Source organism: Novosphingobium aquiterrae (genome assembly GCF_042434435.1).
In the GTDB taxonomy this organism is placed as follows: Bacteria; Pseudomonadota; Alphaproteobacteria; order Sphingomonadales; family Sphingomonadaceae; genus Novosphingobium; species Novosphingobium aquiterrae.
The window spans coordinates 1003190-1060860 of sequence record NZ_JBHLTL010000001.1; the positions used below are offsets into that span (position 1 = coordinate 1003190).

A 57671-nucleotide genomic window follows, 5' to 3' on the forward strand; every position below is an offset into this window, starting at 1 on the left:
CTTCATCGAAACTCCGTACCGCAAGGTGATCGACGGCAAGGTGACCGGCGAGGTCGTCTACCTGTCGGCGATGGAAGAGCAGAAGCACGTTGTCGCCCAGGCTTCGGCCGAGCTCAACGCCGACGGCTCGTTCGTCGAGGAACTGATCTCGGCGCGCGACAGCGGCGAATTCGTGATGAGCCCGCGCGATCTGGTCACGCTAATGGACGTTTCGCCCAAGCAGCTGGTCTCGGTCGCCGCCTCGCTCATTCCGTTCCTGGAAAACGATGACGCCAACCGCGCGCTGATGGGCTCGAACATGCAGCGCCAGGCGGTGCCGCTGGTCCAGGCCGAGGCACCGTTCGTCGGCACCGGCATGGAAGAAACCGTGGCGCGCGATTCCGGCGCGGCAATCTCGGCGCTGCGCGCGGGCATCGTCGACCAGGTCGACGCCACCCGCATCGTGATCCGCGCCAGCGGCGATATCGAACCCGGCCAGTCGGGCGTCGACATCTACCGCCTGCAGAAGTTCGAACGCTCCAACCAGTCGACCTGCATCAACCAGCGTCCGCTGGTGAAGGTCGGCGACGTGGTCGAAACCGGCGATATCCTGGCCGACGGTCCCTCGACCGAGCTGGGCGAACTGGCGCTGGGCCGCAACAGCCTGGTCGCGTTCATGCCGTGGAACGGCTACAACTACGAAGACTCGATCCTGATCAGCGAACGCATCGTCAAGGACGACGTGTTCACCTCGATCCACATCGACGAATTCGAAGTGATGGCCCGCGACACCAAGCTTGGGCCTGAAGACATCACCCGCGACATTCCCAACGTGGGCGAGGAAGCACTGCGCAACCTCGACGAAGCGGGCATCGTCTACATCGGCGCCGAAGTGCATCCGGGCGACATCCTGGTCGGCAAGATCACGCCGAAGGGCGAAAGCCCGATGACCCCTGAAGAAAAGCTGCTGCGCGCGATCTTCGGCGAAAAGGCCAGCGACGTGCGTGACACTTCGCTCCGCCTGCCGCCGGGCGTCTCGGGCACGATCGTCGACGTGCGCGTGTTCAACCGTCACGGCATCGAGGTCGATGACCGTACCCGCGCCATCCAGAACGAGGAAATCGAACGCCTCGCCAAGGACCGCGAGGACGAACGCGGCATTCTCAACCGCGCCACCTACAACCGTCTCAAGGACATGCTGATCGGCCAGGTGGCTGCTGCAGCGCCGAAGGGCTTCAAGAAGGGCGACACCATCGACGAGGCCGGCCTGGCCGAGGTCGAGCGCCACGAATGGTGGAAGTTCGCGGTGGCCGACGACCGTGTCCAGGGCCAGCTCGAAGCGGTCAAGGCGCAGTACGACGAGACCGTCAAGGCGATCCAGGAGAAGTTCGAGGACCGCAAGGAAAAGCTTGAACGCGGCGACGAACTCGCCCCCGGCGTGCTCAAGATGGTCAAGGTCTTCGTCGCGGTGAAGCGCAAGCTGCAGCCGGGCGACAAGATGGCCGGCCGCCACGGCAACAAGGGTGTCATTTCGCGCATCCTGCCGCAGGAAGACATGCCGTTCCTGGAAGACGGTACGCCGGTCGACATCGTGCTCAACCCGCTGGGCGTGCCCAGCCGCATGAACGTCGGGCAGATCTTCGAAACCCACCTGGGCTGGGCCGCGCGCGGTCTGGGCCAGCAGGTGACTGCGGCGCTGGAACAGTGGCGCCACGACAATCCCAACCCCGAAGCGGCCGCCCCGCCGACCGCGCTGATCGACAAGCTCAAGGACATCTACGGCGAGAACTATCATGCCCAGATCGACGCGCGCTCGGTCGACCAGATCGTCGACATGGCGCAACTGCTGAAGAACGGCGTGCCGATGGGGACCCCGGTGTTCGACGGTGCCCGCGAAGCCGACGTTTCGGCCATGCTGGAAAAGGCCGGGCTCGATACCTCGGGCCAGGTCACGCTGTATGACGGGCGCACCGGTGAGGCCTTCGACCGCAAGGTCACCGTGGGCTACATCTACATGCTCAAGCTGCACCACCTGGTCGACGACAAGATCCACGCGCGCTCGATCGGGCCGTACAGCCTCGTCACCCAGCAGCCGCTGGGCGGCAAGGCGCAGTTCGGCGGCCAGCGCTTCGGCGAAATGGAGGTCTGGGCGCTCCAGGCCTACGGCGCCGCCTATACCTTGCAGGAAATGCTGACGGTGAAATCGGACGACGTGGTCGGCCGCACCAAGGTCTACGAAGCGATCGTCAAGGGCGACGACACCTTCGAGGCCGGCATTCCCGAGAGCTTCAACGTGCTTGTCAAGGAAATGCGCAGCCTGGGCCTCAACGTCGAGCTGTCGAGCATCGTCGAAGAGAGCGATGACGACGATTACGCGGAGGCCGCGGAATAAGGGAACCGGGCGGTCTTCGGGCCGCCCTTCCCCGCCCCGCCCACGACATTCACCCCAAGAGGGACTGAAACATGAACGACCTTACCAAGTTCACCAACCAGATGGCGAAGCCCGAAACCTTCGACCAGATCCAGATCGGCCTTGCCAGCCCCGAGCGTATCCGTTCGTGGTCGTTCGGCGAGATCAAGAAGCCGGAAACGATCAACTACCGGACCTTCAAGCCGGAGCGCGACGGCCTGTTCTGCGCCCGCATCTTCGGTCCGGTGAAGGACTACGAGTGCCTGTGCGGCAAGTACAAGCGCATGAAGTACAAGGGCGTCGTCTGCGAAAAGTGCGGCGTCGAAGTGACCGTGACCAAGGTCCGCCGCGAGCGCATGGGCCACATCGAACTGGCCGCGCCGGTTGCGCACATCTGGTTCCTCAAGTCGCTGCCGTCGCGCATCGGCCTGCTCCTCGACATGCAGCTCAAGCAGCTTGAGCGCATCCTCTACTTCGAAAGCTACGTGGTGATCGAGCCGGGCCTGACCCCGCTTGAAAAGTACCAGTTGCTGACCGAAGACGAACTCTACGAGTACCAGGACGAGTACGGCGAAGACGCCTTCAGCGCCGGGATCGGTGCCGAAGCGGTCAAGCACATGCTGATGAGCCTCGACCTCGTGCAAGAGCGCGACGATCTGATGGAAGAGCTGCGGGTTACCAAGTCCGAGCTCAAGCCCAAGAAGATCATCAAGCGGTTGAAGGTCGTCGAAAGCTTCATCGATTCGGGCAACCGTCCGGAATGGATGATCCTTGATGTCGTCCCGGTCATTCCGCCCGAACTGCGCCCGCTGGTGCCGCTTGACGGTGGCCGCTTCGCGACGTCGGATCTCAACGATCTCTATCGCCGCGTCATCAACCGCAACAACCGCCTCAAACGTCTGATCGAGCTGCGCGCGCCGGACATCATCGTCCGCAACGAAAAGCGCATGCTGCAGGAAGCCGTTGACGCCCTGTTCGACAACGGCCGCCGCGGCCGCGTGATCACCGGTGCCAACAAGCGTCCGCTGAAGTCGCTGTCCGACATGCTCAAGGGCAAGCAGGGCCGCTTCCGCCAGAACCTGCTGGGCAAGCGCGTCGACTATTCGGGCCGTTCGGTCATCGTGACCGGGCCGGAACTCAAGCTCCACCAGTGCGGCCTGCCCAAGAAGATGGCGCTCGAACTGTTCAAGCCGTTCATCTACGCCCGCCTCGATGCCAAGGGTCTGTCGATGACCCTCAAGCAGGCCAAGAAGTGGGTCGAGAAGGAACGCAAGGAAGTCTGGGACATCCTGGACGAAGTGATCCGCGAACACCCGGTGCTGCTCAACCGCGCGCCGACGCTGCACCGTCTGGGCATCCAGGCCTTTGAACCCGTGCTGATCGAGGGCAAGGCGATCCAGCTGCACCCGCTGGTCTGCTCGGCCTTCAACGCCGACTTCGACGGTGACCAGATGGCGGTCCACGTGCCGCTTTCGCTGGAAGCCCAGCTGGAAGCACGCGTGCTGATGATGTCGACCAACAACATCCTCAGCCCCGCCAACGGCAAGCCGATCATCGTGCCGTCGCAGGACATGGTTCTGGGCCTGTACTACCTGTCGATCGACCGCGAGAACGAGCCCGGCGCCGGGATGATGTTCTCCGACATGGCTGAAGTCCATCAGGCGCTGGAAGTGGGTGCGGTGACGCTCCATTCGAAGATCATCGCCCGCGTGCCGCAGACCGACGAGAAGGGTCAGCAGTACCAGAAGCGCTTCGAAACCACCCCCGGCCGCATGCTGATCGGCGAATGCCTGCCCAAGTCGCACACCGTGCCCTTCGATGTGGTCAACAAGGTGCTGACCAAGAAGGAAATCGGCGACGTCATCGACCAGGTCTATCGCCACACTGGCCAGAAGGACACGGTGCTGTTTGCCGACGCCATCATGGCGCTGGGCTTCCGCAACGCGTTCAAGGCGGGGATCTCGTTCGGCAAGGACGACATGATCATCCCCGACAGCAAGGTGGCGCTGGTTGACGAGACCAAGGCTCTGGTTGCCGACTATGAGCAGCAGTACCAGGACGGCCTGATCACCCAGCAGGAAAAGTACAACAAGGTGATCGACGCCTGGAGCCGCTGCGGCGATCAGGTGGCCAACGCCATGATGGACGAGATCAAGGCCAGCCCGATCGACCCGGAAACGGGCCGTCAGAAGCCGATCAACTCGATCTACATGATGTCGCACTCCGGTGCGCGTGGTTCGCCGACCCAGATGAAGCAGCTGGCGGGTATGCGCGGGCTGATGGCCAAGCCTTCGGGCGAGATCATCGAGACCCCGATCATCTCGAACTTCAAGGAGGGCCTGACCGTCCTTGAATACTTCAACTCGACCCACGGCGCCCGCAAGGGTCTGGCCGACACGGCGCTCAAGACGGCAAACTCGGGTTACCTGACCCGCCGTCTGGTCGACGTGTCGCAGGACTGCGTTGTCGTGATCGACGATTGCGGTACCGAACGCGCGCTGGAAATGCGCTCGATCGTCCAGGGCGGTTCGACCATCGCCAGCCTTGCCGAACGCATCCTGGGCCGCACCCTGGCCGAGGATATCGTCAACAAGGACGGCGCGGTCGTCGCCGCCAAGGGCGACCTGCTCGACGAAGCCGCCGTGGCTGCGATCGAGGCCACCGGCATCCAGGCCGCACGGATCCGCAGCCCGTTGATCTGCGAAGCCGAACAGGGCGTCTGCGCAACCTGCTATGGCCGCGATCTGGCCCGCGGGACCCCGGTGAACATTGGCGAAGCGGTCGGCGTCATTGCCGCCCAGTCGATCGGTGAACCTGGCACCCAGTTGACCATGCGGACCTTCCACATCGGCGGCGCGGCCCAGGTCAACGAACAGTCGCACCTCGAAGCGATCAGCGACGGTACCGTGGTTTACCGCGACATCCCGACGATCGTCGACAAGCGCGGCCGCCGCCTCAGCCTTGCCCGTAACGGCGAGATCGTGGTGATGGACACCGAAGGGCGTGAACGCGCGATCCACCGCGTGCCCTATGGTACCCACCTGCTCCACGAAGACGGCGCGATCATCACCGAAGGCGATCGTCTGGCCGAATGGGATCCGTTCACGCTGCCGGTGATCACCGAAAAGCCGGGTATCGTGAAGTACCAGGACCTGATCGACGGCAAGACCCTGACCGAAGCGACCGACGAAGCCACCGGCATGAGCAGTCGCGTGGTGACCGAGAACCGTTCGGCCAGCCGTTCGAAGAAGGAAGACCTGCGTCCGCGTCTGACCCTCCTTGACGAACAGTCGGGCGAGGCCGCGCGCTACATGATGGCGCCGGGCACCACCCTGTCGGTCGAAGACGGACAGGAAGTGTCGGCCGGCGACGTGCTGGCCCGCGCCAGCCGCGAAGCCGCCAAGACCCGCGACATCACCGGTGGTCTGCCGCGCGTTGCGGAACTGTTCGAAGCTCGCATCCCCAAGGACAACGCGATCATCGCGAAGGCCTCGGGCCGGATCGAATTCGTTCGCGATTACAAGGCCAAGCGCAAGATCGCGATCATCCCGGAAGAGGGCGAACCGGTGGAATACCTGATCCCCAAGTCCAAGGTGATCGACGTTCAGGAAGGCGACTGGGTCAAGAAGGGCGACAACCTGATCTCGGGATCGCCCAACCCGCACGAAATCCTGGAAGTCCTGGGGGTTGAGGCGCTGGCCGAATACCTCGTCGCGGAAATCCAGGAAGTCTACCGCCTGCAGGGCGTGAAGATCAACGACAAGCACATCGAGGTGATCGTTCGCCAGATGCTGCAGAAGGTTGAGATCACCGACGGCGGCGATACCGTGCTGCTGGCCGGCGAACAGGTCGACCGCGAGGAAATGGACGAATACAACGCCAAGCTGGAAACCGGTCAGGCTCCGGCCGTGGGCAAGCCGGTGCTGCTGGGTATCACCAAAGCCTCGCTCCAGACGCGTTCGTTCATTTCTGCTGCGTCGTTCCAGGAAACCACCCGCGTGCTGACGCAGGCGGCGGTCGAAGGAAAGCGCGACAGCCTGATCGGCCTGAAGGAAAACGTCATCGTCGGCCGGCTCATTCCTGCCGGTACCGGTGCGGGCATGAACCGCCTGCGCGTGGCGGCCACCAGCCGCGATGCCGCGCTGCGGGCGTCCTACCGCAAGCTGCAGGAAAGCCTGATCGCACCGGCCAGCGCCGCGGAAGAGCATGCCGCCGAACTGGCCCAGGGGCCGGAAGCGGCCGGTCTGTCCGATCCGCTGGCGGCGGTCGAGGGTGAGACCCACGGCACCGACGCCGATGCCGGCGAATACCTGATCAAGGACGACGGCGCCGAATAAGCGCTGCCAATCCTGGCCCAATCAAAGCCCCGCCGGAGCGATCCGGCGGGGCTTTTTGTTCAGTCGTGCAACTAACTGCGGTGGGCTTGTTCGTGCGACGCGATCAAGGCCCGCGTTACCGCTTGCATCATTCCTAGCCGGGCAGGATTGGGCAGGCGGGTTTCACCGATCATGACCGCCACGCCGTACTGCGTGCCATCCGGCGCCTCGATCATCGCGACATCGTTGAACCCGGTCTGGACCCCGCGCAGCTCCTGGCCTGTGCCGGTCTTGTGGTAGGCCTTCCAGCCAGGTGCCAGACCGCCCTTGAGCCGCAGTGGTCCGCTTTTGGAATGGGCCATGATATCAAGCAGCACCGCAGTCGATTGCGCGGACAGCAGCTCGCCCCGGCCAAGCCGCGCCATTGCCTGGGCAATTGCGGCGGGGGTCGCCCCATCGAGCGGATCGGCGACATATCGGGCGAGGAGCGCAGCGCGCTGATCGAGCGGCAAACGATCGCGCGCGCGCTCAAAATTGTAACCAGTCGCCAGATCGGGGGTCCAAGTGACCCCAGCGATCTGGCTCTGCAGCAGCCGCTCGCCCGGGCCGAAGCGGATACCGCCAAGCTTACGCTCGGCCAACACCGCGCGAACCCGCCGAGGACCACCGACTTGCCAGAGCAGCTTGTCGTTGGCCATGTTATCGGACAGCGACAACGCATCCTGCATCAGTGTCTGTACCGGCAGGGTCAGGCCGCCAAGCTCGAGCACTTTCCACCGTAGCGGCTGATTGAAGACAACCTGGTCCTCTGCACGCAGGGTCATCGGTTGGGCCAGGGCCAACTGCCCCCGGTCCACTGCATCCAGGACGCTTAACGCAACCCACAGTTTCGAGACGCTTTGCTGCGGGAAATATTCGCCGGTGCGTTCCCCGACAATCCAGCCGCAGCCCGCCTGGCTGATCGCGATGCCCACCTTGCCGTCGAATCCCGCCGCGATGGCTGAAAGCTCCTGCTGCAAGCCAGTGGGACGCGGTTGGCACTTAACCGGTGCGGAGGCGGCGTGGACATAGGGCTTTGCGGGGCCGGCTATCGCCCGGTCAATTGGAGCGCGATAGGCGACAAGTGTTGCAACCCCGGCAATGGTGGCGAGGCAAAGCCCAACTGCGAGTACGCTCCGGCGCAAACGCGATCTGCTTGCACGCGCAAGTCTGCGATTGAGAGTTTCGGTAACTTCGCGGTGCTGCAGCAGGGTCATGGTTCGACCGGAGCCTAGCGCCGCGTCGTCCGGGGCGGAAGGGGAGGCGAGCCGCAAATGCGGCCAGGGCGTGGAAAACCCCGCCGGATCGCTCCGACGGGGTTTTCGTTGTCCGGCTTTGGTGCGATCAGAACTTGAAGCGCACGGTGCCGCCATAGGTCGCCGGCGGCGGCGGGTAGCCCGAGAGGCTGCCGGTCTGCGCCACCCCGGGGAAGATCACCGGGTTGTACTGCGGTTCGGTCAGATTGCGGCCCCAGACGCTGAACTCGAGGCCGTTGGCGAGGCCAAAGGCAATCGAAGCGTTGAGCGATTCGACCGAAGCCTTGTAGGGCAGGCCCTGGGCGATCTGGTAGGCGCTGTTCATCGCATAGTCGGTGTGGAAGGTGACGCTGTTGTCGCCGCCGACATCCAGCGTGTAGGTGCCGCCGACCGCAACCGACCAGTCGGAAATGCCGCTGGGCGTCTGTCCGGTCAGGTTGGTCGGGACCACCGTGTTGGTCAGCGGGTTGAACGCCGATCCGCCGGTGAACAGGTCGTACTTCGGATCGAGGTAGGTCACCGATGCGGTGAAGTTCAGGCCCTTGACCGGGGTCAGCGAGCCATCGAGTTCGAAGCCGACAGTCGACTGCTTTTCGGCATTGCCCAGCACGAAGCCGGTGCCCTGGAACACGTTGCTCTGGAAGTCCTTGAGGATCTGCTTGAACACCGCCAGGTTGAAACCGAAGCCTTCAAACTGGCCCTTGACGCCGACTTCATAGACCTGCGACTTTTCCGGACGGGCAAAGCGCGTGCCAGTGGTCAGGTTGGCCAGCGCCAGCCCGGCGGTGCGGATCGGCGAAGCCGCCGGAGCCGGGACCTGGGCGGGCGAACCCGGGATGAAGTCGGCCGCGAAGGGACGGCTGTCGTACGAGAGGTTGAACGAAGTGGCCTTGAAGCCGGTGGCGTAGGTTGCATAGACGCTCAGCTGGCGGCTAAACTTGTAGTTGGCGCGCAGCGTGTACGACAGGTTGTCGTCATGCGTCTTGCCGCTTTCCACCACGTTGGGGAAGTTCAGGAACCCGGGCAGGAACTGCAGCGGAGCAAAGGCGAGGAAGGGATTGCAGGAGCCCGAGCGCGTCGGATTCCCCGGCGAGGCCGGCGGCGCGCCAGTCACCGTCGAACAGCTGTTAGTCCGCGGATAGAGAATCCCCGGCGTGTAGATGCCCGCCGGAATCGAGCCCGGAAGGCCGGCATTGGCGCCAGTCTGAACCAGATCAATGGTCGAGAAGGTGTCGGTTGTCGAATTGTTGGTCGCCACCTTCTTCCAGTCGTTGGTGTAGTTGGCACCAACGGTCAGGGTCAGGTTCTCGACCGGTTCGAAATCGAGCTGACCGAAGATCGACAGCGCATCGTTGGTGTAATTGTAATCTTCATGACGCCCCAGGCCTTGCGAGCCGAACGGCGCGACAGTTGCCGGAATACCGTTGAGTGCGCGCAGGGTCGGTTCGAAGGCGCTGTAATTGCCGCCGGTCAGCAGGTTGGCATAGCCGCGGAAGTCCTTGCCGTAGAGCAGTTGCGCCTGGCTATCGATCTTCTCGTGGAAGCCGTAGGCACCCAGCAGAAAGTTGACCGGGCCGTCGAAGTTCGACGCGATCCGCAGTTCCTGGGTATAGGTGTCGATCTTGGTATGGTTGCTGTTTTCACCGATCAGATCGGCGCTGGTGAAGTCCGAATCCGCGTTGGTGAATGACCGCACCGCGCGGTAGGCACTGATGCTGGTCAGCGACAGCGTATCGGTCAGATCGAAGTCGGCCTGGGCCGAAATGCCATAGTTGTCGATCTTGTTGATCGATGCGAAGTTGGCATAACTGTCGAGCGCATAGGGCTGGTTCGACACCAGGTTGCCGCCCAGGGCACGCACCGCATTGCCGGTCGGGCCATCGAAGATGTTCGAGATCGAGCAGCACACTTCATCGATCTTGTCGTAATCGCCGATGATCCGCAGCTTGAAGGCATCCGACGGTTCGAACAGCAGCTGGCCGCGCAGGCCCCAGCGGTTGCGGTTGTTGTTGTCCTGATTGAGGTTGATGTACTTGCTGAAGCCATCGCGCTTGTTGAAATTGCCGCCCAGGCTGAAAGCCAGCGTTTCCGAGATCGGACCGGTGATGTCGCCCTTGACGACGATGGCGTTGTAATTGCCGTAGCTGGCCTCAAGGTTGCCGCCGAACTTGAACTGCGGCTCCTTGGTGACGATGCTGATGATCCCGGCCGAGGCGTTCTTGCCGAACAGCGTCGACTGCGGGCCGCGCAGCACTTCGATGCGCTGGATGTTGGGCAGATCGCCGATCTGGGCGGCCGAACGCGACCGATAGACCCCGTCGATGAACACGCCGACCGAGGGTTCGATCCCGGCATTGTTGGCACCGTTACCGAAGCCGCGGATGATGAAATTGGTGTTGGCCGAGCTTTGCAGCTGGCCGACCTTCAGCGAGGGAACCAGCGTCTGCAGGTCGATCAGGTCGCGCACCTGCGAACGCTTGATCGCTTCAGCGCCGGTCACCGAAACCGAGATCGGCGTGTCCTGCAGGGTCTTTTCGCGCTTGCTTGCGGTGACAATGATCTCACCGCCGACCTCTTCATCGGCTGTGGCGGTATCGGTGGCGGCAGGGGTCTGTTCCTGGGCATGGGCCGCTGTGGCAACACCCATCGACAGCATGCCGATGGTGGACAGCAGCGCGACACGCACGAAACGCTCGGACTTGATCATAAAGGTAATTCTCCCAACGAGCCCGGTCGGGGCATCGATGGAGCGGGCCTAGAAATTGCGACCAACGGCGTCAATCGACACCGCGAACCACGCGCAACTTAATCGCAGACTGCGGCAATTATGCTACGCTGTTGTAATCGATTGCTGTCTGGTTGTGAACACTTCTCAAGCGTAGGCCATGCGCTCCAGCGCCCCGAAGCAGGCCAGCGCGCCGGGATCGCCGAAGGGCGAAAGCTGGCTCATGAACACCCCGCCCAACCCCTTGGCCGGATCGATCCAGTAATAGGAATTGAAGATCCCGGCCCAGTTGAGGCTGCCCGCCGAACGGCCATTGGGACCGGGTTCGGGATTGGTCAGAAAGCCCAGCGTCCAGCCGGTGTGCTGGCCGGGGAAACCGTCGAAGGGCGGGGCAAGGTGCGGCATGGCGCTGCCCATGTAGCCGGCTCGGATCGAGCCGATCTGGTTGCTGCTCATTTCGGCGATTGTTGCCTGACTCAGCACGCGCTGGCCCTCCAGCTCGCCGCCGTTCAGCACCATCCGCACGAACCGGGCATAGTCCGGTGCGGTGCCGATCAGTCCGCCCCCGGCATTGTGGTATTCGCCGCCGCCGAGGAACATCGGCTGGACTTTCAGCGCGCCGCTTTCGTCATGGACGTGGACCTGGGCCGCGCCGGCCGGCAGGCTGTCGTGAAATCCGGTCCCGGTCATGCCGAGCGGGGCAAACAGGTGTTCGGACATGTAATCGCCCAGCCGGCTGCCGGTCACCGCTTCAACTGCCAGCCCGGCCCAGTCGATCGAGACCGAATATTCCCACTTGTCGCCCGGATCGTAGAGCAGCGGGGTGCGGATCCCGGCCATCGAGCCGGGTTCAGGCATGCCGACCGCGGCGAAATACTGCAACAGCTCGGGATGGATGAAGAAATAGCCGAAGCCCGCGGTGTGGGTCAGCAGGTGGCGCAATGTGATCGGCCGGGCCGCGGACCGGGTCTGCGGCTGGCCGGCGGAATCGAAGCCGGTCAGGACCTGGGCATCCGCCAGCTCGGGCAGGATATCGCCGATCGGCCCGTCAAGGCTCAGCCGCCCGGCCTCGACCTGCTGCAGCGCGGCGACAGTGGCCAGCGCCTTGGTCATCGAAGCGATCTGGAACGGGGTGTCCTCGGTAACCGGGGTCCCGTCCTCAACGGCAGTCACACCCAGCGCCTTGCTGTAACGCACGCCATCGCGGTCGACGATCATTCCCACCGCGCTCGGCAGATTAGCACTGGCAAAGGCTTGTTCGAACATTCGGTCTCTCCCTTATCGCCCATTGGCTAACGCGGCAGCAGTGCCTAGGGAAGAGAAATGACCGATCGCCTTGTCATTACCCTTGCCCAGCTCAACCAGGTTGTCGGCGACATGGCCGGCAATGCCGCCGCCATGCTCGCCGCTCGCGACCGCGCCCGTGCCGCCGGGTCCGATCTGGTGGTGTTCCCGGAAATGCAGCTGGTCGGCTATCCCGCCGAGGATCTGGTGCTCAAGCCGGCCTTTGTTGCGCGGGCTGCAGAGGCGCTGGAAGACCTCGCGGCGCAGACCGCCGACGGCGGGCCGGCGATGCTCGTCGGCTCGATCTTTGTGCGCGACGGCAACCTCCACAACGGCATCGCGCTGCTGCACGAAGGCAAGGTCGCCCAGGTCAGATTCAAGCACGAGCTGCCCAATTATGGCACCTTCGACGAAGTACGCCTGTTCCAGCCCGGGCCGCTGCCCGAACCGATCGTGTTCAAGGGCGTGATGATCGGCCTGCCGATCTGCGAGGACATCTGGCACCCCGATGTGTGCCGCCACCTCGCCGATTTCGGCGCCGAGCTGCTGCTGTGCATCAACGGCAGCCCTTACGAGATCGACAAGGACACGCTGCGGATCGACGGCGTGGCCAAGCGCCGCGCGGTCGATACCGGCCTGCCGCTGGCCTACCTCAACCGCGTCGGCGGGCAGGACGAGCTGGTCTTCGACGGGGCCAGCTTCGTGGTCAACGGCGACGGTTCGCTTGCCGTGCAGATGACCGACTGGGAAGAACAGGAGGTCACCACCACCTGGACCCGAACGGCGACCGGCTGGCGCTGCGACAGGGGCGCGATCGCCCCGCTCGCCGATCACCCCGAGGACATTTACTGCGCGATGGTGCTGGCGCTGCGCGACTATGTCGGTCGCAACCGCTTCCCCGGCGTGGTGCTCGGCCTGTCGGGCGGAATCGACTCGGCGATCTGCGCCGCGATCGCCGCCGACGCGCTGGGCCCGGACCGGGTGTGGTGCGTCATGCTGCCCAGCCGCTTCACCAGCCAGCTGAGCCTGGATCTGGCCACCGAATGCGCGCGGATGATCGGCTGCAGGTACGAGACGATCCCGATCAACCCGGCGGTCATGGCTTTTGACGAGATGCTGGCGGGGAGCTTCGCGGACAAGGAATACGACATCACCGAAGAAAACGTCCAGTCGCGGATCCGCGGCGTCACGCTGATGGCGCTGTCCAACAAGTTCGGCCCGATGCTGCTGACCACCGGCAACAAGAGCGAGATGAGCGTCGGCTATGCAACGATCTATGGCGACATGGCGGGCGGCTACAACCCGCTCAAGGACGCCTACAAGATGACGGTTTTCGCGATCAGCGAATGGCGCAATCGGCACAAGCCCAAGATCGGCCTGGGACCCGACGGCCCGGTGATGCCCGAGGGGATCATTACCCGGCCCCCGTCGGCCGAACTGCGTCCCGATCAGAAGGACGAGGATTCGCTGCCGCCCTACAAGGTGCTCGACGGGATCCTGCTCGGCCTGGTCGAGCACGAGAAGAGCGTCGACCAGCTGACCGCCGAAGGCTTCGATCGCGACGTGGTGGTGCGGATCGAGCGGCTGCTCAACATTGCCGAATACAAGCGTCGCCAGGCCCCGCCGGGGGTCAAGCTGGGCACTCGCAACTTCGGGCGCGACCGGCGCTATCCGATCACCCATGCGTTCCGGAGCGCGTGACTTCGCGCCCGCTAGGCGCTAACCGCGCGCCATGACCGTCACCACCCGTTTCGCCCCCAGTCCCACCGGTACGCTGCACGTCGGCAACGTCCGCGCGGCGCTCCACAACTGGCTGCTGGCAAAGAAGCACGGCGGGCGCTTCCTGCTGCGCATCGACGATACCGATCAGGAACGCAGCCGCGAGGAGCATGTCACCAGCATCAAGGCCGACCTCGAATGGCTCGGCCTCAACTGGGACGGCGAAGAGCGGCAGTCCGCCCGGTTTGATCTTTACGAGGCCGAGTTCCAGAAGCTGGTCGCTGCCGGCCGGGTCTATCGCTGTTATGAGACGGCGCAGGAGCTGGAGCTCAAGCGCAAGATTCTGCTCGGGCGCGGTCTGCCGCCAATCTACGACCGCGCGGCGTTGAGCCTTACCGCAGCCGATCACGCTGCGAAGGAAGCCGCAGGCGAAAGGCCGCACTGGCGCTTCCTGCTCGACCGCGCCGCGCCGATCGCATGGACCGACGGCATCCGCGGGCCCCAGCACTTCGACCCGGCCAAGATGAGCGACCCGGTGGTCCGCCGCGCCGATGGGTCGTGGCTCTATCTGCTGCCTTCGGTGATCGATGACGTGGCAATGGGCGTAACCGACGTGCTGCGCGGCGAGGACCACGTCTCCAACACCGCCAGCCAGGTGCAGATGTTCCTAGCGCTGGGTGCGCAGCCACCGCGCTTCGCCCATGAGGCCTTGCTGACCGGGACCGAGGGCAAGCTGTCGAAGCGGCTCGGCTCGCTTGGCGTTTCCGCACTGCGCGACGAGGGGATCGAACCCGAGGCACTGGTCGGCCTGCTTGCCCGCCTTGGAACCAGCGATCCGGTCGATCCCGCGCTCGATGCTGCCGCGCTGGCCGAGCAGTTCGACCTTGCCCGCTTCGGGCGCGCGCCAGCTCGTTTTGACGAGGCTGAACTGCACCGGGTCAACGCCGCGGTGGTCCACCGCCTGCCCTTTGCCCGGGTCGCTCACCTGCTGCCCGAAGGCATGGAGGAAGCGGCGTGGCAGGCAATTCGGCCGAACCTTCAGCACATCGGCGAAGCGGCGGACTGGTGGCAGGTGGTGACCGGGCCGGTTGCGGCGCCGGCGCTTGCGGAAGACGACACGGCTTTCCTCCGCGAAGCCGCGAGCATCCTGGCGCGCACCGGTGCCGACTGGGCCGCGCTCACTGGCGCGCTCAAGGAATCGACCGGGCGCAAGGGCAAGGCGCTGTTCCTGCCGCTGCGCCTAGCCCTGACCGGCCGCGAACACGGCCCCGACATGGCTGCGCTATTGCCGCTGATCGGCGCGGACGAAGCCTTGCGGCGGCTGTCCGCCTAAGGAAGTTACCCGGCGAGCCGCAAAAACCGTTTTACATTGCGCGCAGCCGCCGATAGAGGCGCCCGCGATGTTCGCGATGACCGCCCCGACTATTACCAGCAAACCGACCGCCGCGGCGGGTACGGTTGTTGGGTCGCGCGCTTAGGCTTCCCGGACAACCCGCCCCGCACCGAGCAGGCGGGGCCTTCCATAGCGGAACTGACTGAACCCCGACCTGCTCTTTCGAATGACGAAGGAGTAAGCAGCATGGTTCAGCGTTTCGCCCCCGGACAGAAGCTCAACGTCGGCATTGTCGGTGCCACCGGCGTGGTCGGTTCGACCATGCTGGCGATCCTGAAGGAGCGTCACTTCCCGCTTGCCAGCCTGCGCCTGTTCGCTTCGGCCCGTTCGGCGGGCAAGGTGATTGACGGCGTGACGATCGAGGATGCCGCCAGTGCCGACTTTTCCGGGCTCGACATCGTCTTGTTCAGCGCCGGTGGTTCAACCTCGAAGGCGCTGGCACCGAAGGCCGCGGCCGTAGGCGCAATCGTGATCGACAACTCATCGGCCTGGCGTTCCGACCCGGATGTGCCGCTGGTGGTGGCCGAAGTGAACCCCCACGCGCTGGATCATCTGCCCAAGGGCATCGTCGCCAACCCCAACTGCACCACCATGGCCGCGATGCCGGTGCTCAAGCCGCTGCACGACGAGGCCGGGCTCAAGGCGATCGTCGCCTCGACCTATCAGGCAGTCTCCGGCGGCGGGCTGGAAGGGATCGACGTCCTGGCGCGCCAGATCGACCATGTCGGCACCCGCGCCCGCGAACTGGCCGAAGGCGGCCATGACGATCTGCTGCCCGCGCCCGAAAAGTGGGCCGTGCCGATCGCCCACAACGTCGTCCCGCTCAACTATGTACTGGGTGACGACGGCTATACCGAGGAAGAAACCAAGCTGCGCGACGAGAGCCGCAAGATCCTGGAAATCCCTGGCCTCCCCGTGTCGGGAACCTGCGTGCGGGTGCCGGTCTTCACCGGGCATTCGCTGTCGCTCAACCTGTCTTTCGAACGCCCGATCAGCGTGGCGCGCGCGCTGGAACTGCTGAGCCAGGCCCCCGGCGTGGTGATCAGCGCGGTGCCCAATCCGCTGGAAGCGACCGGCAAGGATCCGGTCTTCGTCGGCCGCGTCCGCCAGGATCCGACCGTGGCGAACGGCCTGGCGCTGTTCGTGGTCGGCGACAACCTGCGCAAGGGCGCCGCACTGAACGCCGTGCAGATCGCCGAGGCGCTGCTGGGATGAAGATGGATGGGCGGTCCGGCGGGCCGCCCCTTACTCCATGAACCAGCCGTGGCTGACCACCAGGCTCTGCCCGGTCAGCGCATTGCTGGGGAAGGCGGCGAACAGCAGCGCGACCTCGGCGACATCCTCGATCGAAGTGAATTCGCCATCGACGGTCTGGCCAAGCATGACCTTCTTGACCACCTCGTCCTCGGAAATGCCCAGTTCCTTCGCCTGTTCGGGGATCTGCTTGTCCACCAAAGGTGTGCGTACGAAGCCGGGGCAGATCACGTTGGCGCGGACCCCGTGCGCGCCGCCTTCGCGGGCGATCGTCCGGGCCAGGCCAAGCAGGCCATGCTTGGCGGTGACATAGGCGCTTTTGAGCGGGCTGGCGGTCTTCGAATGGACCGAGCCCATCAGGATCACCGCCCCTGATCCCTGCCGGTACATGTGCGGCAGCACCGCCTTGCTGGTCAGGAAGGCGCCGTCGAGATGGATCGCCAGCATCTTTTTCCAATCGGCATAGGCAAAGTCTTGCACTGGATTGACGATCTGGATCCCGGCGTTGGAGACCAGAACGTCGACCGTGCCCCTCCGTGCAACCACTGCAGCGACCCCGGCCTCGACCTGTTCCTCGCTGGTCACGTCCATCGCCACGGCCATCGCGCAGTCAGCCCGGCCCGCGTTGAGGCTGTCCGCGGCAGCCTGCGCGGCTTCCAGGTTGAGGTCGGCGATGGCGACCATTGCCCCGGCCTGCGCAAAGCGCTTGGCGATGCCCAGGCCGATGCCGCTGGCGGCGCCGGTGACGATGCAGATCTTGTCGGTAAGGTCCATGCGCAAACCCTAGCCCCGAACCGTGCTGCGCCGCAACACGAGAACTAGGCGGCGGCGACTTCGACCGTGTCTTCGCTCGCGGCTTCGAGCAGGCGCTTTTCGACCGCCTTGAAGCGCTGCGGCGAATCGAGCTTCTCGCCCAGCACATCGGTGACATAGAACGTATCCGCAGCGCGCTCGCCATAGGTTGCGATATGCGCCGAATGGACCACCAAACGCGCCTCGAACAGTGCCCGCGCCAGGCGGTTGAGCAGCGCCGGGCGGTCGCGCGCGTTGACTTCGATCACGGTGAAGCGGTTCGAGGCCTGGTTGTCGAATTCCACTGTCGGCTGGACGTCGAAAGCATCGGCGCGCGGGCGGGCCAGCGGGCGGGCGGCAAGCTGCGGCACCAGCTTGACCCGGCCCATCAGCGCATCGCCGATCATCGTCTTGATCCTGGCAAGCTGGCCGTCTTCGGAGAACGGCCGGCCGAGCGGGTCCTGGACCAGGAAGTTGTCGACCGCCATGCCGTTCTTGGCGGTGTGAATGCGCGCGTCGATGATGTTCCCGCCGGCCAGATGTATCCCCCCGGCAATGCGGTAAAACAGCCCCGGATGGTCGGCAGCGATGACCGTCACCAGCGTTGCCCCGCGCGCGGCATAGTACTCGGTATGAACGTCGAGCGCGGCACCCTTGGCTCGATCGAGCTGGCGCAGGTTCATCGCGATGATATCGTCGGGTTCGGCAATCCAATAGGCATCGCCCATCTGCTTGCCGTGCCGCGTGACCAGCGCGCTGTCCTTGCCCAGCCCCTCGCCGACCGCAGCCTTCTTGGCGGCGATCCGCTGTTCCCGGCCGTGCTGGACATGGCCCAGCCGCAGCCGCTCTTCCGCCGCCTCGTAAAGCTCTGCGATCAGCTGGCGCTTCCAGCTGTTCCACACCCCGGGCCCGACCGCGCGGATATCGACGATGGTCAGCATCGAGAGCAGGCGCAGCCGTTCGACCGACTGGACCACGGCGACAAAGTCCCCGATCGTTTTCCAGTCGGCCAGATCGCGCTTGAAAGCGGTGGCGCTGAGCAGCAGGTGGTAGCGGACCAACCAGGAAACCAGCGCGGTCTCCTTGTCATCCAGACCCAGCCGCGGGCACAGCTTCATCGCCACATCGGCGCCCAGTTCGCTGTGATCGCCGCGCCGCCCCTTGGCGATATCGTGCAGCAGGATCGCGGCGTAAAGCGCGCGGCGGTTGATCACCTTGTGGATGATCCCGCTGGCCAAGGGATGATCGGTCTTGAGTTCGCCCTTCTCGATCCGCGCCATCAGCCCGATCGCGCGGATGGTGTGCTCGTCGACCGTGTAATGGTGGTACATGTCGAACTGCATCTGGGCGTTGACCCGGCCGAAGTCGGGAACAAAGCGTCCGAAGACGCCGGCTTCGTTGAGCCAGCGCAGCGCGCTCTCGGGATCCTGGCGGCTGGTCAGCAGGTCCATGAACAGCGCATTGGCGCGGGGCAGGTCGCGCACGGTGTCGACCAAGCGGGCATCGCGCACCGCCAGGCGCATCGCATCGGGGTGGAGTTCCAGCCCTTCGCTGTCGGCCAGCACGAAGATCTCGATCAGTCGGACCGGGTCTTCGGCAAACCAGCCATCGCCGGGCACGTTGATCCGTCCGCCATAGACGACATAGCCCTTGAGCATGCGCTTGCGCGCGCGGAAGCCCGCCAGCAATCCGCGCGGCTGCTTGCGCGCGAATTGTTCGTCGAGCTGGGCCAGGAACAGCCCGGTCAGGTGGCCGACCCGCTTTGCCTGCAGGAAGAAGTACTGCATGAAGCGCTCGACCGCGCTTTTGCCCGGACGATCGGCGAACTGCATCCGCGCGGCGACTTCGCGTTGCAGGTCGAAGGTCAGGCGGTCCTCGGCGCGGCCGGTGATGGTGTGGAGGTGGCAGCGCACCGCCCAGAAGAAGTTCTCGGCGCGGCGGAAGGCGCGCAGCTCGTTCGCGCTGAGCAGCCCGACCCCGACCAGTTCGGACACGTCGCGAACGTGGTGGATGTACTTGCCGATCCAGTACAGCGTGTGCAGGTCGCGCAGGCCGCCCTTGCCTTCCTTGACGTTGGGTTCGACGACGTAGCGGCTGTCGCCTAGGCGCTTGTGCCGCTCGTTGCGCTCGGTCAGCTTTTCGCTGACGTATTGCCGCTCGGTCCCGGCGACGACTTCGGCCCAGAAGCGGGCCTGCGCCTCGTCGAACAGCGCCTGATCGCCCCAGACGTAGCGTCCTTCGAGCATGGCAGTGCGGATCGTCAGGTCGCTGCGTCCCATTCGCACCATATCGTCAAGGCTGCGGCTCGACTGGCCGACCTTGAGCCCCAGGTCCCACAGGAAATAGAGCATGGCCTCGATCACCTGTTCGCACCAGGCGGTCTGCTTTCCCGGGGTGATGAAGGCGATGTCGACGTCGGAATGCGGCGCCATTTCACCGCGGCCATAGCCGCCCACCGCCATGATCGTCAGCCGTTCCCCGGTCGAGCGATTACCCGAAGGATAGACGTCGTGGGTGACGTGATCGTGGATCACGCGGACCAGCTGGTCGACCAGAAAGGCCTGGGCCTCGGCGCAGTCGTGCCCGGCCGAGGGTTTTTCCGCCAGGCGCCGGGCGATTTCAGCGCGGCCAGCGGCCAGCGCCGCGCGCAGCAGCTCGACCACCTGCGGCCGCGCCCTGGCCGCGCCTGCCGCCGCAACGGCATCGGCCACCGCGCCGGCCACCGCGCGCCGATCGACGATCGCGCGCTGGTTGGCGATGCGGCTGGGCTTGAGCCCCTGTGTCAGGCCGGGTTCGTCTGTTCGCTTTCCCACACCGTGAGGTAACGGGCCTTGAGCGTCCGCTTGTCAACCTTTTCGGTGCCGAGCCGCGGCAGCGTGGCATGCTCCTGCCACAATCGCACCGGCACCTTGAACGGGGCAATGCGGGTTTTGAGGTATTCGCGCAGCTCGTCCTCGCTCAGGCTTTCGCCGTCCTTGGTCAGATAGACCCCGGTGGGCAATTCGCCGAACCGCTCATCAGCCATGCCGAAGACGCTGGCCTCGGCGATCTTGGGATGGCTGTAGATGGCCTGCTCGACCTCGATGCAGCTGATGTTCTCGCCGCCTCGAATGATGATTTCCTTCTTGCGGTCGACAATGAACAGATAGCCGTCATCATCGAGGTAGCCGAGATCGCCCGAGCGGAACCAGCCATCGGGCATGATCGCATCCTTGGTCGCCTCGGTATTATTCCAGTAGCCCAGGAAATTGCAGATGGTGCGGATCGACACCTCACCGATCTGGCCGGCGGGCAGTTCGTTGCCGGCATCGTCAAGGATGCCCATCTCGACCAGCGGCTTCGATGCGGTGCCGGTCGAGCCCGGCTTGGCCAAGTAGTTCTCGTTGAAGTTGCCGCAGCCGACCCCGTTGGTTTCGGTCAGGCCGTAACCCAGCAGCGGAAAGGCATGGGGCAGGGCCTCGCGGATGCGGGTGACGTGATCGACCGGACGCGGCGCGCCGCCAGCGGCGAAGGAAACGCACGACGATAGGTCGTACTTGTCGCGGTTGGGATGGGTGGCGATCTCGAAGCTCATCAGAGGCACGCCGACGAAATAGCTGACCTTCTCCTTCTCGATCAGCCGCATCGCGGTTTCGGCGTCCCATTTGGGCATCAGCACCAGCTTGCGGCCGATCGCGAAACTTTGCAGGAACAGCGGCACTTCGCCGGTGACGTGGAACAGCGGCACATTGACCAGGCTGCACGGCTGCGATGCGGGATCGGGCGCCTCGCCCTTTTCGCCCAGATAGGTGAAGACCATCAGGGTCTGCGCGGCATAGTTCATCACCGCCTGGACAACCCCGCGGTGATCCGAATAGGCACCCTTCGATTGCCCGGTCGATCCCGAGGTATAGAGGATCGTTGCCAGGTCATCACCGGTCAGTTCGGGGATCGGCGTGGTTTCATCGCCGCCGTCGGCCAGCAAAGGGGCCAGCCCGGTGCGCCAATCGGCATCGTGGCCGAACACCACCAGCTTGCCCGGATAGCTCATCCCGTCGAGCCGCGCGGCGCGTTGTTCGTCGGCCAGGGTCAGGGTGCAGCCGGCCAGCTCGATCCCGCCGGCCAGTTCCTCGCCGCTCCACCAGCCATTGAGCAGGGTGGCACAGCCCCCAGCCATCAGCGTGCCGAGATAGGTGACGATCCAGTTGATCGAATTGCGCGCGGCGATGCCGATGCGGTCGCCGGGCTTGATGCCGTGCCCCGCAACCAGCCCGCCGGCCACGGTCCGCGCGGCGGCATGGACCTGGGCAAAGGTCATCCGCACATCGCCTTCGACCAGGAATTCCTTGTCGGCCTGTTCGGCGCAATAGTGCGCCAGATAGTGCACCAGCGTTGGCGGGGCATGCTTGAACATCGGCAGGGTGCGGCCGAACCGTTCGAACGGCACCGTTTCCAGCGGCGCGCCCGGCGCGGTCAGACGGGCAATGACAGATCCAAGGGCAGTATCGAGTTCGCTCGCCATGCGGCTTCCTTTTTTCCCGTATTTTTCGCAGGACGCGCCCTTCTCACGCCCACGACCGGTTTGTTTCCGGCAGCTGATGTGCCACAAGCGATCATGGACGGTCGGGGTAACCGGCGCGTTCGCAATTGCGGCAAAGATTTCTTTAAGGGGTTAACCACTTGCTGTCACTATGGCTCGCGGCGGCGGCGGACCACGCGCCGATCTTCTTCGAAAACCTTGGCCTCAAACGCTACCTTTTCGCGTTCAACACCCCCTTGGGTGAATTCCAACTGCGCTGGTACAGCCTGGCCTATCTGGCCGGGATCGTGTTCGCCTATTGGCACGTCTCCAAGACGATCAAGGCCCCCGGCGCGCCGCTGGCGCAGCGCCACGCCGATGACCTGTTCTTCTATTGCACCCTTGGCGTCATCTTGGGCGGACGGCTGGGCTATGCCACCTTTTACACCGGGGGCGACACCGGGATACCCAGCCTGTGGTCGCATCCGTCCGAACTGATCAAGCTGTGGGAAGGCGGGATGAGCTTCCACGGCGGGTTGGTCGGGGTGCTGCTGGCGATCACCTGGGTGTGCTGGAAAAACGGCCTCAGCTTCCTGCGGGTCTGCGATTACATCGCGATTCCGGTGCCGATGGGCATGCTGTTCGGGCGGCTGGCCAACTTCGTCAATGGCGAGCTGTGGGGCCGGGTCGCCGGTTCCGACGTGGCCTGGGCCATGGTCTTTCCCGGGGCCGGCCCGCTGCCGCGCCACCCCAGCCAGTTGTACGAGGCACTGCTCGAAGGGCTGGTGCTGGCGCTGATCATGCTGGCGCTGTTCTGGAAGACCCGCGCCCGCTGGCGGCCCGGCCTGCTGGTCGGAACCTTTACCCTGGGGATCGCGCTGGCTCGTTTCACGGTCGAATTCTTCCGCGAACCCGATGCCCAGCTGCAGGATTTTGCGGTGCGCACCGGACTCTCGATGGGCCAGTGGCTGACCCTGCCGCTGATGGCCGTCGGGCTGTTCTTCATAGTCCGCGCCCTCATCAAACCGCCGCTGGGCGGGGCCGCGGTGTCCACTCCCGCTGCCGATGCTTGACGAAGACGACGGCTCCAGCCTTGCGGCGATCTTCCGCCGCTTGATCGCCAACACCGGGCCGATCAGCCTGATGCACTATATGGGCGAAGCCAACGCGCGCTATTACGCCAGCCGCGATCCGCTGGGCACGGCGGGCGATTTCGTCACTGCGCCCGAAATCAGCCAGATGTTCGGCGAGCTGATCGGGCTGTGGCTGGCCGACATATGGATCCGCGCCGGACGGGAAGCGCCGGTGCACTATGTCGAACTTGGCCCGGGCAGGGGTACCCTGGCCAGTGACGCCTTGCGCGCGGCCAAGCGCTATGGGTTGGAACCCGCTGTCCATCTGGTCGAGGCTTCGACCGCACTGAAAGACGTTCAGCTGGTCACCGTTCCGGGAGCCCAGTGGCACGCCGATCTGTCAACCGTGCCGATGTACGGCCCGGTGCTGATCGTCGCCAACGAGTTTCTCGACGCGTTGCCGGTGCGCCAGCTGGTCAGGACGGCAGATGGCTGGCGCGAACGGATGGTTGTGCCGGAAGGTGATCGGTTCGCCTGTATTGCCGGTAGCCAGCCGATGGACGCCGCCGTGCCCGAAGCACGCCGCGACGCATCGGAAGGGGCAATCATCGAAACCTGCCCCGGTGCTGCTGCAACGATTTACGAAGTGGCCGGACGGCTGATCGAGCAGGGCGGCGCCGCGCTGTTCATCGACTATGGCCACGACACGCCGCGCGACGGATCGACCCTGCAGGCCGTGCGCCAGCACCTGAAAGTCGATCCTTTCGTCAATCCCGGCGAGGCTGATCTGACCGCGCATGTCGATTTTGCCACGCTGGCCCAGATTGCCCAGTCGCGCGGGTGCAAATGGCTTGGCACGGTGCCGCAAGGGCGCTGGCTGCGCGAACTGGGCATCGAAACCCGCGCCGAGGGGCTGGCGGCGGTTGCCCCGCAGCATGCCGCCGCGATCCACGGCGCCATGGACCGCCTGATCGGCGAAGGGCAGATGGGTGCGCTGTTCAAGGTCATGGGCCTGGCCGCGCCGACCTGGCCCGACGGCGTCGGATTTTCCGGCTAGCAGCCGGGGAGCCAAGTCCCGCGCAAAACGTTGTCGCAGGCATGAGCGACAGCGAGTCCCCTTTCGATTGCCTGATCGTCGGCGGCGGCCCGGCCGGGCTGACCGCGGCGATCTATCTCGCCCGGTTCCGCCGCCGCGCGGTGCTGTTCGACCGCGGCGGCAGCCGCGCGGCGATGATCCCGCGCAGTCACAACCACGCCGGTTATCCCGAAGGCATTCCGGGCAAGGAACTGCTGGCGCTGATGGCAAGCCAAGCGCGCAACTTTGGCGCGGACCTGCGCGAAGGGAATGTCACCGACCTGACGCGCGATGGCGCGCTGTGGCGCTTCACCGTGGCCGGTACGCCCCATGCCGCGCGGACCGTGCTGTTCGCCACCGGGGTCGACAACCGCTATCCCGACATTCCCCGGTCGGTCCACGATGCCGCGCTGGCTGCAGGCCATCTGCGCTATTGCCCGATCTGCGACGCCTATGAAGCCAGCGGCCAGCGCATTGCCGTGGTCGGCGCCGAAAGCCACGGCGTGGCCGAGGCGCTGTTCCTGCGCCGCTATTCGGACCAGGTGACGCTTTACACCCTGGTCGAATGCGAATTGCATGAGAAGGACCGCGCCGACCTGGCCCGCGCCGGGGTGAGCTGGGATCCGCGCCCCGTGCAGCGTTACGAATTCGGCGCCGATGGCGTGATCCTGCATTTTGCGCAGGGCGACGCCGCGCTGGCCGACACACTCTATCCGGCGCTGGGCGGCGATCCCAATATCGAACTGGTCGCGCCGCTGGGCTTGCGCCGCGATGGCGATGCCTGCCTGCCGACCGACGCGCACCAACGGCTGGGGCTGGAGGGCCTTTATGCTGCCGGCGATGTCGTCGCCGCGCTCGACCAGATCAGCGTCGCGATGGGCCACGCAGCCATCGCCGCCACCACTATCCACAACGATTTGCGCGAACGCGACGGCCAGACCCCGGCCTGATCCTTGGTACACTGTGGCGTTCGCCGGCAACGGTGCTAAGCCGGGTGCGGGAGAACAGGATTGCCGGGACAACCAACGCCAGCACCGTCGCTGCTTTCGCGCCTGTTCAAGGCGCTGTTGCTGGGCCTGTATCGCTGGAAGGGCTGGACCCTGGTCGATGTTCACCCGGTGCCGAAAAAATGCGTTATCCTGGGCGCGCCGCACACCACCAACTGGGATTTCGTCTTCTTCCTTGGCGCGACAAATGAATGCGGCATCAAGCCCAGCTTCATGGGTAAGCTCAGCCTGTTCAAGTGGCCCATGACCCGCTTCATGCTGGATATGGGCGGCGTCCCGGTCGATCGATCACGCCGCGCCAACTATGTCGAGCAAGTGGTTGCCGAGTTCACCCGGCGCGATGAGCTGGCACTGGTCATCGCCCCCGAAGGGACGCGCGGAACAATAACCGCCTGGCGGTCTGGCTTTTATCATATCGCCCATGGCGCCGGGGTAGCCATCGTCCCCGCCTGGGTCGACAATGCGGCGATGACGGGCGGGATCGGCCCGGCGATCTTCCCCAGCGGCGATTTCGCCGCCGACCTGCGCCGCATCGCCGATTTCTACCGCTCGGTCATGCCCGATCATCCCAAGCTGGCCGTGCTTTATGCCCAGGCTGCCATTGAGGGGGAGAAAGCCGCTGCTTGACGCTCTGCTGATCAACCTGGCGGTTGACGCCGTTATGCTGCTGGCGCTGTGGCGCGTCGCCGTGGCGATCAAGGACGTGTCGTTCATCGATGCGGTTTGGGGCGGAGGTATGGCCGTGCTTGCAGCGGTCAGCTGGCTGCAATTGCCTGATCCCGGCGCGCGGGCCACGCTGCTGCTGGCCATGACCGCGATCTGGGGGCTGCGCCTGGCGTTCCACCTGTTCACCCGCTGGCGCGCCAGCGGCGAGGATCCGCGTTATGCCCGCATGCTGGGCAAGGCGAAGGAGCGCGGCCAGTTCGCCCGCGCCGCGCTGACCGTAGTCTTTGCGCCGCAGGCCTTGCTGCTGTTCCTGAGCAGCCTGCCCGCGCAGCTGGGCATTCTGGCGGCACCGGAGCCGGCGGCGATTGGAGTGCTTGGCCTGGTCGGTTTCGCGCTGTGGCTGCTGGGGATGGTGTTCGAAGCGGTGGGCGATGCGCAGTTGAAGGCGTTCCGTGCCGATCCCGCCAGCAAGGGCAAGGTGCTCGACACCGGACTGTGGCGCTATACCCGCCACCCCAATTACTTCGGCGATTGCTGCGTATGGTGGGGGATCTGGTTGACCGCGGCAAAGGCAGGGCCATGGATTGCCCTGGCCAGCCTGCCCGGCCCGCTGTTCCTGACCTTCACACTGACCAGATGGTCGGGCAAGCCGCTGCTGGAAAAGGGCCTGGCCAGGACCCGTCCAGACTATGCCGACTATGTCGCGCGGACCTCTGGCTTCATTCCCTGGCCGCCCAAACAGGGTTAGCCCTGCGCTTCGCGGCGGTGTAGGATAACCTCTGCGCCGGAGTCGTTTCCGGCGTTCTTACAGGAGGTTATCCCCCCATGCGCAAATTCATCCTGCCGGTCATGGCGCTCGCGCTGGTCGCCGGTTGCAAGGGCAAGGCCCCCGAAGCCGTCGCCAGCGACGCGGTCGATACGGCCACCACCGCCTCTGCGGCCGAAATGCCGGCACTGCCTGCCGATCCCAAGGGCACGGTCACTGTCGCCGGCAGCTATGCCAGCAATGGTGCGGTGCTGGTTCTGGGCGCAGATGACAGCGCGACGATGACCGATGCCGCGGGCAAGGTCACCAAGGGCAAGTGGGCGTGGTATTCCGATGGCAAGCGCATCCTGCTGACCGCTGACAAGTCGGTCTGGGCTGTCGCTGACGGCGCGCTCTACAAGCTGGCCAGCAAGGACGCCCCGCTGACCGGGCTGACCGCCGACCAGATCTGGGCCAAGGCCAAGTAAGCCCAAAGTCTCGCGCAATCCGAAAAGGCGGTGCCCCTTGCGGGGTGCCGCCTTTTCTATTTTGCCGCTTCGCTGGCGCGCTCTTCGGCCGGGACAGCGCGGAGTGCCGGACCGCCGAGCCAGGCTTCCATCGCTTCGACATCGGTCAGCGGCGAAATCGCCGCGTCGCGCTGGCGGGCGAATGTGGCAAAGCTGTCCCCGCCATTGGCAAGGAAGCTGTTGACCGTGACCCGGTACGTCTGGGCCGGGTCGATCGCCTTGCCGTCAAGCGTCATCGCCATCACCCGGCTGCCCGCCGGACGGGTCAGGTCATAGGTCCAGGCGAAGCCTTGCGAGGCGCTGAGCAGCTGCTTGGGCTGGGTATCGTCCAGCCCTTCCTCCAGCGCGGCCTTAAGCTCTGCCCCGGTCAGCGACATGGTCACCATGCCGTTGGTGAAGGGCTGGACCGCGTAGATCTGCCCAAAGGTGATGGTCCCGTCGGCACCGGGCGTCAGGGTGTGCGGCGCGCGGATGCCGAAGGGGTTCATGAACGCGATCTGCGCCCCGGCCTTGCGCGTCGCGGCCAGCTGCGAATCGGCGATCAGGTTGCCCAGCGTCCCGCCGTTCCACGATGAATCGCCGCCAGGACGCTTGACCTCGCCCGCCAGCTTGCCGACCGGACGCTGGATTTCCGCCTTGGACGCATCGACGTATCGCGCGACATAGGCGGCAATATCGGCACGCGGGGCAAAGCGCGCGAACTGGTCCTTGGGCTCGATCCGCCCGATGCGGGTAGCATAGCCTTCGCTCTGCACGATGACGTTGCTGGCGCGCTTGGCCACCACGCGCTTCGCCGCCGGATCGATGTCCAGCGCGATGTCGGTGACCAGCTGGCCGAACACCCCGGCGCTGGTCAGCAGGAACGGCCTCTCCGGATTGTACTGGCCGTAGTCGCAGACATAGGACCAGTGGGTATGGCCCGAAACGACCACGTCGACCCGGGGATCGAGCCGGTCGAGGATCGGGCGGATCCCGCCGGTCAGCGCCGGGCAGGCGCTCGGGTCCGGATCGCCCTTGGTATAGCCGCCCTGGTGGATCAGCAGCACGATCGCAGCAGCCCCCTTGGCCTTGAGGCCGGGGACGAGCGCGTTGACGGTATCGGCCTCATCGGTGAAGTGCACGCCCTTGAGCCCTTCGCGCGATGACAGGTCGCCGGTTTCCTTCAGGGTCAGGCCGATCAACCCGACCGTGACCCGGCGCTTGCCGCTACCGAAGCTGCGCAAGGCGGTCGCCGGAAACAGCGTCTTGCCGTCGGCTTCGACGCTGTTGGCAGCGAGATAACCGAAGCGCGCGCCCTTGAACGGTTCGAGCCGGCACGGCTTGAGGGCGGAATACTGCGCGCAGCCGCCGCTGGCCTTGCGTTTCAGTTCATCGCGGCCGCGATCGAATTCATGGTTGCCAACCGCGTTGAAATCCAGCCCGATGCGATTGAGCACGCCGATCGCCGGTTCATCGAGGAACAGCGAGGAGGACAGCTGGCTGGCACCGATCAGATCGCCGGCGGCAACGGTCAGGTGATTCAGGTATTTCTGCCGCACGCTGTCGACCGCGCTGGCCAGATAGGCCGACCCGCCCGCCGGAATCTGGATCACGCCGCCCTTGCCGTCCGCCACGACGACAGAAGTTTTCGGCGGCTCCAATGCGCCGTGGAAATCGTTGATTGCCGCAATCCCGACCGTGACCGTGGACGACGCGGCTGCTGACCGCGTGCCCGGACCGGCGGCGCAACCGGCAATGGCCGGCAGGATCAGGAGCGTAAGAAAATGGCGAAAATTCATCGAAACGGCTTTCACTGTGCAGCCCCGTCTCTGCCCAAGGGAGGCAGGCAGTGCAACAGGCTCTGCGTATTATCCGATTAAGACAGTTTCTTGAAACTTACGCAGAGACTTTCTATAATCGATCGCAATAGCATCTCCCGGGGAGTTTCGAGTTATGTCGCGGCCGCAGACCGATATCGACGCAGGGCGCGACAGCCTGATCGAACAGGCGATCGCGCTGATCGAAGAACGCGGCAGCAGCGCCATCACCATGACCGAACTGGCGGCGCGCGCGGGGATGTCGCCCGCCAATCTCTATCGCTATTTCGCCAACAAGGACGCGCTGATCGAGGCGGTGGCCGAATACTGGTTCCGCCCCAAGATTGCGATCATGGAAGAGGTGCTGGCCAGCGATCTCAACCCGCGGCGCAAGATGTACGAATTCTTCGCCCGCCGCTTTGCCCAGATGAAGGCCGAATGGGAACGCGATCCGATCGCCTTCTCCACCTATGCCGAACTGGGCAGGGAAAATTACGAGCAGGTTCGCTCCTACGTCGATCTGGGCGATCATTTCCTCTCGCTGATCATTGGCGAAGCCATGGCCGACGGCCATTTCGAGGGGCTGAGCATTGACGAGGCACTCAGCTTGATCAATCAAATGGTCAGCGTCTACGTCAACATCGGCGCGATGGAACAGGTCATGCCGCGGCTGACCACCGACAAGCTGGCGCGGATCATCGACGCCCTGTTCGATGGGCTGTCCGGGAAGGATCGCGGGGCCAAGGGTGTGACCGGCCTGCGCGCGGCCTGACAAATTCGCCGAATGTCTGGAATTTTTCACAATCCGATGCTATTTACATCGATGTGAACAACTCTGCCCCCCATTCCTTCGCGATTGCCGTCAATCCTGCCGACATCGATTTTATGGGGCACGTCAACAATGCCTCCTACCTCAAGTGGGTCCAGGATGCGGTGATCGACCACTGGCGCAGCCTTGCCCCGAGCGAGGCCGTGGCAGCGCATCTGTGGGTCGCCCTCAAGCACGAGATTACCTATCTGCGCCCGACCTTCCTCGACGACGACGTCGTCGCCACGGTGCTGCTCGAACGCTTTCAGGGCGCCCGCGCCTTTTACGAAACGGTCATCCGCCGCGGCGAAGACGTGCTGGCCGAGGTCAAGTCGAGCTGGTGCTGCATCGATGCCGAAACGCTGCGCCCGACCCGCCTGGCGCGCGATATCGTCGCCAAGTTCTTCCCCGCCGGCTGAGCGGCCCCTGGGCTATTTCTTGAGCGTCTTCATCGACGAGGTCAGGCAGAAACGCACCCCGTCCGCGCCATAGTCGACCTGGCCAGTTCCGCCGAATTCCATCGGCAGCGCGCGGGTAACCAGGCCTGTGCCGAAGCCGGTCCGCGCCGGGCGCTCGACCGGTCCGACGCCGCTTTCCTCCCAGACCAGCTCGAACGGATCGTCCGAGCCGGGTGTGCCCGCCTGCCAGCGCACGCTGACTTTGCCGCCGGGCCGGGCGAAAGCCCCGTACTTGGCGGCATTGGTCGCCAGTTCGTGCATCGCCAGGGACAGGCCGAAAACCTGCTTTCCGACTAGCGTGACCGGCGGCCCGTCAAGAGCGAGGACGTCTTCGGCAGGCAAGTGCGGGGCCAGGGCATTGCGCACGATCTGTTCAAGATCGGCCCGGCCCCACGAATCGTGCAGCAGCAGATCCTGCGCCGTAGACAGGGCCTGGAGCCGCTGGCTGAACCGCGCCTGGGGTGCGTCATCGTCGCTGGCGAAACCGAAGGTCTGCGCCGCGATTGCATTGATCACGCTGAAGGTGTTCTTCATGCGATGCGCCAGCTCGCCGTTGAGCAGCTCGATCCGGCGCTTGGCCAGAACCGTCTCGGTGGTTTCGACGACGGTGTTCAGAACGCCCAGCACCTTGCCGAACTCGTCGCGCACCGGGGTGTAGGAAAAGGTGAACCACGCCTGCTCGTCAAAGCCGTGACGCTGGGTGTGGAGTTCCATGTCGTGAAAAAAGCTGGATTCGCCGGCCATGCCCTTGTCGAAGATCGGGCCGATGTCGTCCCAGACATCGCTCCACACCTCGGCGACGGGGCGACCAATGCCGCAAGGCTTGTTGCCCATCAGCGGAGCATAGCCATCGTTGTAGAGCATGATGCCCTCTGCGCCCCACAACATGCATTGCGGAAAGCGCGAGGCGAGCACGGTGGCGGCTGTGATCTTGAGAACGCCGCTCCATGATTCCGGCGGTCCGAGGGGGCGATTCGTCCAGTCCATGCGCCGGATTTTCTCGGCACATTCGCCGCCACGTTCAAGAAAGCTCAACATCGTGACAAACCGAATCCCTGCGCGACACTATGCCACTTTGCCTAGTGTCGACAACAGAGCATTAGACTGGGCTAGACGTCAAGATTGGCGACGTTGAGCGCGTTTTCCTGAATGAAGTCGCGGCGCGGTTCGACCACGTCACCCATCAGGCGGGTGAAGATCTCGTCGGTGACGTCGGCGTCCTCGACCTTGACCTGCAACAAGACGCGGTGATCGGGGTCGAGCGTGGTTTCCCACAGCTGCTCGGCATTCATCTCGCCCAATCCCTTGTAGCGCGCGATTGAGAGGCCCTTGCGCCCGGCGGCGAGGACGTTTTCGAGCAATTGCGAGGGCCGGGTGATCGCCCCGTCACCGATGGTTGGACGCGCGGCGGGCGCGGCGTCCTGTTCCTCGGACTCAAGCCCGGTGCTTTCGACTTCGGGCTCCGGCTCGGTGCCGATTCGGGCGAGGCGCGCGGTGCCGCGATAGACGTCGGCCTGTTCCCCGGCCAGTCGGGCCAGCTTGCGCGCTTCGGCTCCGCTGAGGAAAGCCGCGTCGATCGGGAAGGCATCGGTCACCCCGCGCCACAGCCGCTTGACCAGCAGCGACCCGTCTTCGCGGACCTCGGCGCTCCACTTCGCCTCGCGGTCGCCGCGGCCCAGCCAGGCGGCGGCTTCGGCCAGCGTGGTCTTGCGGTCGGCATCGCTGATGTCGGTGGCAAACACCCCGGCCAGCGCCAACGCCTCGATCACCCCCGGTTCGTAACGCTTGGGCACAAAGGCCATCAGATTGCGCAGCCGCATCGCGTGTTCGACCAGGGCCTTCAGTTCCTGCCCCGAACGCGCCCCGCCGGTGGTTTCCAGCATGCGCCCCTGGACCCCGGCATCGACCAGGTATTCGTCGAGTTCGCGCGCATCCTTGAGGTACACCTCGCTGCGCCCCTTGGCGACCTTGTAGAGCGGCGGCTGGGCGATGAAGAGATGCCCATTGCGGATGATCTCGGGCATCTGGCGGTGGAAGAAGGTCAGCAGCAGGGTTCGGATATGCGCGCCGTCGACATCGGCGTCGGTCATGATCACGATCTTGTGATAGCGCAGCTTGCCCAGGTTGAACTCGTCGCGGATCCCGGTGCCCATCGCCTGGATCAGCGTGCCGACTTCCTTCGACGAAATGATCCGGTCGAAGCGCGCGCGCTCGACGTTGAGGATCTTACCCTTCAAGGGCAGGATCGCCTGGATGTTGCGATCGCGGCCCTGCTTGGCCGATCCGCCGGCCGAATCACCTTCGACCAGGAACAGTTCGCACTTGGCGGGATCGCGTTCCTGGCAATCGGCCAGCTTGCCGGGCAGGCTGGCAATATCCATCGCCCCCTTGCGCCGGGTCAGTTCGCGCGCGCGCTTGGCCGCTTCGCGCGCGGCGGCGGCGTCGATGATCTTGCCGACGACCTGCTTGGCATAGGCGGGGTTTTCCTCGAGCCATTCGCTCATCTTGTCGCCCATCAGCGCTTCGAGCGGCTGGCGCACTTCGGAGGAGACCAGCTTGTCCTTGGTCTGCGACGAGAACTTGGGATCGGGCAGCTTGACCGAGACGATCGCGGTCAGCCCTTCGCGCATGTCCTCGCCGGTCAGGCTGACCTTTTCCTTTTTCAAGAGGCCCGACTTTTCGGCATAGTTGTTGAGCGTGCGGGTCAGCGCGGCGCGGAACGCGGCGAGGTGGGTGCCGCCGTCGCGCTGGGGGATGTTGTTGGTGAAGCACAGGACGTTTTCGTAGTACGAATCGTTCCATTCCAGCGCGACATCGATGCCGATCCCGTCGCGGTTGGCCGAAATCGCGATCGGATCGGGCAGCAGCGCGGCCTTGTTGCGATCGAGGTACTTCACGAAAGCCGCGATCCCGCCTTCGTAGAACAGGTCGTGTTCGATCACTTCGGCATGGCGGCGGTCGCGCAGCTTGATCCGCACGCCCGAATTGAGGAAAGCCAGCTCGCGGTAGCGGTGCTCAAGCTTTTCGAAGTCGAATTCGGTGACGTTCTTGAAGGTGTCGGTGCTGGCGAGGAAGGTCACGCGGGTGCCCTTCTTGCCCGCTGGTGCCGGGCCAACCACGCGCAGCGATTCCACCGCATCGCCGTGGGCGAACTTCATCCAGTGCTCTTCGCCATCGCGCCAGATCGTCAGTTCCAGCCATTCTGACAGCGCGTTGACCACCGATACGCCGACGCCGTGGAGTCCGCCGGACACCTTGTAGGCATTGTCGTCGCTGGTGTTCTCGAACTTTCCGCCGGCGTGGAGCTGGGTCATGATGACTTCGGCCGCCGACACGCCTTCCTCGGCATGGATCCCGGTGGGAATGCCGCGGCCGTTATCCTCGACCGAAACCGAGCCGTCCGGATTGAGTTCGATCAGAACAAGGTCGCAGTGCCCGGCCAGCGCCTCGTCGATCGCATTGTCCGACACTTCGAAGACCATGTGGTGCAGGCCCGAGCCATCGTCGGTATCGCCGATGTACATGCCGGGCCGCTTGCGCACCGCATCGAGGCCCTTGAGGACCTTGATCTGATCGGCGCCATAGGCGTTGGCGTTGGGAGTGTTATCTGGAGGTGTATCGTCGGTATCGGACATAGCCAGCATATAGGCATTGAGGCCCGGCAAAGGAAGGCATTTGCCCCCCTTCCATCCACAGGGAATTCCTGCTCAAATGCAGCGGACAAGACAGGGAGAACGGGCATGAAACGGATCGTCGCGGCGCTGCTGGCCAGCGCAATTTCAGCGGGCAGCGCCCAGGCCCAGGCCCCGCTGCGCCCCGATCAGGAAGCGTTTCGCGGGCTCTACAAGGAACTGGTGGAAACCAACACCACAGTAAGCAGCGGCAGCTGCACCCTGGCCGCCGAACGCATGGCGACGCGGCTGAAGGCAGCCGGCTTCAAGGACGAACAGCTGACCCTGTTTGCCGTGCCGGAGCATCCCAAGGACGGCGGGCTGGTGGCGGTCTATCCCGGCACCTCGAAAAAGCTCAAGCCGCTGCTGCTGCTGGCCCATATCGATGTGGTCGAGGCCAAGCGTTCCGACTGGGTGCGCGATCCCTTCACCCTGATCGAGGAGAACGGCTATTTCTATGGCCGCGGCACCGCCGACGACAAATCACAGGCGGCGATCTGGACCGATAGCCTGATCCGCTTTGCCAAGGACGGGTACAAGCCGGCACGCACGATCAAGATGGCGCTGACCTGCGGCGAGGAAACCAGCGGCGCCTTCAACGGCGCCGAATGGCTGTCGAAGAACAAGCGTGACCTGATCGATGCCGAGTTTGCGCTGAACGAGGGCGGCGGCGGCCTGACCGACGGCAAGGGCCCCTTGAACGGGGGCAAGCTGGTGGTCCAGTCGATCCAGGCGGGCGAGAAGGCCTATCAGGACTTTACCCTGACTACGACCAATCCCGGCGGGCACAGCTCGCAGCCGCTTCGCGAAAACGCGATCTATGCCATGGCCGATGCGGTGACCCGGATCCGCGATTTCGAATTCCCCCTGGAGTTCAATGACACCACCCGCGCCTTCTTTGCCAAGGCCGGGTCGATCCGCCCCGATGCGATGGGCAAGGCAATGGTCGCCCTCTCGGCCAATCCCACCGACAAGGCCGCCGAAGCCGTGGTCAACACCGACAAGATGTTTCATTCGATGCTGCGCACGACCTGCGTCGCCACCCTGATCGACGGTGGCCACGCGCTCAATGCCTTGCCGCAGACGGTGACCGCCAACGTCAATTGCCGCATGTTCCCCGGCCGAACCCCGGATGAAACCCAGGCCTTGTTGGCCCGGGCGATTGGCAATCCAGCGGTCAAGATCGAGCAGCGGGTCAAAGACAAGCCGATTGCCAAGGCCCCGCCGATGAATTCCCCGGCGGTGGCAACGATGGAACGCCTGGTCAATCAGCGCTGGCCCGGCGTGCCTGTGATCCCGACCATGTCGACCGGGGCGACCGACGCGGTCTACCTCGCCGCGGTCGGCATCCCGACCTATGGCGTGCCCGGCGAATGGGGCGATCCCGACGGCAATGGCGCCCACGGCCTCAACGAACGGCTCGAAGTGCGTTCGCTTTACGAGGGCCGCGATTACCTGTTCGATCTGGTCAAGGCGCTCAGCAGCAAGTGAACACATAAGACAAAACGGCCGTCACGCTTGTCGGCGTGACGGCCGTTTGTTGTTGGAAGCTGCCCGGGTGTGCCCCCGGCCGCCAGGCTCAGACGAGCGTGGCGGTGAACATCAGACCGCTGAGAGAAGCGGCGGCGATGAACGGCAGCACTGTGGCAACGATGCTGCGCATGGTGTTTCTCCGTTTGCTTTGGCGGACGATCAGTCCGCAATCGCAATGTAAGTAAAACGGTAGAGAATAAAAGTGCAAAGGACGGCACGATTGTTGCGCTTTTCGCAACTGCAGCATGAACCCTTGGGTAAGGTTTGCGCCCGCGCGGACTGGACAGCGCCTTGTTCGCCCAGCACTGTGCCGCAAAACCGATTCACGAGAGGATGCCCATGACTGCCGATCCCGCCGCGCTGCTCGATGCCGAATTCGGCTCGTTCCCCGGACTGATCGCGGCCTGGGGGCAAGCGCACGGCGATGCCCCGGCGCTCTATGACGGCATTACCAGCCTGACCTGGCACGAAACCGCGGCGCTGGTCGAACGGATCGCTGCGCGGCTGCAGGCCGATGGGCTGGAGCGCGGCCAGGCCGTGGCGATCCTTGGCACCTCGACGGTCGCTTATGCCCTGGTCTTCCTTGCCGCGATCCGCGCCGGGGGCTGCGCCGCGCCGCTGACCACCAGCGCCAGCCCCGACCAGCTGGCCGGCATGGCCGCGGATTCGGGCGCGATCCACCTGTTCATCGACCGCGCGAAGCTGACCGAGCTGGGCGATTTCACCCTGCCCACCGCCAACCAGATCGTGCTCGACGAAGACCTGGTTAGCTGGATGGCGCCCGCGGGCACTCTGGCAGCGCGGTTCGATCCCGCCGAAGACGATCCCTTCAACATCATCTATTCGTCGGGCACCACCGGGATCCCCAAGGGCATCGTCCACAGCCACGCGATGCGCTGGCGCCAGATGACGTTTCGCGCGGCGATGAATTACGGCGTGGACAGCCGCACCCTGACCAGCACCCCGCTCTATTCGAACACCACCATGGCGGTGTTCCTGCCGACGATGTATTCGGGCGGCTGCGCCTCGATCATGGGCAAGTTCGACACCCGGGGCTGGCTCGAACGCGCCCAGGCCGAGAAGATCACCCACACCATGCTGGTCCCGGTGCAGTATCGCCGGCTGATGCAGTACGAGCATTTCGACGACTACGACCTGTCGAGCCTGCGGATGAAATACTGCACCAGCGCGCCCTTCCCCGCCGACCTCAAGGCCGAGGTGCTGAAGCGCATGCCGGGCGGGCTGATCGAGATCTATGGGATGACCGAGGGCGGCTTGGCCTGCATCTTCCCGGTCCACGAACATCCCGACAAGCTCCATACAGTCGGCAGGCCGGCACCGGGCCATTTCCTCAAAGTGATCGACGAAGCCGGCAACGAAGTGGCACCCGGCATTGCCGGCGAGCTGATCGGCAAGAGCTCGACAATGATGCTGGGCTACAAGAACCAGCCCGAAAAGACCCGCGAGGGCTATTGGATCGATCCCGCCGACGGTTCGACCTGGCAGCGCATGGGCGATGTCGGCCGGGTCGACGCCGACGGCTTCGTCGAGCTGGTCGGGCGGACCAAGGACGTGATCATCAGCGGCGGGTTCAACATCTTCCCGATCGACCTCGAAGCCGAACTGGCCAAGGACGACCGTGTGGCCGAAGCCGCCGTGGTCGGCGTACCCAGCGAGCAATGGGGCGAGACCCCGGTCGGTTTCGTCGTGGTCAGGCCGGGCGTGGGTGTCGAGGCGCTCGAAGACATCCGGGGCGTCGCCAACAGCCGCTTGGGCAAGACCCAGCGCGTCGCCGAGCTTTACCTGATCGACGAGATGCCGCGCAGCCACATCGGCAAGCTGCTCAAGACCGAACTCAGGGAGCGGGTTCCGGCGAAGGCACGGTAGCGGATCGGGGCAGCAGCGCCGCCCCGCGCAGGAACAGCGCCAGTGCGGCGAAAGCGATGCCGGCGGCGACCAGCAGCGGCATCGCCGGCAGGTGGACCAGCGCGGCGGGACCGCTGAACTTGGCGAAGATGCCAGAATAGAGCGGCGGGCCGATGATTTGCGCGATCGAGCCGATCGACTGGGTTGCGCCCTGGAGCTCGCCCTGGCTGCTGGCATCGACCGCGCGGCTGTTAAGCGCCTGGATCGACGGTTGGATCAGCCCCTGCATCCCGCCGACCACGATCGCGGTGTAGATCAGCGGGATCGTCCCGACGACGGCATAGAGCGCGGCGGAGGCCGCAAAGGCCAGCACCCCCAGGGTCACCGCGCGCCGTTCGCCCAGCCGGGGCAGCAGCAGCCGCAGGCCCACACCCTGGACCAGTGCGCTCGATATCCCGACCACGGCCAGGGCCAGGCCGATCTGCTTCGGCCCGAAGCCCCAGGCGGCAATGGCGAAATAGGCCCAGATCGCCGGGTAGACGATGTGCGCCAGCTGCCACACCCCCAGTGCAGCGACGAACCACAATACGGTCGCCGACTGGCCCTTGAGCGCCCGCAACGATGCGAAGGCATTGGCGCGCGCCAGTTCGAACGGCCGGCGCCCCTCGGCCGGCAGGCTTTCGCGCAGCACGAAAAAGCCCAGCGCAAAATTGGCCAGGGCCAGACCGGCAGCGGCCAGGAACGGCACGTGCGATCCGAACGCGCCGAGCAGCCCGCCCGCTGCCGGTCCGAAAATGAACCCGAAGCCGAAGGCCATGCCCATCAGGCCAAAGCTTTGCGCGCGCTTTTCGGGCGGGGTGATATCGGCGATATAGGCATAGGCGGCCGACCAGCTGGCCCCGGTCATCCCCGCCACGATCCGCCCGATCACCAGCCACCACAGCGCCGGGGCGAAGCCCATGATTGCATAGTCCACCCCCATCGCCAGCACCGATGCCAGCAGCACCGGGCGCCGCCCGAAGCGGTCCGACAGGTTGCCGATGATCGGGGCAAAGACGAACTGCATCAGCGCATAGCCTGCCCCCAACCACCCGGCATAGACCGCCGCGGTATCGATCGGCACCTTGCCCAGGTGCATGATCAGGCCGGGCAGCACCGGCATGACGATGCCGAAGCCCAGCATGTCGATCAGCACGATGGCAAAGACGACGCCGATTGACCCGCGGTGCTGTGTCACGAAATCTCCAACTCAGTCGGGCTCTTGCCCTAAGCGGTGCGCAAAAGGGGAACGAGCGTGTTGCGCGTTTGCCCGGACCTAACTATCGGCCAGCCATGTCCATCCAGCCCAGCGATTCCATCCTTATTGTCGATTTCGGCAGCCAGGTCACCCAGCTCATCGCCCGCCGCGTGCGCGAGGCCGGGGTCTATTCCGAAATCGCCCCGTTCAATCAGGCCGCAGCAGCGTTTGAGCGGATGCAGCCCAAGGGGATCATTCTGTCGGGCTCGCCGGCATCGGTGCTGGATGAGAACGGCCCGCGCATCCCCGCCGAAATTCTCGACAGCGGGCTGCCGATCATGGCGATCTGCTATGGTCAGCAGGCGCTGATGCACCAGCTGGGGGGCGAGGTCCTGCCCGGCGATTCGGGCGAATTCGGGCGCGCCTTCATCACCATTTCCGATGGCTGCGCCCTGTTCGACGGGCTGTGGCGCGAAGGCGAAACCCACCAGGTATGGATGAGCCACGGCGACAAGGTGACCAGCCTGGCCCCCGGGTTCAAGCCGGTCGCCTCCAGCCCCGGCGCGCCGTTCGCGGTGATCGCCAACGAGGAGAAGCGCATCTACGCGATGCAGTTCCACCCCGAGGTGGTCCACACCCCCGATGGCGGCAAGCTCTACAAGAACTTCGTCCGCCACGTCTGCGGCCTGTCCGGCGACTGGACCATGGCCGAGTTCCGCAAGACCAAGATCGAGGAAATCCGCGCGCAGGTCGGCAAGGGCCGGGTGATCTGCGGGCTGTCGGGTGGGGTCGACTCGGCGGTTGCCGCCGTGCTGATCCACGAAGCGATCGGCGAGCAGCTGACCTGCGTTTTCGTCGACCACGGCCTGATGCGGCTGGGCGAAGCCGAGCAGGTCGTCAGCCTGTTCCGCAACCACTACAACATCCCCCTCGTCCACAAGGACGTATCGACGCTGTTCCTGGGCGGGCTGGCCGGCGTCACCGACCCCGAGGCCAAGCGCAAGTTCATCGGCAAGACCTTCATCGACGTGTTCGAAGAGGAAGCAAGGCAGGTCGGCGGGGCCGATTTCCTGGCCCAGGGCACGCTCTATCCCGACGTCATCGAAAGCGTCTCGTTCACCGGCGGGCCTTCGGTAACGATTAAGAGCCACCACAATGTCGGCGGCCTGCCCGAACGCATGAACATGCAGCTGGTCGAACCCTTGCGCGAACTGTTCAAGGACGAGGTGCGCGAGCTGGGCCGCGAACTGGGCTTGCCCGACATCTTTGTCGGCCGTCACCCCTTCCCTGGACCGGGCCTGGCGATCCGCATCCCCGGCGAGGTCACCCGCGAGCGCTGCGACGTGCTGCGCAAGGCGGACGCGATCTACCTTGAGGAAATCCGCAACGCCGGGCTTTACGACGCGATCTGGCAGGCCTTCGCCGTGCTGCTGCCGGTCAAGACCGTCGGTGTGATGGGCGACGGGCGCACCTACGATAACGTCTGCGCGCTGCGCGCGGTGACCAGCACCGACGGCATGACCGCCGACATCTATCCCTTCGACGCCGCGTTTTTGTCGCGGGTGGCGACGCGGATCATCAACGAGGTCAAGGGCATCAACCGCGTGGTGTATGACTACACGTCAAAGCCGCCCGGCACGATCGAGTGGGAATAGCCCCGGTGTGATCCGCCGCCTGAACTGGGCCGACCTGCCGCTTGGCGCGCCGGTGGTTCCGGTCGGCGAGCTGTCGTTACACCGCAGCCTGACATCCGGGCTGTGCCGCCGCCCGGGCGACCCGTCGGGCGTGTTCTGGGGCGTCGGCGACCGCGGTCCGAACATCAAGCCGCACGACGCGGCGCGCCGCTATGGCCTGACCGCGCTTGAGCCGCTGGCTGTGCTGGACGGGGCGAAGATCATGGTCGCGCCTGAGATCGGCCCGGCGCTGGCGCGGTTCCGGCTCGATGGCAACTGCGTGGTGCTGGAGGCCCGTTTCCTGCTGCATGCGCCCGATGGCACCCCGATCAACGGCCTGCCACCAGCCGAACAGCGCGGCGCAGAGACCGAAGCCGTCTTTGCGATCGACGGATCGCCCTTGCCCACCAGCGTGCATGGGGCCGATTGCGAAGGCGTCGCCCTGGCACCCGGGGGGCGGTTCTGGGTGGCGGAGGAATATGGCCCGTCGCTGCTGCTGGTTGACGATCAGGGCGTGGTCCTCCGCCGAGTCGTGCCGCAGGGTAGTGAAGGCCGCTTTGCCGGATCGGCGGTGCCGATTTCCGCCAGCTTACCCGTGATCGCGTGCAAACGCCGGCTCAACCGCGGTTTCGAGGCGCTGGCCTTCGACCCGGTCCGCAACGTGATCTATGCCGCCTTTCAGAGCCCCCTGGCACATCCGGACAAGGCGGCGCACGATGCCGGCGATCTGGTGCGGATCTGGGCCTTGAACCCTGACGACCTGACTTTCCTGCGCGAATATGCCTACCCGCTCGATCCGCCCGCACGCTTCGCACGGGACAGCGCGGCCGGGCAGGTCGTGCCGGGCGATGTCAAGATCAGCGAGATGGCGGTGCTGCCCGACGGCAGCCTGATCGTGCTGGAACGCGTGACGCTGTCGACCCATCTTTATCGCGTGATGCCGGGCAAGCCGGTGCCCGCGCGCTTCATCGACCCCGATCACCGCCCGACGCTGGAACAGGTGGGCCAGGCCGGCTGCGGCGACCACCGCATTGCCATGCTCACCAAGCAGCGCATCGTCTCGAGCGATGACCATCCGGAGATTTGCGGCGATCTGGAAGGTCTGCTGGTGCTGGAAGGCGGCGACTTGCTGCTTGCCAACGACAGCGACTATGGCACCGAAGGCGCAGCAACGCAGTTCTGGCGGATCAGCGTCTAGAGCGCGACGAACTTCCCCGCCTCACGGTCCTTGCGCACTTTCAAACCGTCGAACACCTGCCCGCTCATCGCGATGTAGACGCCGGGCGGCGCGACCTGGACGGTGGCGAAAGCCATGCCCAGATTGAAGTTCGCATCGGTTTCGGCAAATCGCGCCGGGCTGAGTGCGCCGGTCAGGCAGAGTGTCTTGCCGGGCACCTGCGAAGCCAGCACCTTGGCGGTTTCGGTCATCGTGTCGGTGCCGTGGGTGACGACGATGCGGGTTTCGGCGGCGTCACGCGCTGCTGCGGCGATCGCGGCGCGGTCGGCGTCGTCCAGTTCCAGGCTGTCCTTGCGCATCACTTCGACCACGCGGAAAGGCACGGCCACCCGCGCTTCGCGCAGCAGGGCAGGAATGCCGCTGTCGACGATCTGGTATTCGCTGAGCGCGTCGAAATAGGCCTTGTCGATCGTGCCGCCGGTGGTGAGCACGAGGATCGCTTGCTGGGTCATGCCATGCCCATAGCCGAGGGCGGCACGCTCGTGCTAGCCTTCCGGCATAGGGGCTTGGGGGAAAGCGGCAGATGGCGACAGCAGCACCGATCGCGCGGGCGTCGGACGCCCGGATTGCCGCCGTGGTCGGGCTGCTCGGCCTGTCGGTTTTGCTCAACTATGTCGATCGCGGCGCAATCGGCCTGGCGGCGCCGCTGATGAAGCAGGAACTCAATCTGTCGGCGACCGGGTTCGGCTTTGCCGTGTCGGCGTTCTTCTGGGTCTACGCCCCGCTCTGCCTGGTGGTCGGGTGGATGTGCGACCGGTTCTGCGTCTACCGCCTGTTCGCCATCGGCGTGGCGCTGTGGGCGGTGGCGACGCTGCTGACCGGTTTCGTCGGCGGTCTGGTAAGCCTGATCGTGCTGCGGCTGGTGCTGGGCCTGGGCGAAAGCATCGCCTTTCCCGGCAGCAGCAAGATCTTCGCCGCCGAAGTACCGGCCGCGCATCGCGGCAGCGCCAATGCAGTGGTTGCGGCGGCGCTAGCCTTTGGCCCGGCGGTTGGCACCCTGGCCGGGGGGACGATCCTGGCGGCGTGGGGCTGGCGGCCGATTTTCTGGATCTTCGGCGCTGTGACACTGCTTTGGCTGATCCCTTGGCAGACGGTTGCCGCACCGCTGCGCGGGGCATCGCTGCGCCAGGCCACGGTCGACCCCTATCCACTGGCGCGGATCGCCGATCAGCGCGCGGTATGGCTGATGGGGGTGGGTCATTTCGCGACCAATTACGGCTTCTATTTCCTGCTGACCTGGCTGCCGCTGTTCCTGGTCAAGACCCAGGGCTATTCGATCGCCCAGATGACCGTGCTGACCACACTGGGCCTGACAGTACAGGGGGTGACTGCGCTGGTCATGGGGCGGATTTCCGATCGCTGGGTCGCCGGTGGAATCGACGAGGGCCGGATGCGGCGCAGCCTGATGGTCTGGGGCCAGGCGATTGCCGCGGCTGCACTGGCCATGGTCTATTTCGCCGACGGCGCGACTGAGCTTGGCGCGGTGCTGGTGGTTGCCGGGATCGCTTCGGGGCTGACCTCGACCAACCTCTTTGCGATTGGCCAGATCTTTGCCGGTCCGAGGGCCGCGGGCGGCTGGATCGGACTGCAGAATGCCATCGGCAATTGCGCCGGGATCGTCGGGCCGATCGCCACCGGACTTATCGTCGATTACCTTGGCGGCTACGGCTACGCCTTTGCGCTGACTGCTGCGGTTCCGGCGCTGGGGGCGTTGTGGTGGTGGAAAGTCATCCCCCCTATCCATCAGGTCTGCGATTGAGCCCGGGCCAGTCGGTCGCGCCTGAAACCCACAGCGCCAGCCAGATCAGCACCGGCTGAAACGCCAGGCGCGGGATATGATAGGCCAGGTGCAACCCGTGATCGTTGATCATGTGCTGGAAGTTCGCCGGCCAGACGCACAGCGCATAGAGCGCCAGCCCCCAGCCCGCCGCGCGGCGCAGCGGCCCGGACCACGGCTGGAGCAGCCCTGCCGCCCCGGCCAGCTCGGCAATTCCGGTCAGGGCAACGACCAGCTCGGGAGCGGGTACCCACGGCGGCATGATGGTCAGAAACGGCGCTGGATTGGCGAGATGGATCACCCCGGCCAGCAGATAGAACAGCGCCAGCACCCAGCGCAGGATAGTGCGGATCATGGGCGGAACGTGACCCCGGTCATCCTTTCGGACAGGTTCCACAGCCCGGCGGCAAGCGCTTTGTCGCGAATGTGCGGGGACGCTCCGGTATAGCGTGGGGTCTCCGGGCCAACGACCGCGGCCACGTTGCAATCCTCGCAATAGACCCCGCCCATGCCGTCCAGCAGCGGCGAGGTGGCGCACCAGATGCTGGTGGCTGCACCCTGCTCCGGGCTCTTGAAGACATCGCTCAGATTGCCGTCGGCGTCGTACCAGCCCATCGCGACTTGCTCTTCGCGGGTCAGGTGCCGCTGCAGCGGCGTGGCAATACCCCCCGGATGGAGGGAAAATGCGCGCACGCCATGTCCCGCGCCAAGCTTGTCGAGCTGCAGGGCAAACAGGGCATTGGCCGACTTGGCCTGCCCATAGGCAGTCCACTTGTCATAGTCCCGGTGGTCGAAATTGACGTCGGCCAGGTCCGGTCCGCCGCGCTGATGCCCGACCGAGGACACTGCAACCACCCGCGCGTCTGCACTTGCGGCAAGCAGCGGCCACAGCCGCGCCGTCAATTGAAAGTGCCCGAGGTGATTGGTGGCGAACTGGCTTTCATAGCCGCGCGCATCGCGGGTCAGCGGATTGGCCATGATCGCGGCGTTGTTGATCAGAATGTCGAGCCGATCGGTGCGGGCAAAGACATCGGCAGCGAAGGCGTCTATCGAAGCGGGGTCGGACAGATCCAGCGCGGCGATCTCGACCGATCCGGTGACGTCGGCGAGGTCTTCGGCCGCCTTTTCCGGCCGCCGCGCCCCGACAATCACGCGAGCCCCAGCCCCGGCCAGCGCACGCACGGTTTCTGTGCCAAGGCCCGAATAGCCGCCGGTGACCAGTGCCACCTTGCCCGACAGGTCAATCCCGGCAACGATTTCGGCAGCGGTCGAGCGATAGCCGAAGGGCGAGGCGATCGGGGCTTGTTCTGTGGTCATAGCCGGAACTCCGTGGAATCAGGCGGCAAGCGCCGCATCCTCCAATGCCGCTATCGCGGCGACGAGTCGAGCGGCAGCGCGCGATTCAAGACGGTACTCGAACAAGGTCAGGTGCCGCTCCAGCGTGCGCCGCACCGCGCCGGTGCCCTGCCCGGTCGGCTCGCCCAGCTCGCGGAAATGCTCGAGCCCGTAGCGCAGGATGATCGTGGCGTTGACCGCCAGATCATGCAGCCGTTCGGGCGGCCAGTCGAGCAACCCGGCATCGACCAGCGCGCCGAGATGCGCCTCAAGCTGGGCATAGGTCCGGGCGATCCAGTCGGGCGCTGTGCGGGCGATCACCGCGGCGTGCTCGCCATAGCTCGGCTGGTCGCGGTAAAGGAAGCGGAATTGGCGGAATTCGGCCATGATCGCTTCGAGCAGGCGGGTATAGTCGGCAACCGGATCGCTGCCGACGCTCAGGGCCAGGCGCCGCTCGATCGCCGCGGCAAAACGCTCACCCAGCGCATCGAGCAGTGCGCGGCGGGTCTTGAAATGGTACCACAGGTTGCCCTCGGCCATGCCGCAGTGCTGCGCCAGCATGGCCGTGGTCACCGCGCCATAGCCCTGCTGGTTGAACAGCGCCTGCGCCGCACCCAGAATCCGGTCTCGGGTCTTCATCAATAGTGCGACAGCTGGACCATAAGCTGCTTGTAGCCGTGGACGAAGCAGGCCGGCACCCGCACCGGATCGGCCACCGGGGTTGCGCGCAGGCGGCGCTTGCCCATTTCCTCGAGCAGGGTGCACAGCTGCAGTTCCGCCACCCGCGCCCCGACGCAGCGGTGGATGCCATAGCCGAACGACAGGTGCCGGCGGGCGTTCTCTCGCCCGACGATGACCTTGTCGGCGTCCTTGAACACGCTTTCGTCGCGGTTGGCGGAAATGTACCACATCACCACCTTGTCGCCCTTTTTCATGGCGACGCCTTCGATCTCGGTATCTTCCAGCACGGTGCGCCGCATGTGGGCCAGCGGGGTCTGCCAGCGGATCAGTTCCTGCACCGCGTTGGGGATCAGCGACGGATCGGCTTCAAGTTTGGCGCGCTCTTCGGGGAATTGCGAAAGTCCGAAGACAAAGCCCGACATCGAATTGCGCGTGGTGTCGTTGCCGCCGACGATCAGCAGGATCAGGTTGCCGATGAATTCGGTCGGGCTCATGTGGCTCATTGCCTCGGACTGGAGCATGACCGAGATCAGGTCCTTGCCCGGCTTGGCGGTCTTTTCCGCCCACAGCGCGGCAAAGGCCTCGCCCATTTCGGTCATCGCCGCATTGCGCGACTGATGCCCCTCCGGCGTGGTCATCCGCTCGACGTCGCCGCCCATATCGGACCAGTAGGTCAGCTTGTGGCGCTCTTCCCAGGGGAAATCGAACAGCCTTGCCAGCATCCCAGTGGTCAATTCGATCGATACCCGCTCGACCCAGTCGAAGGTTTCGCCGATCGGCAAGGAATCGAGCACTTCGGCGGTGCGTTGCTGGATTTCCGCCTTCATTGCCGCAACCTCGCTTGGCCCGAAGCTGGGGGCGATAGTGCGGCGCTGCGCGGTGTGGTGCGGCGGGTCCATGGCGATGAACATCGGCATCCGCACTTCACTGTCCATCGGCCGATCGACGATCCCGGGAATCGCGATCCCGCCGTATTCCCAGCTTGACGAGAAGATCTTGGGCAAGGCCTCGATATGGACGATCGGCTTGTAGGTGCTGACCGACCAATAGGGCCCGAAGGCGCTGTCAGGCACGTACTGGATCGGTGCCTGGGCGCGCAGCTGGCGGAACGGTTCCTGCCAGCGGTCTTCGGCATAGAGTTCCGGACGGCTGACATCTATCGGCGCAAGCGGCGCGGCGCGGCGTTCAAGTGCGGCGGTGGCCATGGCAATTCTCTCCCGTGGGCTTGTGCCCTTTTTAGGGTACTTACCCTAATCATCTGCGAGAGGGAGTCAACGCCCTAGAAATCGACCGCCAGAAATCCATTGACCGAACGCGGCTGGTTGGTCCGGTAGAGCCCCGGCCCGCCCGAGACGAGGCCGTACTGATCGAGCAGGTTGTAGACCTGGATCCGAGCGGTAACCGCCTTGCCCGCGATCTTGAACGAATAGCGTGCGCCCAGATTGACGATCTGCCGCCCGACGATTTCAAGGCTGTTGTCGGTCGTCGCCGGCATCGCCCCGCGTTCAAGCAGGCTGGCATCCAGCGCCAGCCCCTCGACCCAGGGCGTGCGCCAGTTAAGGTTGAGGTTGAACAGGTGCTTGGCCACACCCACCGGCCGCCGGCCGATGGTTCCGGCCACCTGAGCATCGCGCACCACCTGGGCATCGAGCACGACCCCGCCGGCGACCAGATCGAGCCGGCTGGTCAGCGGCCCGGATACCGAGAACTCTGCCCCGCGATTGCGGATTGATCCGACCTGGCGGAAGGTCTGCGATCCATCGAAGCCGAAATAGGGCTTGGACAGTTCGAAAACTCCGGCGACCAGCTTGATCTTGGGGGTGATTGCCCAGCGCAGCCCGGCATCCTTTTGATTGGTCAGGATCGCGGGAAGCGGGGCATTACGGTTGGCGGCATTGGGCGGCGCGGTGCCGCTTTCCTCCAGCCCCTTGGCATAACCGGCGTAGAGGCTGAGCGTCTTGGTCAGCGTCACCGCGGCATTGGCATTGTAGAGCCAGGGATCGTCCTTGCCGATCACCGGATCCAGCCCCGGCAGCGCGATGGTCTTGCGATAGCGGACCTTGGACAGCCCCAGCCCCAGCTCACCGACATTCCGCCAGCGGCCGCTGTAGGCCAGGCCCAGCATGTCCTGGCGCACGCGCTCGCGGCTGATCGGACCGAAGGTGTAGCTCGCCGGCTCAACCGCGTCCTCTTGCTCGTAGATCGTAGTGGGCCCCAGATCGAGCTCATCAGAACCGCCGTACTCGGTTCGTGCGTCGCGCGAACGCAGGCTGAAATGCAGGACGTGCAGCCGCGGCCCATCGGCAATTGAATGGCTGACGCGCAGTTCGCCACTGAGCGAGCGGTCCTCAAGCGGCGGATCAACAATCAGGGTGCGGTTGGCGCTGCCATCGGGCTGGACGTCGGTCAGCAGATTGAAAAAACCGCGCCGCTGGTCGAGGGTCGAGCGGAACAGCCCCAGCCGAACCACCCAGTTCTTCGCGGGTACTGCCGAGGCCAGCAGACCTTGGGTTTGCGTAACGAGGCGGAAATCGGCCCAGTGGGGACCAAGGTAGCGATGCTTGTCCGGCACCGGCGGCAAGAAATTACCTGCCGCGATGTAAAATGGACCAGCTTCGTCGTCGTAATCGTCATAGCGTCCGGCAAAGGCGAGCAGGTCGATCCCCGCCGACGGCTGTATCCGCAGGGCCAGCGATTCAGAGTGGTTCACATTCGCAGTGCCATCGGGGAAGGCCTGGCGCGAAAGGTTGAGGCCATAGCCGAGCGACAGGCCGGCGCCGAGCGGCGCGGTGCCGGTCGCCTCGATCCCGGCCGAGCTGAAGCTGTCGAAATTGGCGACGAGCGAGGCCCCCGCCTTGTCGCCCGGGCGACGCAGCGAAATGTCCTGGATCCCGCTGGGCGCGGCAAAGGGATAGCCCTGCGCCGACAGCCCGACCTTGATGCTGGTCGAATCGGTCAGCAGGCCGGGGAAGTCGAATGCGGGATCGAAGTAGAGCCCGTCAATTCGCACATTGCCTGCCGCGTTGGGCGAAAAGCCGCGGACATTGCCGCCGTTGTAGATGCCCAGCGTTTCCCGTCCGACGGAAAAGCCGAATGCATCTTCGGCCTGAGTAACGGCATTGTCGGCGCTCCGATCCTGAGCCGCGGCGGGCGCGGCAAGGGCCAGGCAAAATGCCAGCGACGTCGAAAATACCACGACCAGACTACGCACGGCATCTCCCCCTCGCGCCCGGATCCGGCCGGGCTGCACGGGCAGTCAGCAAATGTATTGCCGTGGTGATACACTGGCTCGACAGAAGGCCATCGCGCTCCGGCGAACGACACGCCGAAACAACTGCGCCGCCCAGTTACCCGGACGGCGCCTCGCTGTGAGAAGGTTATGGCTTAGTCGCGGACGGCGACCCTGCGATAGGGAACGAAGTCACCCAGCGCCAGGAAACCGGTCACAAAATGACCCGAACGCTCCATCGTGTTGACCCGGTCAAGCCGGCAGAACGATCCGCCGGTCGGGTAGGTCACCAGAATATCGTCCGAATCAATGTGCTCGGCATTGGCCGGACGGTTGACCCAGATCGTGCCGCCCGAACGATAGACCAGCGCGGTCTTGTCGATCACGGTGCTGTCACGCGCTTCGGTCAGGGTGATGCAGTTGGTCGGCTTACCCGGCTCACGCCCTTCGAGCATCTTGGCCAGCTGTTCCTCGCCGCTTTGGTGCGGGGCGGCCTGGGCCGCCGCGCCGCCGATCAGGAGCGATGTCGCCGCCAGGGCTAATCCAATCGCGCGCATCGTCTGGCTCCTTCTGCTTGTTGTTCGACCGTAATAGCAGCCTAGTCTGAACCGCGGCTGAAATCACGCAGCGATTTCACCAGACGTTTCCGGCGGCAATCGCGCGCAATTCGGCCGGTGTCGACGAACGCCCGAGCACGGCATTGCGGTGCGGAAAGCGGCCAAAACGGAACACCATCCGGGCGTGCGCCCGGGCAAAGCGCAAGTTGGATGGATCGCCCAGCTCGGCAAAGCGGCGCAGGCTTTCGCGCTGGTCTGCCGGGTGTTCCGAATGCATCAGCGGCAGCAGGACGAATTGCGCGTGTCCCTTGGGCAGGCCTTGGTGCCAGCCGCGGGCAATCGCGCCGTGAGACAGTTCGCGGGCAATCGCGTCGAAGGCGAAGGCCAGGGGTGAATCGCGAAAGCAATTGCGCGGCACCTGATCGAACAGCAGGATCGCAGCCCGCGCGGTGTCCGGATCGCACAGGAATTCCGTTGCCGGACGAAACGACAGCGGGCCGGTCAGGTGCGCGAAACGTTCCCGCAGCAGGGCATCGACGCCATCGTTGCGGCCGTACCACTGGCTGGGTCGAAGCGTGTGGAACCAGGTATGAAGAAGATCGGCCGCCCAAGGCCGCGCGGTTTGCGCCACGCCGTCAGCCGGTGCCGCCAACGGTCAGCGCTTCGACCAGCAGCGTCGGCTGGCCAACCCCGGCGGGTACGCTCTGCCCGCCCTTGCCGCAGATCCCGACGCCTTCGTCGATCGCCATGTCGTTGCCGATGCCGATCACCCTGGTCAGCACCGTCGGCCCGTCGCCAATCAGCGTCGCGCCCTTGATCGGTGCGCCGAGCTTGCCGTTCTCGACCTTGTAGGCCTCGGTGCAGCTGAACACGAACTTGCCCGAAACGATGTCGACCTGCCCGCCGCCAAAGCTCTTGGCGAAAATTCCGCTCTTCATCCGGCTGAGCAGTTCGTCGGGGTTGTCGTTGCCGGCCTGCATGAAGGTGTTGGTCATCCGCGGCATCGGCGCGTGGGCATAGCTTTCACGCCGCCCGTTGCCGGTGGCGGGCACCCCCATCAGCCGGGCGTTGAGCCGGTCCTGCATGTAGCCCTTGAGGATCCCGTCCTCGATCAGCACGTTTTCCTGCGTCGGCGTACCCTCGTCGTCGATCGACAGCGAACCGCGACGACCCTGGCCACCCTGGCCAAGCAGCGTGCCGTCGTCGATCACCGTCACGCCCGGCGCGCCGACCCGCTCACCGATCCGGCCGGAGAAGGCGCTGGTGCCCTTGCGGTTGAAATCGCCTTCAAGCCCGTGGCCGACGGCTTCGTGGAGCAGCACCCCGGGCCAGCCGGGTCCGAGCAGCACCTGGCATTCGCCCGCCGGGGCCGCGACGCTGTCCAGATTGACCAGCGCCTGGGCCAGCGCGCTGTCGATCGCGCGGTTCCAGGTTTCGGGCAGGAACAGATCGTCGTAAAGCCGCCGTCCGCCGATCCCGAACGATCCGGTCTCGCGCCGGCCATTGCTTTCCGCGACGATCCCGACGTTGAGCCGGACCAGGGGGCGGACATCGTGGGCGACGAAGCCGTCGGCGCGGACGATCTCGATCACCGACCAGCTGGCTGACAGGCTGGCACTGACCTGGACCACCCGCGGATCGCGCGCGCGGGCGGCCGCATCGATCGTCTCGAGCAGCTTGACCTTCCGTTCGAACGGGATCGCGTCGAGCGGCGAGGCATCGGTGTAAAGGTGCCGGTTGCTCTGGCGCGGCGGCGGGGCGGGCTGGCCTTTCGCCGGATCGAGCAATTGCAGCGTTTCGCCCGCCCGCCGGATCGCCGCCAGGCTGATCTCGTTGGCGTGAGCAAATCCGGTCATCTCGCCCGACAACCCACGCAGGCCGAACCCGGCATCGCGCGAATAGTCGGCGGTTTTCAAGCGCCCATCATCGAAAGCGAACATCTCGCTGGCGATGAACTGCATGTACAGCTCACCATCGTCGCAGCGATTAAGCGTTTCACGGGTCACCGCCAGCGCCTCTTCGGGCGTGATCATGCGGTAGAGGAGCGAGCGGGGATCGGGCGCGGTCATGACCCCGATATAGGGCGCCGGACCGGCAAAGCCAGTGCCGCTATCAGGGATGCGGCGTGTTGCTGCTACCCGCGCTGATATCCATGTCGGAGACGGCGTCATCCGCCGGGCCGCCCTTCAGCACGAAACGCTTGTCGCAATAGCCGCAGTCGACATAGCCGTGTTCGTCGATTTCCAGCCAGACGCGGGGATGGCCCAGCGCCGCGCCGCCGGGGATGTCCTTGGCCCCATCGCAGCTGACGCGGGTGGTGGTGACGAAAGCGGTTTCGGGGGCGGTGCTCATGGCCGCGCCATAGCGAGAGCCGCGGCCCATTTCCAGCCTTTACGAACGCCGCCAATCGCCGCAAAGCAGCGCGCATGGACAATCCCGCCGCGATCTCGATCCGCGACCTGACCAAGGTCTATGCCGCACAGGGCGGCGCCCCCGCCAAGCATGCCTTGAAGGGCGTCAGCTTCGACGTACCGCAGGGGCAGATCTTCGGCCTGCTTGGCCCCAACGGCGCGGGCAAGTCGACCCTGATCAACATCCTGGCGGGGCTGGTGATGAAGACCGGTGGCAGCGCGAATATCTGGGGCTTCGACATCGACCAGCACCCGCGCAACGCCAAGCGTTCGATCGGGATCGTCCCGCAGGAGATCGTCTTCGATCCCTTCTTCACCCCGTTCGAGGTGCTGGAGAACACCGCCGGGCTTTACGGCGTGCCCAAGGCGGCGCGGCGCAGCCTGGAAATCCTGAGTGAGGTGCATCTCGCCGACAAGGCCAATGCCTATGCCCGCACACTGTCAGGGGGGATGAAGCGCCGCCTGCTGATCGCCAAGGCGCTGGTCCACCAGCCGCCGGTGATCGTGCTGGATGAGCCGACCGCCGGGGTCGACGTCGAACTGCGCCGCCAGCTGTGGGACCTGGTGGGTGAGCTCAATGCCGAAGGGGTGACGGTGGTGCTGACCACCCACTACCTCGAGGAAGCCGAGCAATTGTGCGACCGCATCGCGATCATCAACCACGGCGAACTGATCGCCAACAAGCCGACCCGCGAACTTGTCGGCATGGCGCGCGAAAAGGTGGTGGTCCTGACCCTTGACCGAGACCTGGCCGAGCTGCCCGCCAGCGCGACCTTCCTGAAGTGCGAACGCGCCGGCGAGCGCACGATCGAGGTGACTTACAACAAGGACCAGACCAACGCCGGCGAGGTACTGGCCCAGTTGCAGGGGCAGGGCTTCGGCATCGTCGACGTGACCACGCGCGAGGCGGATCTTGAAGACGTTTTCGTCAGCCTGACCAGCCAGGCGGCGGCGGCGTGACCCACGACGTCATCATCGTCGGCTCCGGCGCGGCGGGCCTGACCGCGGCGCTGGCGCTGGCCGAGAAAGTAAGGGTCCTGGTCCTGGCCAAGGGCGAGCTGACCGGAGGATCGACCGCCTGGGCCCAGGGCGGAATCGCCGCGGTGCTGGACGAAGGCGACACCTTCGAAAACCACATCCGCGATACCATGGTGGCCGGCGCCGGGCTCAACCGGCTGGAAACGGTCGAGTTCGTGATCGAGCGCGCGCCTCACGCGATCCAGCAGCTGATCGACCTGGGCGTGCCCTTCAACCATGAGGGAAATGAGCTGCACCTGACCCGCGAGGGCGGGCATTCGCACCGGCGTATCGTCCACGTTGCCGATGCGACCGGGTGGGCGGTGCAGGAAGCGCTGCTGAAAGCGGCCACCGCGCACCCCAACATCACCCTGCTGCCGCACCAGTCGTGCATCGACCTGATCACCGGCAAGCACGAGGAACGCTATTCCGGATCGGGCCGGGTCTGGGGGGTCTATGCCCTCAACGAGAAGACCGGCAAGGTCGAGGCGCATGTCGCCCGCGCCACGATCCTGGCCACCGGCGGGGCCGGCCGCGTCTACCAGTTCTCGACCGCGCCGCGCGGCGCCACCGGCGACGGCATCGCCATGGCCTGGCGCGCGGGGGCACGCGTCGGCAACATGGAAATGATGCAGTTCCACCCGACCTGCCTCTACAATCTGGAGGTCAAGAACTTCCTGATCACCGAGGCGGTGCGCGGCGAGGGCGGGCGGCTGATCAATCCCAAGAGCGGGCACCGCTATATGCCCGACTATGACGAGCGTGCCGAACTGGCCCCGCGCGATATCGTCGCCCGCGCCAACGATGCCGAGATCAAGCGGGACGGGCTCGACTTCGTTCACCTCGACATCAGCCACCAGCCGCCGGAATTCGTCCGCGAACATTTTCCCAACATCTATGAAAAGCTGATCGGCCTGGGCATCGACATGACCAAGGGGCCGATCCCGGTGGTCCCGGCACAGCATTATACCTGCGGCGGGATCGTGATCGACCTTGACGGCCGCACCGACCTGCCTGGGCTCTATGCCGCGGGCGAATGCACCGAAAGCGGGCTGCACGGCGCCAACCGCCTGGCCAGCAACAGCCTGCTGGAGTGCTTCGTCTTTGGTGAGGCCGCGGCCAAGGACATCCTGGAACGTTGGGACCATTTCGATGCCCCGCCGCCCGTCCGCGCCTGGGACGAGAGCCGGGTGACCGATTCCGATGAAGAGGTGATCATCAAGCAGAACTGGACCGAGATCCGCCGCTTCATGTGGAACTATGTCGGGATCGTGCGCACCACCAAGCGGCTGGAGCGCGCGGCCCACCGCATCCAAATGATGTTTGGCGAGATCGAGGACTATTACGGCCACTTCCGCGTCTCGACCGACCTCATTGAACTGCGCAACCTGCTGCAATGCGCCGATCTGATCGTGCGATCGGCCTTGTCGCGCCATGAAAGCCGGGGGCTGCACTATACGCTGGACTATCCCGCGACGCTGCCGGAAGCAAAAGACACCATCCTGGTCCCGTGATCCGGAAGCGTTGACGCAAAGCTGAAACATTTGGCCTATAACGGCGGCGAATCGATGACCGACCGCGACTCTGAGATGAATGACGAACAGCGCAGGGCGGTGAATGCCAGCCTCGCGCAGGAGCGTGTGGTCGCCGCGCAGACCGGACTGTTCACAGCCGCCGAAATGATGATCGCCCGCGGCGCTATCAAGGAGCTGGACGCCCTCATCGCTGGGGCTGCCCCCGACGATGCCGAACGGCTGCGCGAACACCTTGGCCTGGGTCTTGGCGGCGCTCTGATCCCGGTGCGCAAAACGAGCGACGAGCTGGCGCCGGGGTGGAAGGAAGGTGGCTATCCCTACAAGTACAAGATGTTGCGCCAGGATTACGAGCGGGAGAAGTTCCTGCTTCAAGCCGAACTGCTCAAGCTGCAGACCTGGATCAAGGATACCGGCGCGCGCGTCGTGATCGTGTTCGAGGGACGCGATGCGGCCGGCAAGGGCGGCACGATCAAGCGTTTCATGGAACACCTCAATCCGCGCGGGGCGCGGGTTGTCGCGCTGGAAAAGCCCAGCGATGTCGAACGCGGGCAATGGTATTTCCAGCGCTATGTCGGACACCTGCCGACCAAGGGCGAGATCGTGCTGTTCGACCGGTCGTGGTACAACCGCGCCGGGGTCGAACACGTCATGGGCTTCTGCAGCGATGAGGAATACGACGAATTCCTGCGCGAAGCGCCCGAGTTTGAGCGCAATCTGGTGCGCAGCGGTATCCATCTGATCAAGTTCTGGTTTTCGGTCAGCCGTGAGGAGCAGCTGCGCCGCTTTACCGAGCGCAAGATCCACCCCTTGAAGCAGTGGAAGCTCAGCCACGTCGATGTTGCGAGCCTCGACAAGTGGGATCGCTATACCGAGGCGAAGGAAGCCATGTTCCGCGCCACCGATACCGACCTGTGCCCGTGGATCGTTATCAAGAGCGACGACAAGAAGCGCGCGCGCCTTAACGCGATGCGCTTTGTGCTGAACAGCCTGCCCTACGAAGGGCGTAGCGATCACGTGGTCGGCAGTTACGATCCGCTGCTGGTCGGCCGTGCCAGCAAGATCTTCGAACGCGGCGAACAGGCGACACTTCCCGCAGCCAAGGAATGATCCCGCTTGCCAAGCGGCGCGCAGCGCGCCAGCCTTGGCAAAGCACAGATGGGGAGCATTCATGCCGCAGGTCCACGCAAACGGAATCGACATCCATTACGAAGCGCACGGCGATCCGGCGAACCCGCCGCTGCTGCTGATCATGGGGCTTGGCGCGCAGTTGACGCTGTGGCCGATCGAGCTGGTCGAGGCGCTGGTCGCGCGCGGCTATTACGTGATCCGCCACGACAACCGCGACATCGGCCTGTCGACCAAGTTTACCGAGCACGGCGTCCCCAACGTGCGCCGGGTCGCGCTGATGCGGCTGTTCGGGCTGCGTGCCAGGCTGCCTTACCGGCTGACCGAGATGGCCGCCGATGCGGTCGCGCTGCTCGACACGCTGGGGATCGCCAAGGCCCATGTCGTCGGCGCTTCGATGGGCGGGATGATCGCCCAGCTGGTTGCGGTCGGCTATCCCGACCGGGTTCTCTCGCTGACCTCGATCATGTCGACGACAGGCAATCGCCGCCTGCCTCCGCCGCGCAAGGAGGCGCTGGATGCGCTGATCACCCCGCCCCCGCCGAACGCGACGCTCGAACAGATGATCCCCCATGTACTCAAGATTTCCAAGGCGATCGGCAGCCCCGGCTTTCCGCCGAACGAGGAGCGGGTCAAGGAACGCATCGCCAATGATTACGCCCGCAGTTTTCACCCGACCGGACCGGGGCGTCAGCTTGCCGCGATCATCGATGATGGGGACCGCCGCAAACGGCTTGCCGCAGTGACCGCGCCGACCCTGGTGATTCACGGGGCTGACGATCCGCTGGTCCCGGTAGAAGGCGGCAAGGATACGGCCGAGGCCATTGCCGGCGCGCAGCTCAAGATCATCCCCGGCATGGGCCACGACCTGCCGCTGGAACTGGTCGACGAAGTGGCCGACGCGATTGCGGGTATCGCGCGGTAGGCTCTAATCCGGCTGCCACAGCATCGACCAGAAATGCGGACCGCCGCGCGGCACGTCCCATTCCTGTGTCACGGCAAAGCCCAGCCGCTGGTAAAGGCCGATGTTCTCTGGCGTGGCGGTTTCCAGGTAGATCGGTCGGCCCTTGCTCCGCGCCTGCTCGATTCCGGCGCGGATTGCCGCTCCGCCCCACCCGCGCCCCTGAAAGGCAGGATCGACTCCGGCGAAATGGAGATAATCGTATGCGAGGTCATTGGGGTGGTGCGCCTCGATCGCGCCAGACATCGCAAGCGCGCGCAGCAGGTTTGGCCCCAAGGCACTTAGAAAGCCGGGCAGGCCGCGCAGCAGCTGCCACGGGCTGGTGTGGATCGAAGCGCCCGCGCGCCACAGTGTAACCGCCTCGCATCCCGGCGATGCCAGGCACCACCCTTCGGTCAGGTCTTCGCCGGTCAGCAGATCGAACAGCCGCGGCAGGCGTCTCAGGCGGTCAGCCCGGTCGGGCATGATCCACGCCATTGCCGGATCGTCGACGAAGGCCGCGGACAGGGTCGCGACCAGCGCCGCCCGATCGGTGGGTGCCGCCCTGGCAATCGGCGGCAGTGCGCGAGCCGGATTGCTCAGAAATGCCACCCGAAATGGCGCCCGATGAAGATCAGCAGCATGGCTCCGATGATCGAGGCCAGGCAGCCGGCGCGATGAAAGCCGTCACCGGTCCTGCCGCGGGTTGTCACCAGTCCGGCCAGCAGCGACCCGGCAATGCCCAGCAGGATGGTCATGCCCCACCCCATGTCGACTGCTCCGGGATAGAAATAGCGCGCCAGCGCGCCGATGATCAGACCGCTGAAAATCGCCCCGATGATGTTGAACATGGATTTGTGCCTTTCGATGGAAACCGACGTCAGGATAGCCGGTGTCTTAGTGTAATCAAGCGGCAAGGCGCGGCCGTGAAGCAGTGTCGCACGCCGACTTCCCGCAACAAAATTTCCCCGCCCGATTCTATCGCTGTCAACGCCTGGGGGCACCTGTCCCCGGACATAATTTTTTTCACAGATTCACTTTGACTCTTGCGCCGCGCGCCAGTGGCGCTTTTCCCGCGCGTCGCTGACTCCAGCGCGCCTCAGCAGCCTGTTCCGGCGGCTGCCAAAGGGGTTATCGTATGATTTACCCTCTTGCGCCGGAGTCAGGGTTAGGCACTATAGATAGTGGTCGGACAAGCCGGGGGGCTCAAGACTTAGATTCATTCGCAAATTCGCGCCCGGCGCGAGCGGGGGGATTCGGGCCTTGGACACGGTGTTGTGCGGGACCAGTCTGGGGATCGAATGGGGATAAGTTTTTCCCCTTTCGTTCTCCCATTCTGGTAGGATCGGGGTTTGCACACCGATTCGAACACATAGAGAACAAGCGGCGCCGCTACAGCGGCCGCCAGGACAGTGGATGACGGGGGCAATAGTGGATTTCAGAAACGGAGAAGAGCCGGGCATGGCCGAACTTGAAGCAACGCTGGACGATATCACCACGACCGGCGAGGCGGCCCCCGCGCAGCAGCACAAGGAGGCGGGCAAGCGCCCGGCAATGGCCATGGACAGCAAGACCGATGCCGGATCGGCGGACCTGATCGACAAGCTGGGGGCTGAGGCGCTGGCCGGGGCGATGGGCGAAATGGCCAAGGCCGTGTCCAAACCCACCGACGACAGCAAGGCGATCCACGATCGCCGCTTCGCGGTCGAGGTCGACCACGCCCGCGATGCGCTGCTGACCGATTTCGGCAAGGAAACGCTCGACGATCGCTACCTGCTGCCGGGCGAGCGCTATCAGGATCTTTTCGCGCGCGTCGCGGCGGCCTATGCCGACGATCAGGACCATGCCCAGCGCCTCTATGATTATATCAGCCGGCTGTGGTTCATGCCTGCCACCCCGGTGCTGTCGAATGGCGGCACCAACCGCGGCTTGCCGATTTCGTGCTATCTCAACTCGGTCAGCGACAGTCTTGAAGGGATTGTCGGGACCTGGAACGAGAACGTCTGGCTGGCGTCGCGCGGCGGCGG

General features: G+C 65.0%; 46 protein-coding genes (2 of these 46 running past the window's edge). 23 read left to right on the forward strand and 23 right to left on the reverse strand.

The features are described from left to right. Together rpoB and rpoC are read left to right on the forward strand one after the other, a co-directional pair. On the forward strand, positions 1 to 2371 hold the 3' portion of the coding sequence (rpoB, locus tag ACFFF7_RS04840; protein WP_379480222.1) for a DNA-directed RNA polymerase subunit beta. Its footprint begins 1790 nt before the window's first position; 2371 of the gene's 4161 nt are visible here — the last part of the coding sequence; its start codon lies beyond the left edge, outside the window; the stop codon is at positions 2369 to 2371. Between the two features lie 71 nt (positions 2372 to 2442). Then, on the forward strand, positions 2443 to 6726 hold the full coding sequence (gene rpoC, locus ACFFF7_RS04845) for a DNA-directed RNA polymerase subunit beta' (RefSeq protein ID WP_379480223.1): 4284 nt from the start codon (positions 2443 to 2445) through the stop codon (positions 6724 to 6726). A 71-nt stretch (positions 6727 to 6797) separates the two neighbouring features. Here the strand turns inward: rpoC and ACFFF7_RS04850 are convergent, their stop codons facing one another. The 3 genes from ACFFF7_RS04850 to ACFFF7_RS04860 form a co-directional block, all read right to left on the reverse strand. Next, entirely contained in the window at positions 6798 to 7724 is a 927-nt protein-coding gene (locus ACFFF7_RS04850) for a serine hydrolase (protein ID WP_379480224.1), read from the reverse strand. Between the two features lie 364 nt (positions 7725 to 8088). After that, positions 8089 to 10707, reverse strand: a complete 2619-nt coding sequence (locus tag ACFFF7_RS04855; protein WP_379480225.1) for a TonB-dependent receptor — start codon at positions 10705 to 10707, stop codon at positions 8089 to 8091. Between the two features lie 165 nt (positions 10708 to 10872). Beyond that, positions 10873 to 11991: a serine hydrolase domain-containing protein gene (locus tag ACFFF7_RS04860; RefSeq protein ID WP_379480226.1), complete on the reverse strand. Its 1119-nt coding sequence runs from the start codon at positions 11989 to 11991 to the stop codon at positions 10873 to 10875. A 57-nt stretch (positions 11992 to 12048) separates the two neighbouring features. Between ACFFF7_RS04860 and ACFFF7_RS04865 the strand changes: the two genes are divergently transcribed. From ACFFF7_RS04865 to ACFFF7_RS04875, 3 genes are all read left to right on the forward strand, one after another. Beyond that, on the forward strand, positions 12049 to 13710 hold the full coding sequence (locus tag ACFFF7_RS04865) for an NAD+ synthase (protein ID WP_379480227.1): 1662 nt from the start codon (positions 12049 to 12051) through the stop codon (positions 13708 to 13710). A gap of 31 nt (positions 13711 to 13741) precedes the next feature. Beyond that, entirely contained in the window at positions 13742 to 15061 is a 1320-nt protein-coding gene (gene gltX, locus ACFFF7_RS04870) for a glutamate--tRNA ligase (RefSeq protein ID WP_379480228.1), read from the forward strand. A 246-nt stretch (positions 15062 to 15307) separates the two neighbouring features. Continuing rightward, positions 15308 to 16336 carry an aspartate-semialdehyde dehydrogenase gene (locus ACFFF7_RS04875; RefSeq protein ID WP_379480229.1) on the forward strand — a complete coding sequence of 343 codons (1029 nt, stop codon included), beginning with the start codon at positions 15308 to 15310 and terminating at the stop codon, positions 16334 to 16336. Positions 16337 to 16366: 30 nt separating this feature from the next. Here ACFFF7_RS04875 and ACFFF7_RS04880 read toward each other — a convergent pair whose 3' ends face one another. From ACFFF7_RS04880 to ACFFF7_RS04890, 3 genes are read right to left on the reverse strand one after another with little or no spacing between them, the layout of a single operon-like run. Beyond that, positions 16367 to 17149, reverse strand: a complete 783-nt coding sequence (locus ACFFF7_RS04880) for a 3-hydroxybutyrate dehydrogenase (protein ID WP_379480230.1) — start codon at positions 17147 to 17149, stop codon at positions 16367 to 16369. Positions 17150 to 17193: 44 nt separating this feature from the next. Then, positions 17194 to 19953, reverse strand: a complete 2760-nt coding sequence (locus ACFFF7_RS04885; protein WP_379480467.1) for a [protein-PII] uridylyltransferase — start codon at positions 19951 to 19953, stop codon at positions 17194 to 17196. Further along, on the reverse strand, positions 19950 to 21668 hold the full coding sequence (locus ACFFF7_RS04890; protein WP_379480231.1) for a class I adenylate-forming enzyme family protein: 1719 nt from the start codon (positions 21666 to 21668) through the stop codon (positions 19950 to 19952). Before ACFFF7_RS04890 ends, ACFFF7_RS04885 begins: the two co-directional genes overlap by 4 nt. A gap of 158 nt (positions 21669 to 21826) precedes the next feature. On the opposite strand from ACFFF7_RS04890, the gene lgt reads away from it, so the two are divergent. The 6 genes from lgt (at position 21827) to ACFFF7_RS04920 (ending at position 26719) form a co-directional block, all read left to right on the forward strand. Next, entirely contained in the window at positions 21827 to 22738 is a 912-nt protein-coding gene (gene lgt / locus ACFFF7_RS04895) for a prolipoprotein diacylglyceryl transferase (RefSeq protein WP_379480232.1), read from the forward strand. Continuing rightward, positions 22731 to 23795 (forward strand): class I SAM-dependent methyltransferase, encoded by a 1065-nt coding sequence (locus tag ACFFF7_RS04900; protein ID WP_379480233.1) that lies wholly within the window; start codon positions 22731 to 22733, stop codon positions 23793 to 23795. The genes lgt and ACFFF7_RS04900 overlap by 8 nt, the downstream gene beginning before the upstream one ends. Positions 23796 to 23836: 41 nt before the next feature. Beyond that, positions 23837 to 24763, forward strand: a complete 927-nt coding sequence (locus ACFFF7_RS04905; protein WP_379480234.1) for an NAD(P)/FAD-dependent oxidoreductase — start codon at positions 23837 to 23839, stop codon at positions 24761 to 24763. A gap of 60 nt (positions 24764 to 24823) precedes the next feature. Beyond that, positions 24824 to 25447, forward strand: a complete 624-nt coding sequence (locus ACFFF7_RS04910) for a 1-acyl-sn-glycerol-3-phosphate acyltransferase (protein WP_379480235.1) — start codon at positions 24824 to 24826, stop codon at positions 25445 to 25447. A gap of 34 nt (positions 25448 to 25481) precedes the next feature. Continuing rightward, positions 25482 to 26234: a DUF1295 domain-containing protein gene (locus ACFFF7_RS04915; protein ID WP_379480236.1), complete on the forward strand. Its 753-nt coding sequence runs from the start codon at positions 25482 to 25484 to the stop codon at positions 26232 to 26234. Positions 26235 to 26311: 77 nt separating this feature from the next. Next, complete coding sequence (locus ACFFF7_RS04920; protein ID WP_379480237.1) at positions 26312 to 26719, forward strand: hypothetical protein; 408 nt, start codon at positions 26312 to 26314, stop codon at positions 26717 to 26719. A gap of 56 nt (positions 26720 to 26775) precedes the next feature. Here ACFFF7_RS04920 and ACFFF7_RS04925 read toward each other — a convergent pair whose 3' ends face one another. After that, entirely contained in the window at positions 26776 to 28536 is a 1761-nt protein-coding gene (locus tag ACFFF7_RS04925) for a bifunctional metallophosphatase/5'-nucleotidase (protein ID WP_379480238.1), read from the reverse strand. A 154-nt stretch (positions 28537 to 28690) separates the two neighbouring features. On the opposite strand from ACFFF7_RS04925, the gene ACFFF7_RS04930 reads away from it, so the two are divergent. Beyond that, on the forward strand, positions 28691 to 29326 hold the full coding sequence (locus ACFFF7_RS04930; protein WP_379480239.1) for a TetR/AcrR family transcriptional regulator: 636 nt from the start codon (positions 28691 to 28693) through the stop codon (positions 29324 to 29326). Between the two features lie 53 nt (positions 29327 to 29379). Beyond that, complete coding sequence (locus ACFFF7_RS04935) at positions 29380 to 29781, forward strand: acyl-CoA thioesterase (RefSeq protein ID WP_379480240.1); 402 nt, start codon at positions 29380 to 29382, stop codon at positions 29779 to 29781. 12 nt (positions 29782 to 29793) lie between these two features. Here the strand turns inward: ACFFF7_RS04935 and ACFFF7_RS04940 are convergent, their stop codons facing one another. Next, positions 29794 to 30807, reverse strand: a complete 1014-nt coding sequence (locus ACFFF7_RS04940) for a sensor histidine kinase (protein ID WP_379480241.1) — start codon at positions 30805 to 30807, stop codon at positions 29794 to 29796. 122 nt (positions 30808 to 30929) lie between these two features. Continuing rightward, complete coding sequence (gene gyrB, locus ACFFF7_RS04945; RefSeq protein WP_379480242.1) at positions 30930 to 33455, reverse strand: DNA topoisomerase (ATP-hydrolyzing) subunit B; 2526 nt, start codon at positions 33453 to 33455, stop codon at positions 30930 to 30932. 105 nt (positions 33456 to 33560) lie between these two features. Here gyrB and ACFFF7_RS04950 point away from each other — a divergent pair, with 105 nt between their 5' ends. Further along, positions 33561 to 34982 (forward strand): M20/M25/M40 family metallo-hydrolase, encoded by a 1422-nt coding sequence (locus ACFFF7_RS04950; RefSeq protein WP_379480243.1) that lies wholly within the window; start codon positions 33561 to 33563, stop codon positions 34980 to 34982. A gap of 88 nt (positions 34983 to 35070) precedes the next feature. Here the strand turns inward: ACFFF7_RS04950 and ACFFF7_RS04955 are convergent, their stop codons facing one another. Then, entirely contained in the window at positions 35071 to 35271 is a 201-nt protein-coding gene (locus ACFFF7_RS04955) for a hypothetical protein (protein ID WP_379480244.1), read from the reverse strand. 92 nt (positions 35272 to 35363) lie between these two features. Here ACFFF7_RS04955 and ACFFF7_RS04960 point away from each other — a divergent pair, with 92 nt between their 5' ends. Continuing rightward, positions 35364 to 36911: a class I adenylate-forming enzyme family protein gene (locus ACFFF7_RS04960; RefSeq protein ID WP_379480245.1), complete on the forward strand. Its 1548-nt coding sequence runs from the start codon at positions 35364 to 35366 to the stop codon at positions 36909 to 36911. On the opposite strand, the gene ACFFF7_RS04965 is transcribed toward ACFFF7_RS04960, so the two are convergent. After that, on the reverse strand, positions 36880 to 38127 hold the full coding sequence (locus tag ACFFF7_RS04965) for an MFS transporter (RefSeq protein ID WP_379480246.1): 1248 nt from the start codon (positions 38125 to 38127) through the stop codon (positions 36880 to 36882). The genes ACFFF7_RS04960 and ACFFF7_RS04965 overlap by 32 nt on opposite strands. A gap of 95 nt (positions 38128 to 38222) precedes the next feature. On the opposite strand from ACFFF7_RS04965, the gene guaA reads away from it, so the two are divergent. Then, positions 38223 to 39782 carry a glutamine-hydrolyzing GMP synthase gene (gene guaA / locus ACFFF7_RS04970; protein WP_379480247.1) on the forward strand — a complete coding sequence of 520 codons (1560 nt, stop codon included), beginning with the start codon at positions 38223 to 38225 and terminating at the stop codon, positions 39780 to 39782. Positions 39783 to 39789: 7 nt separating this feature from the next. Next, positions 39790 to 40998, forward strand: coding sequence for an esterase-like activity of phytase family protein (locus ACFFF7_RS04975; protein ID WP_379480248.1), 1209 nt, complete (start codon positions 39790 to 39792; stop codon positions 40996 to 40998). Here the strand turns inward: ACFFF7_RS04975 and ACFFF7_RS04980 are convergent. Further along, positions 40995 to 41489: an asparaginase domain-containing protein gene (locus ACFFF7_RS04980; RefSeq protein WP_379480249.1), complete on the reverse strand. Its 495-nt coding sequence runs from the start codon at positions 41487 to 41489 to the stop codon at positions 40995 to 40997. The two genes, ACFFF7_RS04975 and ACFFF7_RS04980, sit on opposite strands and share 4 nt — an antisense overlap. Before the next feature lie 71 nt (positions 41490 to 41560). On the opposite strand from ACFFF7_RS04980, the gene ACFFF7_RS04985 reads away from it, so the two are divergent. Then, positions 41561 to 42796 carry an MFS transporter gene (locus ACFFF7_RS04985; protein WP_379480250.1) on the forward strand — a complete coding sequence of 412 codons (1236 nt, stop codon included), beginning with the start codon at positions 41561 to 41563 and terminating at the stop codon, positions 42794 to 42796. Here the strand turns inward: ACFFF7_RS04985 and ACFFF7_RS04990 are convergent. The 9 genes from ACFFF7_RS04990 to ACFFF7_RS05030 form a co-directional block, all read right to left on the reverse strand. Continuing rightward, the gene (locus ACFFF7_RS04990) at positions 42774 to 43169 is read right to left on the reverse strand and encodes a DoxX family protein (RefSeq protein WP_379480251.1); all 396 of its coding nucleotides are present in this window, start codon (positions 43167 to 43169) and stop codon (positions 42774 to 42776) included. The two genes, ACFFF7_RS04985 and ACFFF7_RS04990, sit on opposite strands and share 23 nt — an antisense overlap. After that, positions 43166 to 44131, reverse strand: a complete 966-nt coding sequence (locus ACFFF7_RS04995) for an oxidoreductase (protein WP_379480252.1) — start codon at positions 44129 to 44131, stop codon at positions 43166 to 43168. The genes ACFFF7_RS04990 and ACFFF7_RS04995 overlap by 4 nt, the downstream gene beginning before the upstream one ends. Positions 44132 to 44149: 18 nt before the next feature. After that, positions 44150 to 44788: a TetR/AcrR family transcriptional regulator gene (locus ACFFF7_RS05000; protein WP_379480253.1), complete on the reverse strand. Its 639-nt coding sequence runs from the start codon at positions 44786 to 44788 to the stop codon at positions 44150 to 44152. Further along, positions 44788 to 46035: a cytochrome P450 gene (locus ACFFF7_RS05005; RefSeq protein ID WP_379480254.1), complete on the reverse strand. Its 1248-nt coding sequence runs from the start codon at positions 46033 to 46035 to the stop codon at positions 44788 to 44790. Before ACFFF7_RS05005 ends, ACFFF7_RS05000 begins: the two co-directional genes overlap by 1 nt. 74 nt (positions 46036 to 46109) lie before the next feature. Next, positions 46110 to 48041 carry a TonB-dependent siderophore receptor gene (locus ACFFF7_RS05010; protein WP_379480255.1) on the reverse strand — a complete coding sequence of 644 codons (1932 nt, stop codon included), beginning with the start codon at positions 48039 to 48041 and terminating at the stop codon, positions 46110 to 46112. Positions 48042 to 48214: 173 nt separating this feature from the next. Continuing rightward, positions 48215 to 48616: a hypothetical protein gene (locus tag ACFFF7_RS05015; protein ID WP_379480256.1), complete on the reverse strand. Its 402-nt coding sequence runs from the start codon at positions 48614 to 48616 to the stop codon at positions 48215 to 48217. A gap of 76 nt (positions 48617 to 48692) precedes the next feature. Beyond that, on the reverse strand, positions 48693 to 49268 hold the full coding sequence (locus ACFFF7_RS05020) for a DUF924 family protein (RefSeq protein WP_379480257.1): 576 nt from the start codon (positions 49266 to 49268) through the stop codon (positions 48693 to 48695). Beyond that, on the reverse strand, positions 49252 to 50685 hold the full coding sequence (gene tldD, locus ACFFF7_RS05025; RefSeq protein WP_379480258.1) for a metalloprotease TldD: 1434 nt from the start codon (positions 50683 to 50685) through the stop codon (positions 49252 to 49254). Before tldD ends, ACFFF7_RS05020 begins: the two co-directional genes overlap by 17 nt. 43 nt (positions 50686 to 50728) lie before the next feature. Further along, complete coding sequence (locus tag ACFFF7_RS05030) at positions 50729 to 50968, reverse strand: zinc-finger domain-containing protein (protein ID WP_379480259.1); 240 nt, start codon at positions 50966 to 50968, stop codon at positions 50729 to 50731. Positions 50969 to 51042: 74 nt separating this feature from the next. On the opposite strand from ACFFF7_RS05030, the gene ACFFF7_RS05035 reads away from it, so the two are divergent. The 4 genes from ACFFF7_RS05035 to ACFFF7_RS05050 all read left to right on the forward strand — a co-directional run bounded on the left by ACFFF7_RS05035 (position 51043) and on the right by ACFFF7_RS05050 (position 55629). Next, complete coding sequence (locus ACFFF7_RS05035) at positions 51043 to 51987, forward strand: ABC transporter ATP-binding protein (protein ID WP_379480260.1); 945 nt, start codon at positions 51043 to 51045, stop codon at positions 51985 to 51987. Beyond that, positions 51984 to 53558, forward strand: a complete 1575-nt coding sequence (gene nadB / locus ACFFF7_RS05040) for an L-aspartate oxidase (RefSeq protein WP_379480261.1) — start codon at positions 51984 to 51986, stop codon at positions 53556 to 53558. The genes ACFFF7_RS05035 and nadB overlap by 4 nt, the downstream gene beginning before the upstream one ends. 54 nt (positions 53559 to 53612) lie before the next feature. Next, positions 53613 to 54686 (forward strand): polyphosphate kinase 2, encoded by a 1074-nt coding sequence (ppk2, locus tag ACFFF7_RS05045; protein ID WP_379480262.1) that lies wholly within the window; start codon positions 53613 to 53615, stop codon positions 54684 to 54686. A gap of 61 nt (positions 54687 to 54747) precedes the next feature. Further along, positions 54748 to 55629, forward strand: coding sequence for an alpha/beta fold hydrolase (locus tag ACFFF7_RS05050; protein ID WP_379480263.1), 882 nt, complete (start codon positions 54748 to 54750; stop codon positions 55627 to 55629). 3 nt (positions 55630 to 55632) lie between these two features. Here the strand turns inward: ACFFF7_RS05050 and ACFFF7_RS05055 are convergent, their stop codons facing one another. Further along, positions 55633 to 56256 carry a GNAT family N-acetyltransferase gene (locus ACFFF7_RS05055; protein WP_379480264.1) on the reverse strand — a complete coding sequence of 208 codons (624 nt, stop codon included), beginning with the start codon at positions 56254 to 56256 and terminating at the stop codon, positions 55633 to 55635. Next, a complete protein-coding gene (locus tag ACFFF7_RS05060) occupies positions 56244 to 56495 on the reverse strand; it encodes a GlsB/YeaQ/YmgE family stress response membrane protein (protein WP_379480265.1) in 252 nt (83 codons plus the stop codon). Before ACFFF7_RS05060 ends, ACFFF7_RS05055 begins: the two co-directional genes overlap by 13 nt. Positions 56496 to 57105: 610 nt before the next feature. On the opposite strand from ACFFF7_RS05060, the gene ACFFF7_RS05065 reads away from it, so the two are divergent. Next, positions 57106 to 57671: the start of a ribonucleoside-diphosphate reductase subunit alpha gene (locus tag ACFFF7_RS05065; RefSeq protein WP_379480266.1), read on the forward strand. 1462 nt of this gene lie beyond the right edge of the window; 566 of the gene's 2028 nt are visible here — the first part of the coding sequence; its start codon is at positions 57106 to 57108; the stop codon falls past the right edge of the window.

Bases quoted from the DNA above. Each gene is read 5' to 3' on its own strand.
- rpoC (WP_379480223.1), top strand. From the start codon at position 2,443: ATGAACGACCTTACCAAGTTCACCAACCAGATGGCGAAGCCCGAAACC.
- ACFFF7_RS04855 (WP_379480225.1), bottom strand. From the start codon at position 10,707: ATGATCAAGTCCGAGCGTTTCGTGCGTGTCGCGCTGCTGTCCACCATC.
- ACFFF7_RS04860 (WP_379480226.1), bottom strand. From the start codon at position 11,991: ATGTTCGAACAAGCCTTTGCCAGTGCTAATCTGCCGAGCGCGGTGGGA.
- ACFFF7_RS04865 (WP_379480227.1), top strand. From the start codon at position 12,049: ATGACCGATCGCCTTGTCATTACCCTTGCCCAGCTCAACCAGGTTGTC.
- gltX (WP_379480228.1), top strand. From the start codon at position 13,742: ATGACCGTCACCACCCGTTTCGCCCCCAGTCCCACCGGTACGCTGCAC.
- ACFFF7_RS04875 (WP_379480229.1), top strand. From the start codon at position 15,308: ATGGTTCAGCGTTTCGCCCCCGGACAGAAGCTCAACGTCGGCATTGTC.
- ACFFF7_RS04880 (WP_379480230.1), bottom strand. From the start codon at position 17,149: ATGGACCTTACCGACAAGATCTGCATCGTCACCGGCGCCGCCAGCGGC.
- ACFFF7_RS04890 (WP_379480231.1), bottom strand. From the start codon at position 21,668: ATGGCGAGCGAACTCGATACTGCCCTTGGATCTGTCATTGCCCGTCTG.
- ACFFF7_RS04900 (WP_379480233.1), top strand. From the start codon at position 22,731: ATGCTTGACGAAGACGACGGCTCCAGCCTTGCGGCGATCTTCCGCCGC.
- ACFFF7_RS04905 (WP_379480234.1), top strand. From the start codon at position 23,837: ATGAGCGACAGCGAGTCCCCTTTCGATTGCCTGATCGTCGGCGGCGGC.
- ACFFF7_RS04915 (WP_379480236.1), top strand. From the start codon at position 25,482: ATGCTGCTGGCGCTGTGGCGCGTCGCCGTGGCGATCAAGGACGTGTCG.
- ACFFF7_RS04920 (WP_379480237.1), top strand. From the start codon at position 26,312: ATGCGCAAATTCATCCTGCCGGTCATGGCGCTCGCGCTGGTCGCCGGT.
- ACFFF7_RS04925 (WP_379480238.1), bottom strand. From the start codon at position 28,536: ATGAATTTTCGCCATTTTCTTACGCTCCTGATCCTGCCGGCCATTGCC.
- ACFFF7_RS04930 (WP_379480239.1), top strand. From the start codon at position 28,691: ATGTCGCGGCCGCAGACCGATATCGACGCAGGGCGCGACAGCCTGATC.
- ACFFF7_RS04940 (WP_379480241.1), bottom strand. From the start codon at position 30,807: ATGGACTGGACGAATCGCCCCCTCGGACCGCCGGAATCATGGAGCGGC.
- gyrB (WP_379480242.1), bottom strand. From the start codon at position 33,455: ATGTCCGATACCGACGATACACCTCCAGATAACACTCCCAACGCCAAC.
- ACFFF7_RS04950 (WP_379480243.1), top strand. From the start codon at position 33,561: ATGAAACGGATCGTCGCGGCGCTGCTGGCCAGCGCAATTTCAGCGGGC.
- ACFFF7_RS04955 (WP_379480244.1), bottom strand. From the start codon at position 35,271: ATGCTGCAGTTGCGAAAAGCGCAACAATCGTGCCGTCCTTTGCACTTT.
- ACFFF7_RS04960 (WP_379480245.1), top strand. From the start codon at position 35,364: ATGACTGCCGATCCCGCCGCGCTGCTCGATGCCGAATTCGGCTCGTTC.
- guaA (WP_379480247.1), top strand. From the start codon at position 38,223: ATGTCCATCCAGCCCAGCGATTCCATCCTTATTGTCGATTTCGGCAGC.
- ACFFF7_RS04980 (WP_379480249.1), bottom strand. From the start codon at position 41,489: ATGACCCAGCAAGCGATCCTCGTGCTCACCACCGGCGGCACGATCGAC.
- ACFFF7_RS04985 (WP_379480250.1), top strand. From the start codon at position 41,561: ATGGCGACAGCAGCACCGATCGCGCGGGCGTCGGACGCCCGGATTGCC.
- ACFFF7_RS04990 (WP_379480251.1), bottom strand. From the start codon at position 43,169: ATGATCCGCACTATCCTGCGCTGGGTGCTGGCGCTGTTCTATCTGCTG.
- ACFFF7_RS04995 (WP_379480252.1), bottom strand. From the start codon at position 44,131: ATGACCACAGAACAAGCCCCGATCGCCTCGCCCTTCGGCTATCGCTCG.
- ACFFF7_RS05000 (WP_379480253.1), bottom strand. From the start codon at position 44,788: ATGAAGACCCGAGACCGGATTCTGGGTGCGGCGCAGGCGCTGTTCAAC.
- ACFFF7_RS05005 (WP_379480254.1), bottom strand. From the start codon at position 46,035: ATGGCCACCGCCGCACTTGAACGCCGCGCCGCGCCGCTTGCGCCGATA.
- ACFFF7_RS05015 (WP_379480256.1), bottom strand. From the start codon at position 48,616: ATGCGCGCGATTGGATTAGCCCTGGCGGCGACATCGCTCCTGATCGGC.
- tldD (WP_379480258.1), bottom strand. From the start codon at position 50,685: ATGACCGCGCCCGATCCCCGCTCGCTCCTCTACCGCATGATCACGCCC.
- ACFFF7_RS05030 (WP_379480259.1), bottom strand. From the start codon at position 50,968: ATGAGCACCGCCCCCGAAACCGCTTTCGTCACCACCACCCGCGTCAGC.
- ACFFF7_RS05035 (WP_379480260.1), top strand. From the start codon at position 51,043: ATGGACAATCCCGCCGCGATCTCGATCCGCGACCTGACCAAGGTCTAT.
- ppk2 (WP_379480262.1), top strand. From the start codon at position 53,613: ATGACCGACCGCGACTCTGAGATGAATGACGAACAGCGCAGGGCGGTG.
- ACFFF7_RS05050 (WP_379480263.1), top strand. From the start codon at position 54,748: ATGCCGCAGGTCCACGCAAACGGAATCGACATCCATTACGAAGCGCAC.
- ACFFF7_RS05060 (WP_379480265.1), bottom strand. From the start codon at position 56,495: ATGTTCAACATCATCGGGGCGATTTTCAGCGGTCTGATCATCGGCGCG.